At 62.9% G+C, this 57,671-nt stretch carries 34 protein-coding genes and 2 pseudogenes (2 of these 36 running past the window's edge); 11 read left to right on the forward strand and 25 right to left on the reverse strand.

The genetic code is table 11. The annotated features are described in order from the left end of the window. The 3 genes from Q0X28_RS03650 to glpK all read left to right on the forward strand — a co-directional run. Positions 1 to 443, forward strand: the end of a protein-coding gene (locus Q0X28_RS03650; protein WP_298576605.1) for a glycerol-3-phosphate dehydrogenase/oxidase. It extends 1,291 nt beyond the left edge of the window; 443 of the gene's 1,734 nt are visible here — the last part of the coding sequence; the start codon falls outside the window, past its left edge; the stop codon is at positions 441 to 443. 297 nt (positions 444 to 740) lie between these two features. Next, positions 741 to 1,508, forward strand: coding sequence for an MIP/aquaporin family protein (locus tag Q0X28_RS03655; protein ID WP_298576607.1), 768 nt, complete (start codon positions 741 to 743; stop codon positions 1,506 to 1,508). A gap of 57 nt (positions 1,509 to 1,565) precedes the next feature. Next, the gene (gene glpK, locus Q0X28_RS03660; protein ID WP_296239587.1) at positions 1,566 to 3,089 is read left to right on the forward strand and encodes a glycerol kinase GlpK; all 1,524 of its coding nucleotides are present in this window, start codon (positions 1,566 to 1,568) and stop codon (positions 3,087 to 3,089) included. 132 nt (positions 3,090 to 3,221) lie between these two features. On the opposite strand, the gene Q0X28_RS03665 is transcribed toward glpK, so the two are convergent. From Q0X28_RS03665 to serS, 13 genes and pseudogenes are all read right to left on the reverse strand, one after another. Further along, positions 3,222 to 4,670 (reverse strand): phosphatase PAP2 family protein, encoded by a 1,449-nt coding sequence (locus Q0X28_RS03665; RefSeq protein WP_296239588.1) that lies wholly within the window; start codon positions 4,668 to 4,670, stop codon positions 3,222 to 3,224. 116 nt (positions 4,671 to 4,786) lie between these two features. Next, positions 4,787 to 5,653: a hypothetical protein gene (locus Q0X28_RS03670; RefSeq protein WP_298576610.1), complete on the reverse strand. Its 867-nt coding sequence runs from the start codon at positions 5,651 to 5,653 to the stop codon at positions 4,787 to 4,789. Further along, a complete protein-coding gene (locus tag Q0X28_RS03675) occupies positions 5,646 to 6,431 on the reverse strand; it encodes an ABC transporter ATP-binding protein (RefSeq protein ID WP_296239590.1) in 786 nt (261 codons plus the stop codon). The genes Q0X28_RS03670 and Q0X28_RS03675 overlap by 8 nt, the downstream gene beginning before the upstream one ends. Before the next feature lie 37 nt (positions 6,432 to 6,468). Next, positions 6,469 to 6,936 carry a hypothetical protein gene (locus tag Q0X28_RS03680; RefSeq protein WP_296239591.1) on the reverse strand — a complete coding sequence of 156 codons (468 nt, stop codon included), beginning with the start codon at positions 6,934 to 6,936 and terminating at the stop codon, positions 6,469 to 6,471. Between the two features lie 85 nt (positions 6,937 to 7,021). Continuing rightward, positions 7,022 to 8,797 carry an ABC transporter ATP-binding protein gene (locus Q0X28_RS03685; protein ID WP_298576613.1) on the reverse strand — a complete coding sequence of 592 codons (1,776 nt, stop codon included), beginning with the start codon at positions 8,795 to 8,797 and terminating at the stop codon, positions 7,022 to 7,024. Then, positions 8,794 to 10,638: pseudogene (locus tag Q0X28_RS03690) on the reverse strand (ABC transporter ATP-binding protein); the annotation flags it as partial. The pseudogene Q0X28_RS03690 and the gene Q0X28_RS03685, both read right to left, overlap by 4 nt. A gap of 105 nt (positions 10,639 to 10,743) precedes the next feature. Beyond that, complete coding sequence (locus tag Q0X28_RS03695) at positions 10,744 to 11,550, reverse strand: thioesterase II family protein (protein WP_298576615.1); 807 nt, start codon at positions 11,548 to 11,550, stop codon at positions 10,744 to 10,746. Between the two features lie 8 nt (positions 11,551 to 11,558). Then, a complete protein-coding gene (locus Q0X28_RS03700) occupies positions 11,559 to 12,695 on the reverse strand; it encodes a Gfo/Idh/MocA family oxidoreductase (RefSeq protein ID WP_296239600.1) in 1,137 nt (378 codons plus the stop codon). Next, positions 12,695 to 14,182, reverse strand: a complete 1,488-nt coding sequence (locus Q0X28_RS03705) for a hypothetical protein (protein WP_298576618.1) — start codon at positions 14,180 to 14,182, stop codon at positions 12,695 to 12,697. Before Q0X28_RS03705 ends, Q0X28_RS03700 begins: the two co-directional genes overlap by 1 nt. Continuing rightward, complete coding sequence (locus Q0X28_RS03710; protein ID WP_298576620.1) at positions 14,182 to 20,301, reverse strand: non-ribosomal peptide synthetase; 6,120 nt, start codon at positions 20,299 to 20,301, stop codon at positions 14,182 to 14,184. Before Q0X28_RS03710 ends, Q0X28_RS03705 begins: the two co-directional genes overlap by 1 nt. Beyond that, positions 20,298 to 30,560: a non-ribosomal peptide synthetase gene (locus Q0X28_RS03715; RefSeq protein ID WP_298576622.1), complete on the reverse strand. Its 10,263-nt coding sequence runs from the start codon at positions 30,558 to 30,560 to the stop codon at positions 20,298 to 20,300. Before Q0X28_RS03715 ends, Q0X28_RS03710 begins: the two co-directional genes overlap by 4 nt. 435 nt (positions 30,561 to 30,995) lie before the next feature. After that, positions 30,996 to 31,919: a hypothetical protein gene (locus tag Q0X28_RS03720; RefSeq protein ID WP_298576624.1), complete on the reverse strand. Its 924-nt coding sequence runs from the start codon at positions 31,917 to 31,919 to the stop codon at positions 30,996 to 30,998. A 194-nt stretch (positions 31,920 to 32,113) separates the two neighbouring features. Beyond that, positions 32,114 to 33,373, reverse strand: coding sequence for a serine--tRNA ligase (gene serS / locus Q0X28_RS03725; RefSeq protein WP_298576626.1), 1,260 nt, complete (start codon positions 33,371 to 33,373; stop codon positions 32,114 to 32,116). A gap of 126 nt (positions 33,374 to 33,499) precedes the next feature. Between serS and Q0X28_RS03730 the strand changes: the two genes are divergently transcribed. Further along, a complete protein-coding gene (locus Q0X28_RS03730; RefSeq protein ID WP_298576628.1) occupies positions 33,500 to 34,708 on the forward strand; it encodes a septum formation family protein in 1,209 nt (402 codons plus the stop codon). A gap of 50 nt (positions 34,709 to 34,758) precedes the next feature. On the opposite strand, the gene Q0X28_RS03735 is transcribed toward Q0X28_RS03730, so the two are convergent. From Q0X28_RS03735 to Q0X28_RS03745, 3 genes are read right to left on the reverse strand one after another with little or no spacing between them, the layout of a single operon-like run. Further along, positions 34,759 to 35,697, reverse strand: coding sequence for a histidine phosphatase family protein (locus tag Q0X28_RS03735; RefSeq protein WP_298576630.1), 939 nt, complete (start codon positions 35,695 to 35,697; stop codon positions 34,759 to 34,761). Positions 35,698 to 35,755: 58 nt separating this feature from the next. Continuing rightward, complete coding sequence (pheA, locus tag Q0X28_RS03740) at positions 35,756 to 36,679, reverse strand: prephenate dehydratase (RefSeq protein WP_298576632.1); 924 nt, start codon at positions 36,677 to 36,679, stop codon at positions 35,756 to 35,758. Between the two features lie 20 nt (positions 36,680 to 36,699). After that, the gene (locus Q0X28_RS03745; protein WP_296239382.1) at positions 36,700 to 37,611 is read right to left on the reverse strand and encodes a hypothetical protein; all 912 of its coding nucleotides are present in this window, start codon (positions 37,609 to 37,611) and stop codon (positions 36,700 to 36,702) included. A gap of 34 nt (positions 37,612 to 37,645) precedes the next feature. On the opposite strand from Q0X28_RS03745, the gene Q0X28_RS03750 reads away from it, so the two are divergent. Then, entirely contained in the window at positions 37,646 to 39,037 is a 1,392-nt protein-coding gene (locus Q0X28_RS03750) for an LCP family protein (protein ID WP_298576635.1), read from the forward strand. Positions 39,038 to 39,111: 74 nt separating this feature from the next. Here Q0X28_RS03750 and Q0X28_RS03755 read toward each other — a convergent pair whose 3' ends face one another. Next, complete coding sequence (locus tag Q0X28_RS03755; RefSeq protein WP_298576637.1) at positions 39,112 to 40,389, reverse strand: Fic family protein; 1,278 nt, start codon at positions 40,387 to 40,389, stop codon at positions 39,112 to 39,114. A gap of 287 nt (positions 40,390 to 40,676) precedes the next feature. Next, positions 40,677 to 41,582, reverse strand: a complete 906-nt coding sequence (locus Q0X28_RS03760) for a DUF5926 family protein (RefSeq protein WP_298576639.1) — start codon at positions 41,580 to 41,582, stop codon at positions 40,677 to 40,679. A gap of 182 nt (positions 41,583 to 41,764) precedes the next feature. Between Q0X28_RS03760 and Q0X28_RS03765 the strand changes: the two genes are divergently transcribed. Further along, positions 41,765 to 42,868, forward strand: a complete 1,104-nt coding sequence (locus Q0X28_RS03765; protein ID WP_296239379.1) for a S9 family peptidase — start codon at positions 41,765 to 41,767, stop codon at positions 42,866 to 42,868. On the opposite strand, the gene Q0X28_RS03770 is transcribed toward Q0X28_RS03765, so the two are convergent. Further along, positions 42,865 to 44,706, reverse strand: a complete 1,842-nt coding sequence (locus tag Q0X28_RS03770) for a pyruvate kinase (protein WP_298576642.1) — start codon at positions 44,704 to 44,706, stop codon at positions 42,865 to 42,867. The two genes, Q0X28_RS03765 and Q0X28_RS03770, sit on opposite strands and share 4 nt — an antisense overlap. Positions 44,707 to 45,243: 537 nt before the next feature. Between Q0X28_RS03770 and Q0X28_RS03775 the strand changes: the two are divergent. Together Q0X28_RS03775 and Q0X28_RS03780 are read left to right on the forward strand one after the other, a co-directional pair. Further along, positions 45,244 to 45,444, forward strand: a pseudogene (locus tag Q0X28_RS03775) (metal-sensitive transcriptional regulator); the annotation flags it as partial. Positions 45,445 to 45,656: 212 nt separating this feature from the next. Continuing rightward, a complete protein-coding gene (locus tag Q0X28_RS03780) occupies positions 45,657 to 47,159 on the forward strand; it encodes a DUF2252 domain-containing protein (protein ID WP_296239377.1) in 1,503 nt (500 codons plus the stop codon). Between the two features lie 36 nt (positions 47,160 to 47,195). Here Q0X28_RS03780 and Q0X28_RS03785 read toward each other — a convergent pair whose 3' ends face one another. After that, on the reverse strand, positions 47,196 to 47,516 hold the full coding sequence (locus tag Q0X28_RS03785; protein WP_298576644.1) for a hypothetical protein: 321 nt from the start codon (positions 47,514 to 47,516) through the stop codon (positions 47,196 to 47,198). A 233-nt stretch (positions 47,517 to 47,749) separates the two neighbouring features. Here Q0X28_RS03785 and Q0X28_RS03790 point away from each other — a divergent pair, with 233 nt between their 5' ends. Beyond that, positions 47,750 to 48,361, forward strand: coding sequence for a superoxide dismutase (locus Q0X28_RS03790; protein ID WP_296239375.1), 612 nt, complete (start codon positions 47,750 to 47,752; stop codon positions 48,359 to 48,361). A 205-nt stretch (positions 48,362 to 48,566) separates the two neighbouring features. Here the strand turns inward: Q0X28_RS03790 and Q0X28_RS03795 are convergent, their stop codons facing one another. Then, positions 48,567 to 50,378 (reverse strand): TM0106 family RecB-like putative nuclease, encoded by a 1,812-nt coding sequence (locus tag Q0X28_RS03795; RefSeq protein WP_298576646.1) that lies wholly within the window; start codon positions 50,376 to 50,378, stop codon positions 48,567 to 48,569. Positions 50,379 to 50,648: 270 nt separating this feature from the next. Between Q0X28_RS03795 and Q0X28_RS03800 the strand changes: the two genes are divergently transcribed. Next, a complete protein-coding gene (locus Q0X28_RS03800) occupies positions 50,649 to 51,689 on the forward strand; it encodes a hypothetical protein (RefSeq protein ID WP_298576648.1) in 1,041 nt (346 codons plus the stop codon). A 253-nt stretch (positions 51,690 to 51,942) separates the two neighbouring features. Here Q0X28_RS03800 and Q0X28_RS03805 read toward each other — a convergent pair whose 3' ends face one another. After that, the gene (locus Q0X28_RS03805) at positions 51,943 to 53,502 is read right to left on the reverse strand and encodes a succinic semialdehyde dehydrogenase (RefSeq protein WP_298576650.1); all 1,560 of its coding nucleotides are present in this window, start codon (positions 53,500 to 53,502) and stop codon (positions 51,943 to 51,945) included. Between the two features lie 268 nt (positions 53,503 to 53,770). Then, positions 53,771 to 54,004 carry an RNA-binding S4 domain-containing protein gene (locus tag Q0X28_RS03810; protein ID WP_298576652.1) on the reverse strand — a complete coding sequence of 78 codons (234 nt, stop codon included), beginning with the start codon at positions 54,002 to 54,004 and terminating at the stop codon, positions 53,771 to 53,773. A gap of 177 nt (positions 54,005 to 54,181) precedes the next feature. On the opposite strand from Q0X28_RS03810, the gene Q0X28_RS03815 reads away from it, so the two are divergent. Further along, complete coding sequence (locus tag Q0X28_RS03815; protein ID WP_298576654.1) at positions 54,182 to 55,489, forward strand: DUF4921 family protein; 1,308 nt, start codon at positions 54,182 to 54,184, stop codon at positions 55,487 to 55,489. A 118-nt stretch (positions 55,490 to 55,607) separates the two neighbouring features. Here the strand turns inward: Q0X28_RS03815 and Q0X28_RS03820 are convergent, their stop codons facing one another. Further along, on the reverse strand, positions 55,608 to 57,620 hold the full coding sequence (locus tag Q0X28_RS03820) for a CocE/NonD family hydrolase (RefSeq protein WP_298576656.1): 2,013 nt from the start codon (positions 57,618 to 57,620) through the stop codon (positions 55,608 to 55,610). Between the two features lie 40 nt (positions 57,621 to 57,660). Next, on the reverse strand, positions 57,661 to 57,671 hold the final stretch of the coding sequence (locus tag Q0X28_RS03825) for a CocE/NonD family hydrolase (RefSeq protein WP_298576658.1). 1,738 nt of this gene lie beyond the right edge of the window; only the last 11 of its 1,749 coding nucleotides appear in the window; its start codon lies beyond the right edge, outside the window — the gene reads right to left on this strand; the stop codon is at positions 57,661 to 57,663.

Raw genomic sequence — 57,671 nt, forward strand, 5'->3', positions numbered from 1 at the left:
AGTGCGGCATCACCGAGGATCAGGTTGAGCACCTCCTCAACCGCTACGGCTCCCTCATCTTCGACGTGCTCTCCTACGCCAAGAACGATGCGTCCCTCAAGAAGCCCATCACCAACGCCGAAGGCTACCTCCGCGTCGAGGCCGTTTACGCCGCCGCAGTGGAAGGTGCTCTGCACCTCGAGGACGTCATCACCCGCCGTACCCGCATCTCCATCGAATACGATGATCGCGGCATGGATTCCGCCCAGGAGATCGCCGACCTCATCGCCCCCGTCCTCGGCTGGGACGATGCCACCAAGGAGAAGGAAGTTAAGCTCTACCGCGACCGCGTCGTCGCCGAGCTCAACTCCCAGAAGGCCATCACCGACGAAGAAGCCGACGCCCTCCGCAACCAGGCCGAGGAAGCCCGCCCGGCCTACGTTGACGACGTCGACAAGAAGTAACACCATCACCCGGAATCACTTACTTCACACATGTGACCTCCTGATGAAAAAGGCGCCTCCCCGCTCTCCCCGGGGAGGCGCCTTTTGCCCTCATGAGCAGGTGAGACCCCATATGATCAGGACCTGAAATGTAGCCCAGATCACGGTGAAATGCTTGCAACAAACGTAAGGTGTGAGGCAACAAACCTGCCTCACCGGACACAACAAAATACGATTAAGAGAAGATCTGTCGTTTCACTACTTCGAGTACGCAGGTTCTCCCCCCCGCTCTCCTGACAAGGACCAAGCTATATGTACATGATCAACGGAACAGAACTTAGCGGCGCAGCTATCTTCGGCTGGGAATTCCTCGGCACCATGGTGCTGCTGCTGCTCGGTAACGGCGTCTGCGCCGCCAACAGTCTCCGTAGCTCCGCTGCCAAGAACTCCGGCTGGCTCCTCATCGCCTTCGGATGGGGTCTTGCTGTCTTCGCCGGTGCCTCCATCGCCCATCCCACCGGTGGACACATCAACCCCGCCGTCACCTTCGCCCTCTGCATCGCAGGCAAGACCCCATGGGGCGCCTTCATCTTCTACATTCTCGGCCAGTTCCTGGGCGCCATGGTCGGTGCCCTGCTCGCCTGGGCTGCCTTCAAGAAGCAATTCGACGCTAACGCCTACAACGAAGACGGCACCGAATCCGGCGCCAACGCCACCATCGGCAACGTCTTCCACACCCGCCCCGCCGTGCAGAGCATGCTGTGGAACCACGTCACCGAAATCATCGCCACCTTCGTACTGGTGCTCTTCATCCTTGTCGCCCTCTGGAACAACGAAGCCGTCAACCTTGGCAACCTCACCTACGCCGCGGTGGCAGCTATCATTGTCTCTATCGGCATGAGCCTCGGCAGCCCCACCGGTTACTCGCTGAACCCCGCCCGTGACCTCGGCCCCCGCATCATGTACGCTTTCGTCCTTCCCATCAAAGGCAAGGGCAAGGGCGAATGGATTAACGCCATTCACCCCACTGTTGGACCGCTAATCGGCGCCGCCTTGGCCGCCGGCGTGTACCTCGCCATCGCCTAGTCCGGACCCCTCCGACCAGGCACTACAGAACTACCAACTCTCTCTAGGAGAAGTCCCGTGACTGACAAGAAGTACATCGCAGCCATCGACGAAGGTACCACCTCAGCACGCTGCATCATCTTCGACCATGACGGCGAGATAGTGTCCGTGGGCCAGATGGAATTCGAGCAGATCTTCCCCCAAAAAGGCTGGGTCGAACACAACCCCATGGAAATCTGGGACTGCGTCCGCCGCGTCGTCGGTGAAGCCCTCGCCGACGCCGACCTCGCCCCCTCCGACCTCGTCGCCCTCGGCATCACCAACCAGCGTGAAACCACCATCGTATGGGACAAGAACACCGGCGAACCCGTCTACAACGGCATCGTCTGGCAAGACACCCGCACCGCCGGAATCTGCCGCCAACTCGCCGGCGACGACGGCATCTACAAATACCAGAAGAAGACCGGCCTGCCGCTGAGCTCCTACTCCTCCGGCCCCAAGATCAAGTGGATCCTCGACAACGTCGACGGCGCCCGCGAAAAGGCCGAAAACGGCGACCTCCTCTTCGGTACCCCCGACACCTGGCTGCTGTGGAACCTTACCGGTGGCTCCAACCCCCAAGGTGACGACACCACCGTACACGCCACCGACGTCACCAACGCCTCCCGTACCCTCCTCATGGACATCACCACCATGCAGTGGGACGAAGAACTCTGCGAAGCCATGGGCATCCCCATGTCCATGCTCCCCGAAATCCGCCCCTCCTCCGGCGACTTCGGCAAAGTACGCGGACACTCCAACCTGGCAGACGTCCCCATCACCGGCATCCTCGGCGACCAGCAGGCAGCCACCTTCGGCCAGCTCTGCTTCCAGCCCGGCGAAGCCAAGAACACCTACGGCACCGGCCTGTTCCTCCTCATGAACACCGGCACCGAACCCAAGTTCTCCGAACACGGACTCATCACCACCGTCTGCTACCAGATCGGCGACGACAAGCCCGTCTACGCCCTGGAAGGCTCCGTCGCCATGGGCGGCTCCCTGGTCCAGTGGCTGCGCGACAACCTGAAGATGATCCCCAACGCCGCCTCCTGCGACAAGCTCGCCGAAACCGTTGAGGACAACGGCGGTGTCTACTTCGTCCCCGCCTTCTCCGGCCTGCTCGCCCCCCGCTGGCGCGACGACGCCCGCGGCGTCATCGTCGGCCTCACCCGCTACTCCAACCGCGGCCACATCGCCCGCTCCGTCCTGGAAGCCACCGCCTACCAGACCCGCGAACTGGTGGACGCCATGGTCGCCGACTCCGGCGTCGAGCTCTCCGAACTCAAGGTGGACGGCGGCATGGTGAAGTCCAAACCCCTCATGCAGTTCCAGGCAGACCTGCTGGACGTCCCCGTCATCCGCCCGCAGGTGGCCGAAACCACCGCCCTGGGTGCCGCCTACGCCGCCGGCCTACACGTCGGCTACTGGGAAGACGTCGACGAACTGAAGGCCAACTGGAACGAGGACAAGCGCTGGGAGCCCAACATGGACTCCGCCGAGCGCGACCGCCTCTTCGCTGAATGGAACAAGGCCGTCGAACGCACCTACGGCTGGGAAAAGTAACCAGCCACACCCCGGCCCGCACGGGCCACACCACAACAACTTCAGACAAGAGAAGTGGGGCGCCCCAACTAGGGCGCCCCACTTGCAGTTTCTCTGGAGTTAGAACGTGATGCTAGGCGTTGTACCGTGGTACTAGACGGGGAAGCTCACCTTCATCGCGCCACCCTGAGCAACAGAGACGCGTGCGGAGAGAGCCTTAGCCAGGTTAATACGCTGCCAGTATCCATCCTTGCCGGTGATGTCCAGCGGGTAGCCGGCGCTCATCGCCGACAGCAGCAGGATGCGATCACGCTGAGCAGCAGTCAGGTTGGGGTACTTGGCGCGCAGCAGGTAGTTCGCGGTGGCCGGAATGACCATCGGAGCATTCTTATTGGTGCCAATACGGGGAAAACCGAAGTTCATCCGCTCGGTGTAGACGCGGATGGACTCTGCCTCGGAGAGGAACGGGGAACCCTGCGCCCAGCACTTCATGATGGTAGTGCCACAAGCCTTCTCGATGATTGCGCGGGTTTCCTTAGCCGTCTCCGCAATAAGCGGGTAGAACTTGGAGTCAGCGAAATGCCACGCCATGGAGGCGGTACCGGTCATACGGCCGGCGATGGTGTCCAGCGGATAGTGAACACCCATCACCACACGGTTGTAGCCCACCTCGGAAGCACGAGCCATAATCTGCGGAGCGAACTCGGGGAACACCGCAGCCAGGATGATGCCCTTGATGTAAGCCCGGTTGGTGTGGCCGGATGGGTAGGAAAGGGCAAGACCCTTGTAGCCGTCATCCTCGAGGAAGTCGTCCTCATCCTCGTAGTAGTACTTGACGTTCTGGGGGAAGGTGTAGAAGGGGCGCTTCAGGTTATAGGAGACCTTCTCGATGAGAGTGGCGTTGGTGAAGTTGAAGCCGCGGGACATGTTTCCGCCCACCAACTGCTGCAGCTTGACCAGCTTGCCGTCCTTGTAGAGATTGTAGTAGATCTTGCCCAGGTGGGTACCCAGGGCATCCGACATAGTGGAGAGGTTCTCCTCGTTGGAGTCCTCCAACGCACGCTGGATCTGCGCCGGAGTGGCGTTGTTGTTGATGGAGAGAACCAGGGCCGCGTTCTTCTGGGAGACCTCCGGGTGCTTGAGGGCCTCGTTAATACCGGAAATCACGTTGGTGTAGCTGATGTTCTCGGGAATGTCAGACTGGTAGAGGGTGAGCAGCTGGTCGGCCGTGAAGCCCTGCTTAAGGTCAAGATCCTCGCTATCGGGGTCCTCGCCGTGGGGCGCCGGATGCTGGTAGGGGTTGTAGCCCGGTTGTGCCCGGAGAATCTTGTAGTTAGCGGGCTTGGTCTTCTTGCCAGCCGCCACAACGACGCCGTCGGCATCACCAGAGAGAGTGATGGGTGCCACGGTGTCTTTTGCACGGGCGTTAACCTTCACGTCCGCCTTGGCAACAACCTTGCCGTCGGGGCTAATAGTGTAGGTGACCATGCTTTCGTGTGGGAGAGTAGCAGGAACAGCCTGCGCGGTGGTTGCCAGCAGCGTGGTCATGCTGAGTGCAGTAGCTGCGGTGACGGCAACCCGCTTAAAGGGGCGAATAGCCATAGTCGTAAACCTCGGAAACGATCTAGTAGAACATTAGTATCCTAATGCCGAAAAGAGGACCCTAAGCAGTTCAGGGCCCTCTTTTTGGAAGGAATTAACCGGCTATTCGCGCGCCGTTAGACCTCGCGCTGGCGAGCACGCAGCCGCCACACGCCCAACGCCACCAGCACAACCGCCAACACCAGCCAGTAGACGCCAGCCCAACCGGGGCTCCACAGCGCCGGCACCTGCTGCTCCTGGCCCGCAAAGAGGGCGGCGTTATAGAACGGCATAGCTGGGTAGGCCAGCGCACTCTTTGGGGTGGCAGACACTACCATCTCACCCACAAACTCCCACACCAGCAGCAAACTGATGGCAAGAGCAGCGGAACGGAACAGCGCACCTAGGCCTACGGCCACACCTACCGACAGGAATGCCAGCACTGGCTGGGCCCACAGGAAGGTGATGGTGGTGTGGTCGCTCAACGACCAGTTCTGGGTGATGGTGGGGAAGATTACTTTCTGACTCCACAGCAACAGTGGTTGCACCAGGAGAGTACCCCCACCAGCTATCGAACCGACGCTGATCCACTTGGCTAGAAGCACCACCGACCAGCGAGGTACTGCCAGGTAGGTGGTATCGAAAGTGCCGTATTTTATGTCGGCGGTGACGTGGTTGATGCCCCACACCATGAAGACGGTGATACCGAGCACGCGGGTCCAGTAGAGAATGCTTTCCACTGGCTGTTCCATCACACCCAATGCGCTAGCTATATTCTGCAAATAAGAAACAACGCAGGTGATGATGATAGGGAAGATAAGTGCGCAGGCCACCACAATATAGGTGGAGGAAAGGTAGCGCAGCTTAGCGTACTCGGTGGCGATAGCCCGGCCGAGCAGTGTGAAGTATGTGCTGAGGCACGTCCCTACAGCCGGTGTGCTAGAGGCAGTCGGCTGGCTAGCATCCCGGGCCGCATTCTTGTCCATTGCTACTTCCTTACGCATGAACTCCACCTCCCGAGGTGAATTCAACTGCGGCAGAGGTCAATTCGACATACCGGGCTTCTAGACGGCCAGCGTCATCGTGTGCGACTGCCGGGTCAACATCATCGATGAGACCGTGAAGAGTGGTATCCGCAAAGACTTCCCCACGCCCCATCACAATGACGTGGTCGGCGGTACGAGCCACCTCTGGGAGCAGATGGGTGGACACTACGACACAGCGACCTTCGGCGGCGAAACCGCGAAATAGTTTCCGCGCCCAGATGATGCCATCCACATCCAAGCCATTAAGTGGTTCGTCTAGCACGATGTTCTGGGGGTCTCCCAAAAGTGTCGTACCAATCGAAAGACGCTGCCGCATGCCGAGGCTAAAGCTGTTGATGTTGCGATCTGCCACAGAATCGAGACCAACAAGGTCAAGAACCTCCGGTACTCGTTTCTTCGAGATGCCTCCAGCGGATGCCATCCACTGGAGGTGTTGGCGTGCTGTGTGATGCGGATAGAACGCTTGCGCATCCACCATGACGCCCAATGATGTGAGAGGGTTGGCCGTACTCCCTGGAGCACGACCATCAATATAAATTGCCCCTTCAGAAGGCGCAGACAACCCCGAAATGAGCCGGATAAGAGTGGATTTTCCGGCTCCATTGGGCCCCAAGAGGTAGGACACCTCGCCATCGTTAAACTCAGTGCTAATCGACTGCAGGGCAACTCTTGTGGAGCCATCCTTAGGCTTCGATGTGGTGGTGTAGCGCTTACTGAGATGTACAAGCTTAATCATGCCGTGGGGAACCTTGCGGAATAACTATGTCCGGACGTTACTTGCAGAACGTGGTGTCTTTACCAATGTTGTAGGCACCGATGTAGTGGCACAACGTTTCGTTGGAGATACGCCAATTGCCGTTGATCTTCTTCCACTTAGCGGGCTTGGTGACGGTGGGATAACCAGGTGCGCTCTGGTGGAACATGGCAGTGGAGATATTCCCAGTAGTCTTCGTGGGGCCTTGGAACTCCCACTTCCAGTTAGCATTGCGATTGCCCATAGCGCGGAAAAACTTGGCGGCCGGGACGCCATCTTTACCAGACTCGAGGTTGATGGCCAACGCTGAATCCGGAGTCTTCGGGTTCAGCAGGTACTTCATCTGTGCAGTCCAATCCGACAATGAAGGATTATTACCCTTCACCATGAAGGGTGCGGCACTCGCTGCGGGGGCAACAGCGAGGGAGAGCACAGTAGCGGCAGCAACGGCTGCAGCAGCTGCGCGGGAACGGGTGACGAGAGACATAGGGACTCCTTACGTGAAACCCTTTCGGGCATTGTTGGTGGGACAGTTAGGTGGTTAACGACGCGAACCGTTCTGCGGATGCGCCCTAACCGTTTACGGAAGAGGTGGTGAGCACCCAGCCGTGGGCGGCATCGCGACGCCGCCAGAATTCCGAATAGCGGCCACCCAGCGCCATCAACTGGCTGTGGGTGCCTTGTTCGGCCACCACACCGTCATCCAGCACAACAATGTTGTCGGCGTTCTGTACGGTGCTCAGCTGGTGCGCAATGACCAGCACGGTGGACGTTTGCGCCAGTTCGGCGATGGACTCCTGCACGGTTTTTTCCATGCTGGCGTCCAGGGATGCGGTTGCTTCGTCGAACAAGACGATGGGAGCCTGCTTGAGGAGAGCCCGGGCAATACTGACACGCTGGCGTTCGCCACCGGACAGCAGGCGGCCGCCTTCACCCACCCGGGATTCCCAACCGTCGGGGAGACGCTGGGCGATCTCGGTGACCCCGGCACGCTCCGCGGCAGCGCGAATATCGGCGGCACTGGCCTGCGGGTTGCCGTAGGCGATGTTGGCCTCCAGGGTGTCGTCAAAGAGGTAGATGTCCTGGAAGACCAGGGACAGCATGCTCATGAGATCCGCGGTGGTGTAGCTGCGGATGTCCTTCCCAGCGATGGTGATGGAGCCGGAGGTGACGTCCCAGAAGCGGGCGATGAGGCGGGTGATGGTGGTTTTTCCTGAGCCGGAGGCGCCGACCAGGGCGGTCATGGAACCGGCAGGCAGCTGGAAGGAGGCGCCGCGGAGGATCTCGGGGAGGTTCGGGCGGTAGCGGAAATGCACATCCTGGACGGCAATGTCGTAGTCGGCGGGGGCGGCCGGCAGGGCAGTGGCAGCCTCGGGGGCAGGCTCCGGCATGGGATCCAGGTTGAGGATCTCGGTGATGTCCTCGAGCTCATGGTCGGTGGTGCGGAGGGTTGTGCCGACTTCGGCGATAACCTGCAGCGGCTTTACGAACTGGGTGAGGAGGCCAATGAGGGCCAGCATGAGCACCGGGTCCGCTCCCCCCATGGCCAGGTAGACGGCCAGAGAGACGACGGCGGCGAAGAGGAGCTGCACCACAATGTTTTGCAAGATCATGGAGATAACGGAGGCCCACAGGGCGCCACGGCCAGCCTTGCGTTGGCGCTCAATGGCCTCGGCGAGGGGCTGGTAGTCGGAGCCGGTGAGGCCGGCAGCCCGCAGGGACACCTGGGCGCGGCCGAATTCCAGCAGGCGGGTGTCGGTGTTGATCTGGGCGGAGTGCACATGCACGTCCGCTCTGTTGTTGAGCCACATAGCCAGCTTGGCGGACCCGTAGATGAGGGGTGCACCGACCAGCAGACAGAGCCCCAGCCGCCAGTCGAAGATGAGGCTGACGATGATGAGGGTGAGGGGGCTGACGATATTGCCGATGTAGGGGACGAGGACGTCCATGGCGGCGGAGGCCACAAACATGGTTCCCTTGACAGCCAGGTGGGAGGCACGGCCGGTGGCGTCGGCGTTGAACCAGCCGAGGGGGAGGTTGATAAGTTTCTGGCCGAGGCGCCGGTGCATGGACTCGATGATGATCATGCTGCTGTCGAAGGCGCGGCCGTTGGCCACCACACTGACGATAATGGATACCAGGGTGGCGGCGGCAAAAACACACAGCCAGATATGGGTCTGGTGCATATCTCCCTGCAGCACGCTCATGAGGACGGGCACCATGGTGCCAAGGGCGGCGCCTTGGCAGACGCCGTTGAGGATGGCGAGGGCGAGGAAGATATGGAAGGGGCGAGCGAAGTCTTTGTCTGCTGAACTGGTCCCGCCAATATCGATGAGTTCGCGGATCATGCCTGTGCCTCCTGCGTAGTGTGTTGCATGGTGGTGGCAGTGTGCGGGGTGCTGGTGTCCTGTGCGAGCAGGGTGTCGCTTTCGGCACTGTGGAGGGTGTCCCACATATGGGCGTACATGCCGCCCTGGGCGCGGAGCTCGTCATGTGTGCCGCTTTCCACGATGCTGCCGTGGTCGAGCACGATGATGTTGTCGACCTGGGCGATGGTGGAGAGGCGGTGGGCGATGACGAGGACGGTGCGGCCGGCCACCAGGCGGCTGAGCGCTTGCTGGATCTCTGCCTCCGACTCGGGGTCGGTGGCAGAAGTGGCCTCGTCGAGGACCAGGATGGGGGTGTCGGATAGGAGGGTGCGGGCGATGGAGATACGCTGGGCTTCGCCACCAGAGAGGAGGGCGTCAACACCCACAATGGTGTCGTAGCCGTCCTCAAACTCCATGATGCGGCTGTGGATGCGGGCCACCTTGGCGGCGTCGATCACCTGCTCGTCGGTGGCGGCGGGGCAGGCCAGCCGGATGTTGTCGCGGACGCTGATCTTCAGCATCTGCACATCCTGCAAGACGATGCCGACGGTGTGGTAGAGGGTGTCGGTGGTCATGTTACGCAGGTCTACGCCACCGATGCGGATGGCACCGCCGGTGACGTCGCGGAACCGCGGCAGTAGCGTGCCGAGGGTGGACTTTCCGGCCCCCGAGGGGCCCACCAGGGCGGTGATGGAGCCGGCGGGAAGGGTGAAGCTGACGTCGTTAATGACGTCCTTGCCTTCCCGGTAGCTGAAGGTCACATGGTCGAACTCCACATCCTTGCGGGTGGGCACCTGGGCGGTAGCCGGCTCTGGTTCGGGGAGTTCGGGCTCGTCGAGGAGGTCGGTGATACGTCCGGCGGCGGCGACGGCGTCCTTCATAGCGGTGTTGGAGACGGCCACGGTGTAGACGGTGCTGGGGATCGTCATCGCAATGATGGTGACGACGAGGAGGTTAATGGGGGTGGTCCAGCCTTCCTGCACAAACCACACGCCGAAGCCCAGGGTGATGAGGGCGGAGGTGGGCAGCAGCATGAAGCTGACGGCGATGGACTGGGCGCGCATGGCTGGGTCGACGAGTTCCCGGAAGCGCTTGGTGAAGGCTTCGGAGGCCTCCTTGAAGCGGGAGAAGCCGGTGCCGGTTTGGTTGAAGATCTTCAGCACCGACACGCCGTTGACGTAGTCGACAATGGCGGCGGAGATGACGGCGAGGCCGGCGGCGATCTGGTCCATCATGTCCCGCTCGCACTTGATGGTGAGCACGCTGTAGGTGACGAAGTAGGCGAGGATGGGAACGAGGGAGATGAGGCCGAGGCGCCAGTCCAGGTAGAAGCAGTAGATGAGGCCGACCAGCGGGGTGATGACGGCGCTGACAGTTTCGACGACGGAGTGGGCGACCAGCTGGTGGAGGGCGTCAACGTCGTTGGCGATGAGGTGGCGCACGCGGCCGGAGCTATTGTTGTCGAACCAGCCGAGGGGCAGGCGGCCCATCTTGTCGGCGAGGGTGAGGCGGAGGTGTGCCTGTAGGCGAACATCGGCGAAGTGGGTGATGAGGAGGGCGAGGGAGGTGAAGCCCAGTTGGATGGCAATGCCGATGAGGAGGAGGAATACGCCATCCCAGGTGGCGTCGGTGTTGGGGGCGACGCCGTGTTGGTAGGCGTCGACGAGTTCGTGGGCGATCTGAGTGAGGGCGATAAAGGGGAGGACGGACGCGGCGGCGCCGATCACTTCAAAGACAAGTGCTATGGCGGTATGTGCAGACACGGGGCGGAGCAGCCTCGTGAGTGAACTACCGGTGGGAGCCTTGGTTTTTTCGTTCATGTAGTGTGTGAGCCTCTATGCGGGGTGGAGGCGGCTTCTCTGGGAGCCTCACGCCCAACCGAATGTATGCAAGGATAACCATACTTAGGTATACCTAAACTGAGTTCAGTGTACTCCTAGCCCCCGGCCACCCGTCAACCGCGCCAAAAGCCCTGGCACTGACTCCGGATACTCCGCCAAATAGAAATGCCCACCCTGCTGAAGGTGCACACCACCCCACTTCCGGCAGTAAGACTTCCACCCCTCCAACCCCTCCAGGAAGCAATCCGGGTCCTCCTCCCCTGCTATCACCACGATTTCATCCACAAACAAACTCGTCTGCGACGACCGGTACGTCTCCGCCAGCCGGTAATCCTCCCGAATAGCCGGAATGAGCAACGCCGCCAGCTCCGGAATGGCAAAAATCTCCGCATTGCGCGGATCCACCCGCACCATCTCCTCCACCAGCTTTTCCGTCGGCTTGTTATGTACCTGCACATAGTCCGGCGGGTAGGAAATGTGGGGGGCATTATGCCCACTCACCACCAGCTGAATAACGGTCGTGCGGGCCGGATCCCACTGCAGGCGGTGGGCCAGCAACCAGATGGCGGTCTCATAGGCCACCACGGCACCCAACGAATGGCCGAAAAAGCGGACGGTGGGAAGAGGATGACGGCGCAAATGCACAGCCAACTCTTCACCGACCTGCGCGGCGAGGGCCTGCACATGGGCGGGCATCGGCTCGGTGAGCCGCGCATCCCGGCCTGGATAGGTGACGCCCCACACCGGGCCCCACTGCCAGTGGCTGCCCCACATGTGGAAAAAGCGGGGGCTGCCGCCAGCATGCGGAAAAACAAAGGTCGGCACTCCAGCCGCCGAGTCAGCGACCGAGCCAACAGTGGGGGTGAAGAGTTCAGAGAGCGCTCCAGCCATCGGACCCATCACCATACAATCTGCCGAGGCGGTACCGAATCAATCGTCACCGGGCGCGGTATCTCCGCCGCCACCTCCTGCCACAGCTTCGTCAACGCCAGATCCCGCTGTCCAAACGCCTCCTGCTGGCAGGTTGCCGCAGCCACCGCACCCACCCGGTTCATCACACCGCGCGGCCACAACTCCTCCAACAGCTCCCGGCCAGTAAACTCCCGGAACGGACCCGCGCCCGCATCCGTGAACTCGTCATCTCCCACCAACATGCTGGCAGGCACATCGGCCGAATGAGTGAACGTGCCATTGGCATAGTGGCTGCGGGGCATCCACCGCACTGGGCCATGCATATGGTCGAAGATCAGCTCCCCATCCTCGCACTCCACCACACACCCGAAGAGCGGCTGGGAATGGTTATCGGGGTCCAGAGGCGCCACCCGGTTGTAGAGGCGGATGTCCACTGGGGTGCCGTCCCAATCCAGAGTGAGGTTATAGACCTGCTTATTCACACCCTGCTGGGCAATGTTTTCCCGCTGCAGAATGAGCCGTGGCAAGCCCGGCAGCATATCCGCCAGAATCGCCAGGATGGCATAGAAAATGTGCATGGATCCGCGCACTTCTACTGCCATAATGCGGGACTGCTGGCGCAGCGTGGACACACACCGCACCAGGTTCTGCACCGTCGGCAGGGTGGGGTAAAACGGGTTCACCGCATAGACAGGGTGCGCTACACCCGTGGCCGCCACCACCTGGCTAGGGGTGGCAGCACGGGCGGTATGGAGTTGTTGCACAATGGATCTGGGGTGCACAGGGTGCTCCTGCAGCACCGATGTGCCGGACTGCAGGAAGAAGCGGGTGATGTCGTCGCCGGGTCCACCGGATACCGCGGAACGGACCACCACACAGGCCAGCTCCACCTCCGGCAGGCCCGCCGCAGACAAGGAGGTGACGGGCTCCGTGAAATCCGGCAGCGGGTAGAAGGGGACGCCGAACCTGTCCGCCAGAGCACGGGAGCGGTCCGAGCCGCGGGCCACAATGCCGGCCAACTCGACGGGACTGTCGGGGTGAGCAAGACCGCGGGAGTAGTGCAGGCCGAAGGTGCTGCCGACGACCAGTGCGCGGGGGCGGTGGGGGCGGTGGGAGGTGGTCATTAAAGCTCTCCTTCTTCGTCGTCGAGGGCGGTGTCACCCTGTCGGAGGGAGGTGGTGACGGTAGCGGGGTCCTTCATGATGTCCTCCCACCAGTAGTCGGTATCGGGAAGGTTCACCGGTAGACACACGCCGGCGGGAACGACGGGAGTGGTGGGGGTGACGGAAGTGGTGGGAGTGCCGGCGCCGTGAGGGGAAACGGGGTCGGGGGCGCCTGCCGTATTGCGATCCGTGGCAGGGCAACCCCCGACACCCGAGTTCAAAGATGGCTGCGCGGCACCCACACTGGGGCATGCCCGACGCAGCGCATACAGGGCGGCAATGGCCGTCACCGAGGCCGTCACCAAGAACGAATCCACGCATTCTAAGGTGGCATGCCACATCTCCGCCGGGTCTGCCCTGTTCACTGGGTCCGAGCTGTTCATTGTGTCCACCATGGACTCTCCCAGCGGGGTGTGGAACTCCCTCAAAGGGGCATCAGACAGCCCTGCAGAAACGGCGGTCCCTTCCATTCGGAAGTAGTGGCGGCGGCCGAAGTCGTCCATGCGGGCGGCCTCCATCACCTGCTCCACCGTGGCGTCGCCGGCGATCATCTTCTGGATTTCCAGCGTGGTCTTAGGGGCATCGCTGACGTTATGCCAGCGCACACTATGGGCCTGCGCGGCAGCCGCAGCAGCCGCCACCTCCCGGTCGCAGTGGGCGTGAGCCACCGCGGTGGGAGAGAACGTGGCAGCCACCTGCGCCAGGTAACTTTCGGGGAGGCGGGAGGAACGGAGCTGTCCATCTATCCACTCTTTGCCCGCCCACAACATGCCGGAATTTACCGAGTCCACAAACTCGTGGACGGCCGCTTCGGTGGTGGGTTGGGCACCACCCGAGTAGAGCTCCACCGTGGCGCCGGGGCCGGCAGCGCGCGCCAGCAGGCGCACCAGAATACCGGACAGGCCAGGTTGGATGCCGGCACCAAGGATGACGGGGACAGTGACGGCGGGGACGTCGGCGGGCTGGCCGGCGGGCACAGTTGGGGTCTCCCCCACGGGTACTGACGCCTGCCCGGCGTGTGGATAGGTTGCAGGAAGGTCAGAGGTGGCCACAATCTCGTCGACCATGCTGTGGTCACCTGAGGGGTCCGCGTAGGCCATATTGTGGGTGAGGCAGTAGCGGGCCAAACGGGGCGTCACCACATAGCCTGGCCCAGCCGTGTTCACCAGCAGGTCCACCCCTGTCAACGGCGCGCCTGGCCAGTCGGCAGGGTCCTGTTCGGCATCACAGCCGGCACACACCCGCACTCTGTGCTGTGGGTAGGCGGCACTGACTTCGGCGGCCACGGCCTCCAGGCGCTCTGTAGAGCGGCCGGTGAGACGCAGTTCCAGCGACACTGCCTGCGCAGTACCTACCGGGGACTCGTCATCCCACCGACGGAGAAAATAGCGGAGGGCGGTGCGACCCACAGTGCCGGTGGAGCCGTTCCAGGCAATAACGGGAGACATTACTGGGCGTCTCCTTCCGCGGTGGCGCGAGCGGTGCGGGCGGCGGTGGGAGCAGCCTCGTCGGCCGCGGCGGCGCGTTCAGTGGCCAGGCGGGCCGCCACCTGCGGGTCATACATTTCGGCGAGCAGGTCGGCGACGCCGGGGGCATTTTCGCCTTCCATGCAGGTGAAGTGGGTTCCCGGAATGGAGGTCACGCGCAGGTTGCCCAGGCAGTACTCCTCCCAGAAACTCTCCATGTCGTCGCCCAGCGTGGGGAGGAAATCAATATCGCCGGTGTTTCGCAGGAAGTGTACATCCCCTAGGTAAGGCAAGCCCTCCCAGGCGCCCACCGCCTGCAAACTGTGGTGGAACACCTCCGACACCTGCTCGATAAGCTCCACACCGCCCCGCTCCGGGTGTTTATCGGAGAGCATCTGGATGCGCTCGGCGTGGGTAGCCGGGGCGTTATCCCAGGCTTGCTTCACGGACGTGTCGCCGGCCTCATAGATGCAGCCCTCGGGAAGGGTGCGGCCATAGGTGGTGCGGACGGTGCGCAGTGCCTCCCCCAAGGAGGCCTCATCGAAGCAGAGGCCCATATCCCGCGGGTCGATACCTAGAATGCGGGCCAGGGAGAAGTCCAACAGAATTGGGTCTGTCACCATGAATGGTATCCGGTAGGCGGAGATGGCCGCATAGTGGGCAATCTCCACGCCCGCCATCGCCAACTCCGGCACCATGGTGGCGCAGATCAGCCCACCCATGCAGTAGCCCACCACATGCAGCTTGGTGGGGCGCAGAGTGTCCAGCAGGTTGCGAGTGTAGCGGTGGGCGAGCAGCGCAAAGAGCTGCTGCGGGGCCACCTGTAGGTAGGAGTCGTTGGGCTGCCGCTGGATACCGATAACCGGGGGGCGGTTCGGCTGCTTGGCTAGCTGGGTGAAGAGCGTCTCGTAAGGGGTCAGGTTGCCGGTGCCGTCGTGAACGAAGAGGATGGCCTCCTCGGAGGGGTCGGTGCCAGCGTAGTTGCCGGTGCCCTCCATGACCACGCTCCAGCAGTTGCCCTTGGGTTCGGGGAGGTCCCGTACGGAGAGGAAACCGTGCTCATCGGGGGTGACGGCTGGCGGGATACCGGCAGGGGTGCCAGTACGGGCACGGGAGTCAACCGCAGCGCCGCCACCGCCACCAGCAGAGCCGCCACTAGCGCGAGTGCCAGCAGCGCTCCGCGAACCGGCCACAGCTGGGTCGGTAGCAGCGCTATGCGAGCCCACAGTAGCCGCCTCTGCCGCAGCGGACTCATCACCCGCGTTGGCGGTGGTGATGACGGTGGCTACTGCACCAATGGTGGGGTCGGCCACTACTTCACGGAGCAGGTCATCCCAGCTGATCGCATCACCGCCGGGAACCTCACTGCGCATGCGGCCCACGCAGCGGGCCAACAGTAGTGAGTCGCCGCCCAAGGAGAAGAAGTCATTGGCGGGGCTGAGGTGCATGTCCGGGTCGAGGGACAGTACGTCGTGCCAGACGGCGGCGATGGCTTCCTCCGTGGGGTTGAGCTCAGCGGCCGCCCCGACGTCACCACGATGCTGCTGGTGTACATAGCTGGTGCAGAGTGCGGCCAGTGCCTTGCGGTCGACTTTGCCGTTATCGGTGAGGGGAATGCTGTCGGTGATGACGATGGTGGCGGGCACCATGTAGCTGGGGAGGAGTTCCCGGCAGGCGTCGATGAGCGGCTCGGCGGTGAGGTGACGGGTGTCGAGGGTGTCGGTGCGGCGCATCCACAGAACGTGGTTGTTGCCGAGTTCCATGATGTCACCCCGCGCCGGCCAATGTTTCACGGTGTGGAACGGTGAGTTGGCGATGGCCTCCTGCCACTGCACCAACGTCATAAACGCCGTCTTCGTCTCCCCACGCACATCCGTAAAAGCACTGGAAGACAGGCCTTCCTGGAACTCCACCGTGGACATCAACACCGGGCTAGGCACCGTGGACTCCGTCGCCGCCAACTGCCCGCCCGGCGCCAACATGCCGTGCAGGTTCGTCAACAACTGCACCATATTCGGGCAGTTGTGGAACACGTTGACCCCAATAAGCAGGTCGATGGACGCATCCGCAATGCCCTGCTCCGTGTGCGGGCGGTTGATGTCAAAGATCTGATACTGCAACTCCGGCCACAGCTCACGAGCCGTATCGAGGAAGAACGTGGTGAGATCCGAGAAAATGTACTCCACCGCGGGAACACCATTCTCGTCCGGGGTAAACGCGTCCACGGACCGTAGCCACTCCACAATGGAGGCAGTGGACGCACCCACGCCGGCACCCGCTTCCATAATGCGCAGCGGGCGCAGCTCCGGGTTCTCCACAACCTGCCGGACGCGGGCCTTCACCCCCGCCACCAGCACCGTATTAAGGTAGCGGCTGGAAAGATTCTCGGCGTACACCGCGCGGGCCACATCCATATTGCCCTCCGGGAACAGAACAGCCTTGGCGTCCAGCTCCCCGGTGCACAGTCGGTGAATGTTGTCGGTGCAGGTGCGAACAAACTGCAGCATATCGGCACCATAGTGGATGTGCTCCTCCAGCTCATCCACGTGCCGCCAGAGTTCCTCGGTGGTGACGGCAGGGGCCCCCAGCGGGGAGGCGTCGTCCAGGGTAACGGCCGGTGCGGGGGTGGTGACGGCTACCGATACGCTGGCGGCCGGAGCCGGTGTGGTGGCGGCACCGGTGGGCTGCCAGCCACGCTCCACCAACGTCCGATACCAGCGATCCAGCCGGTCATCCTGCTGGAGCTCCGCCACAGACTGAGTCTGCAACGCCAACTCCACCTCGCCGGCCATCGCCCGCAACGCAATCATGTCCAGGGTAGCGGAGAGGCTGCGCAGTGCCCTCTCCTCCACCGTCGCCCGGAACTCATCAGCTGTCGCCGTCATCTCCGCGCACTGCTGCGCGAACACCGCCTCCCGCTGAGCAGCCAGTTCCGGGTCGTGGGCGGGGGTGACGACTGCCGCCACCTGGTGGGCACCCGAGTGTACATCCTGGTGCACCAGCGAGAACGCCTGATCCACCTGCTCCTGGCCGCGCAACGCAGCGTCAATCTCCCCTAACTCGATGCGGTGGCCACGAATCTTCACCTGGCCATCCACCCGCCCCAGGAACTCAATCTCCCCATTGGGGAGGTAACGACCGTGGTCGCCAGTACGGTAAGCACGCTCGCCATGGTCCGGCTCGGTAAAGAAAGCGGCGGCGGTACGGTCCGAGTCGCCGAAGTAGCCGACGGCCACCCCGTCACCACCAATGGTGATCTCCCCAATCTGACCGGGGACACAGTCCTCCTGGTCGGCGTTGAGAATCCACATGCCCTGGTTGCGCAGACCGCGACCGTAGGGCACGGAGGCCTCAATCTCGTCGCCCACCATCACCTCGTGGAGGTTAGACCAGATGGAGCCTTCGGTGGCGCCACCCATGGCCAAGAAGCGCAGGCCGGGGGCATCAGTCTGGATGTCCAACGGCTGGGTGACAGGGATCCAGTCGCCGGAGAGCAGCGCTGCACGCAAGGGCAGCGCATTAGGGTTCCGCTTCGCAGACAACCCCAGCGGCTCCCGGGTTTCCGCCAGCAGATCCGTCACCAGCTGTAACTGGGCTGGAACCGAGTTCCAGATAGTGATGCCGTGCAGACGAATGTCCCGCACCCAGGCCAGCGGATCCGCCAACGTACCACAGGAGGGGAACACCACGCGCCCACCCCGACCCAGCAGGCCGAAGACGTTGTAGACCGCGAGGTCGAAGGAGTAGCGAGACACAGCCAGCACAGCGTCCTGGACGTTAACGCCCAGATTGTCGTTAATGGCATCGATGGTGGTGCGGGCCTGCTCGTGGGCGATCACCACACCCTTCGGGGTGCCGGTAGAGCCGGAGGTGAAGATGATGTACGCCACCTCGCTGGGGTCCCCGGCGGTTGCGGCCACCTGGGCGAGGAGGTCGGCGGGAAGGTCCCGGGCGGTAACGGCGGCCAGACCAGAGAATGCAACCGCACCAGCAGGCACATCTGCACTGTCAGCTGCGGGCAACGACGCCACAGCCTGCTGGTAGGCCGCAGCCACAGCCGCCTCATCCAGTACCAGTGGGGTGTCTCGCCCGGCAGCGGCAGCCTGAGTGGCCAGCTGCTCCACAATGCCCGCCCGGCGCGCCTCCGGCCAGGCAGTATCCAACGGCACATAGGCACCACCGGCCATGAGAACCGCCAACTGGGCGGCCACCTGGTCGCGACCTGCCGGCAACGCCAGCGCCACCGGCTCCCCCGACTGCAAGGGGCGCAACGTAACACCAATGGCCAGGGCGAGGTTAAGGAGCTGGCGGTAGGTTACCTCTCCCCGCGCGCTGGCCCCAGCCAGCCGGGACTCGTCACCCTCCTGCGCCATGGACCCGACCAGCACCGAATCCGCCAACCCCGAATTGACCAGCGCGGGATCGACCACAGCCACCGCATCCGGGTGCGCCAACGCCTGCTCCACAATGGGCCCATGCAACGTCCCCAACACGCCTGTCGTAGGCTGGCTCGAAGCCACCCGCGCAATAGCGGGGATCATGCGCCGAGCTAACCCGTCACCCTCCCACGCGGCCTCTGCCACCGCAGCATCGTCGCTCAACAGCGCCCGCACCAGGGCAATGTAGTCGGAGTAGGCGGCATCCAGCACACTGGCAGAGAACGCACCATCGCGGGTATCCCAGTCGATACTGATGCCCGCCCCCTGCGGGGAAAGCTGCACATCCATCAACACCTGCGGGGTCTGCGAAATACCGGACCCCACACGCGGAATGAGCACCTCCGACTCCGTATCCGCGGCAGCCCCCACCGTGGAGGTAATAACAATGGGCGTAAAGAAATTGTCCTGGCCAGTATGGCGGCCAATCATGCGGGCCACCTCAGTACCCGGAACCGCTGTGTGGTCCAGCGACTCGAAGAGATCCACCTGCACCTGCTGCGCATTCGCGGCGAAACTCTGGTGACGGTCATTACCCAGCGGCAACAGGGCGGTGGAGGTGAAGTCGCCCACAATGCGGTTCACATCCGGGGCGAACGGCTGGCGGGCCAACACCGTCAAGGTGACAAGCCCCGCATCCAAGCCCGTGTAGCGGCGCAGTACCCGGCCCAGCGCCGCCATCAGCACCGCCGACGGGGTAAGGCCACGCTGCTGGGCGCGCGCAGTGAAGGCCGCCCACTCCGCCGAGCTGAGCGAGGTGGAGTGGCGCGAGTAGTGCGGAATCTCCTGCCCATCCAGCGTGATGGTGGAGCTGCGCAGCACCTCCGGGCGGGCTTCCGCCGACAGTGCAAAGGCCGGGGGCAGACTATCCAGGCGGTCCGTCCACCACTGCCGATCCCGCTCGCGGCGACGCTGCCCAGCCGGGGACTCCACCGCCAACTTCTCCGACTGGAGGTAGTCGCGGAACGTCAGGCTGGGTGCTGACGGCGGGGTATCCGGGTGGCGGAGCGCCTGCTCCATGTCCGCGAAGATGACGGACAGGCCGAGGAAATCGGTGAGTAGAAGGTCCACAGACACATGCAGTACCGTGTCGGCGGGGCCGACAGTAACCACGGCATCGATAAGAGGCTGTCCGGCGGTAATGTCGTACACCTTATTACGGTAGGTGGCGGCAATGCTGGCGCGCTGGGCGGCGACGGCGGACCCGTCACCCTCCTCGCGTAGGTCAAACACCTGCAGCGGCACCTGTAGCGCCGGGTTGGAGCGCTGCCACCCGTCCGGATGCACTTCGCACTTCATCATCGGGTGGGCGGCCACTACCGCATCCCAAGCGGCAGTGAGCTGCGCGGGCGTGTAGCCACCCTCCACTGTAAATTCGGTGTAGCCGTGGCAGCCCACCCCACCGTGCTCGAAGGCGTTGGTACGGCCCACCAGGTAGCTGGCTTGGACGTCTGTCAGCGGGAAGGGTGCGGTGGCGTTGGCGTCATCGCGGATGATGGTGCCACGCTGCAACGCCTCGATGATGGCCGGTTTATTGGCGCTGACGGCCTGCTTCAGTGCGGCGGTGAAGGCACCAGCGGGGGCACGGAATTTGAGGGCTCCGTTGTCTGTCCAGAGTTCAATGCGGCGAGCGGCGAGCTCGTCGAGGAGTTCGGGAATGTTCACAGAGTTCCTTCTTCAAGGTCGGCATCAGCAAGGGAAGAGTCGGCCTGGTCGCCGCCATGGGGCAGGGTGCCCACAACAACGCCGGCACCGGCCCGCTCTGAGGAGCCGGGTGAGTTGGGGTAGTCGTCCAGTTCGCCCACCTCCGTAGCGGTTGCGGCCGGCACGGCGGACACGGCCTGCAGGTAGTCACGCAACGTTGGGTTGGTGAGGAGGATACGAAGGTCCACTTCGCGCCCGGTGGTGTCCTGCACTTGGCGAGTCACCATGGTGGCGCGCAGGGAGTCCCCACCCTCTTTAAAGAAGTTGCTGTCGAGGGTGACAGCGACACCCTCCAGGGCGGCCTCCCAGAGGGGGGCGATCTGCGCGTAGAGGTCTGCGGCCGGGCCGGTGAGGTCGGCGGCGGAGGCAGCTGTGACAGGGACGGTGTCCGCGGTGGGCTGGTCGGCTAGGACTGTCGCCGGGTTGTCGGCGGGGGACGTCGCTAGCTGGTCGGCGGGGGTGGTTATCGAGGCGGCAGCACCAGCAACACCACCTGCGGCAGCAGCTCCGTCACCAGCAGCATCAGCAGCACCAGCAGCGACAGCCTGTGCACCATGCACACGTTCCGTACAGTCACAGATACGCTGTGCCACTGCACTAATAGCATCCTGCACCCGCTGCGCGTCCAGTGCTTGAGTAACGTAATCGGCCGTCAAGTGGAGGCCCTTCACATCCTCATGCACTTGCAAGTCCAACAAGGTCTGTGGAGTCTGGGAACGGACGCGGCCCAGCGTGCCAAAACTGAAGTCGGTGGTGGACACTCCGTCCGCCACCAAACCCAGGCCGCAGGTGAACACCACCGGCAGCATGGAGGCATACGGGTCGCCTGTCAGCTGCAAGAGTTCACGCTGCACCCACAGGGCGCCGGCGGCATCATTGTCCCGCACACTCGCCAGTGTCTGCTGGACGGCACGCGCCACCTCTTCGAGACTGTCGCCCGGCAGCACCCGGCAGGCAACCGGGGTCAGCGAGGTGAAGTCCCCCACCACCCGGTTCACACCCGGCACCGACATATCGCGGTCGAAGAGAGTGACGTTGACGGTGAAGTCGCTACTTCCCGACCACTGCCCCAACTCCACTGCGTAGGCGGCCAACACCAGGCTGGCGGCGGTAACCCGGGACTGCTTCGCGGACTGCTGGACGGCGGCCCACAGTTCGGCCGGCACATCGGCGGACACACGATCGATCTTCGGCTCCCGGATGGCCACCACCTGGGCGCGCTCGGCGATCTGTGGGGCGGCCGGCAGGGTTGCTACTTCGCTACTCCAATAGGCGCGTGCCTCGGCTACCCGGTGAGCGGCAGCCGGGTCGGTGATGTCGGCGGGATCCAGGGCCTCCTGGTGGGTAGCCAAATAGGCGCCAAAGGAGAGGCTTTCCTGCGGGAGGCTGGCCGGCTGGCCGGCAGCCAGTTCCCGGTAGGTGGCGTCGATTTCCTGCAGCACCAGCATCATGCTGGCGCCGTCCAGGATGAGGTTATCCATGCCGATGGAAATGGTGACGGGTCCCGGCACGTCGGCGGGGCTCAGGCGCACCACCATGCCCACCTGCTGGGTGGGGTCGGGGGTTTCTGCCTCGGTGGCGGCCCGCGGGTCCTCCACGGTGGTGAGGATGTGGGCGGGAGTGGCCGGTTGGATGGTAGCCTGGCCGTCCACAATGAGGGCGCGGAGCTCGTCATGCGCATCCACCACGGTGGTGATGGCCTGGGCGAACGCGGTGCGGTCGAGGCTGGTGGTGGTGAACTCGTAGTAGCAGTGGGAGGCCACGCCGCCCAGAATGTGGGCATCGGAGCGGCCGGCTAGGTAGGCCTGCTGCACACCGGTTAGGGGGTGCGTGGCCGGGTGAGAGTCGTCGGCGGCACCGTCACCATCCGTATCCACCGTCACCCTCTCCATCTTGGACAGAAGCACTGCCAGCTCACTAAGTTCCGGCGTATTGAAGAGATCCACCAGACGCAGCGTCTGGTAGCCGGCCTGCTTCAACTGCTGTAGCACTCGGGTGGCCGCTAAGGAATCCCCACCTAGGGCGAAGAAGTCCGCGGAAAGGTTTGCCGGGTTTTCCACCTGCAGGCTGGCGGCATCGGGTAGCACACTGTGCCACGCCTCCAGCACCGTGCGGGCGGCTGCCAGTTCCTCCGGCGACAGCTCCGGTTCCGGCAGGCCACTGCCTGCCGGAGTATCCGCGGGGAGCGGGCACAGCTCCGCGGCGGTCGCCTCCTCTCGCTTCCCCTGCAGCACACAAATGTAGCTGGCGGGGGTAGACATGGCGTAGGGCTGCCAGCCGGCGGTGGTCAGGTTCATCCACCACTGGCCCGCATTCTGCAGCACCGTGGCAGCAGATTCCAGCAGCGTCGGGTCGATGACGGCGGCACTCACCAGGGCAGCATCGGACAGCTCGGTGGTCTCCACCACCACAACTTCTGCCTCCCGCAGGGTGGGCACCTGCGCCACATCCCGCACCAGGCGCGGGTCGCGGTGGAGGGACCCCACCGCCAGCACCACGTCTGCGGGAATATCGGAGAGGGCCTCCAGGGGCATTTCATTGTGGGTGGTGGCGGATTTCCGCCAGCGCGCATCCCGCTCCACGGACTGCCAGGACACGTCAACACTCGCTCCGGCGGCACCCGTGGGGGTCAACTCCCGCTCGATAAGTGTGCGGACCAGCCCCGTACCGGACCCCAACTCGACAACGGACACGGGCCTCCCCAGCTGCTCGGCTTTCTGGGCCAGCAGGCGGGCAATATCGGTGACGATGCTGGCGGCCGCCGGGTCGTGCACCAGCAGCGCCTGCGGGCTCAGTACCGGGTGGCCAATGATGTCCGTGGCGTCGAAACCACCACAGAGCGCGTCGGCTAGCCATGTGCCGGTGCGGCGGGCATCGGCGGTGAGGGGCGCCTGTGCTACGTCCACATCCTGCACCCGGTTGCGCCACAGTTCCACTAACGGCACATACTGCGGCAGCGGGGTGCGGGACGGCGTGTGCTGGATGCCCTCCGTATGTGTATCCAGGTGTTCTAGGGCCGCAGCCATAATCTGCTGCGGGCTGGGGGGCTGGCTGGTGGCAAGCTGCTGGGCGAGGTCGGCCAGCTCGGTGTCGAGCTCGTTGGGGGCAGGGTCGGCGCTGAACGCCGTTACCTGGTCCACAAAGCGGGTGAAGAGGTGGTGGAGGCGCTGCGCGTGCATATACTCCACCGGGTAGTCCCAGCGCAGTTCCAGCTGGTCGCCCACCATGCTAACCTGGCAGTCCAGTTGCACACCGGGGGTGCGGGTGAGGACCCAACTGGGGGTGAGGGTACCACTGCGGTGGAGGGCGGCCACACCGGTAGTGGAGGTAAAGACCACCGGGTAGGCGGCGCGCCCGGCGCGGGCAATGTCCCTGCTGTTGGGGAGGGTGCCGTCGCCGATATGCCCCAAGGTACGGTGGACGTCGGTGACGGAGCTTTCCGTACCCAAGGTACAGAGGGCAAGTTCGGTGAAGTTGCCGAGGACCTCCCGGCTGCCTTGCTGGGCGGTGTTGGTGCTGGGCCGCTGCGAGATCGGCACGCTGATACCGCACACGTCGAGGCCACTGGAGGCGGCGATGACGGCACCGTAGGCCTGGAGGACCACGGCGGAGACGGTGACGCCGGCGTGGGCGGCGGCGGTCTGCAGGGCGCGGGTGTCTGCCACGGACAGCTGGGTGTGCAGGGAGGAGAAGCGGGCGTCGCTGGTGGCGGTCCACTTTTTGGTGGTGACGGGGAGGCTGGGGGCGGGCGGCAGCTGCTGGGGGCGGGCGTCTGCAGAGTAGCCGGTGGCGTGATCGGCAGAGTAGCCGGCTGTCCCGGCGGCTAGCTCCCGCTGCACATACTCATAGAAGGGTTGAGCTGACGGGTCCACCGGGAATGTGTCGGCAGCTCCCTCGTAGCGATCCAGGATGGTGTTGAAGAGAACGCCAATCGAACGGGCATCCAGCCCCAGGTAGTTCATGGAGAGGCCCACGTGGGTGGTGAGGCCCTCTACCGCAACCACCTGCACCATCGGCACCGCATCGAGGGGGATGCGCTGGCCAGAAAGTTCCGCACGGAGGGCGGCCAGGGCGGCCTCCACCCCACTGTCGGTGGTGAGGTCCGCGCCGGTGGGGGCGCGGAGGGTGAGCACCGGCGCGGCGGTCGGGACGGTGGCGGCATCCACAACAGCTTGTTCGTTATCGCCGGAGCGGACGCAGCGCAGCGGTTCCCAGGCGGCGGTGAGCTCGGCGATGAGAGTGGCGAAGCGCTGCGGGTCCAGGGCGGAGCCGTCACCACTGGAGATGATGACGCCCACTGCGGGGGTGGTGCAGGTGATGCCGCGGACCCCATCGGCACCGAGGGCGTAGGCCTGTTGGAGACTGGTGAGGGGGAAACTAGTGCCGCTCAGCGGGGTGGCTGTGGGGGCCGCCGGTTCCGAGACGGCGGTAGGTGCCGCGGTAGTCGCGGCAGCTGGGACGACGGCCGAGGCGGCTGCCGGGGCTGCATCCTGGGAGGCCACTGGGGTGGCGGTGAGCTTACCGCGCGCCCGCACAATGAAGGCGTCCAGCGTGGGTGCGGCAAACAGGTCCGCCACTGTCACCTGGCAGCCTGCCTGCACAAGCGAAGTGGCAACAGTGGTGGCGGCCAACGAATCTCCGCCCAAGGCGAAGAAGTTCACCGGCTTGGTACCGGCCCGTTCGGCTGCCAACTGGGTGGCGAGCACTTCCGGTTCCTCTCCCAAGACAGCCGCCCACGCATTGACAACCTGCTGCTCGAAACTGTCCAGCTGCGGGACGCCCACTACACCGGGCGTGTTTTCCGCGGTGATGGTACTACCGTCCGCGCGGGCAGCGGTAGCGCTAACAGTGGCGCCAGCAGTGCCAACGGTCGGGGCAATTGTGGCGCCGGCGATCGGGGTCTCCGTCGCTGCCGCGGCACCCCTATAGCCGGTAGCCTGCTCATGCTGGTAGCTTTCCAACTCGGTCGCCAACAGGCGCCGGTCAATCTTCCCATTCGTGGTATGCGGCAGGCTCTCCCGCGGCATCACCACCGCCGGCACCATATAGTCCGGCAGTTTGGTTGCCAGCTGTGCTCGTAAATGGGCTGGGTCCGCCAGTTGCACCTCTGCAGCCACCGCAGCAGCCCCATCCGTAGAGTCATCCACAGAGCCAGGCTCGGAGCCAGGCTTAGCGCCAGTCGCACCCGTCACCAGAACCGCACCCAAGGCGGAATTCTTCCGGATTGGCACCACAATAGCGGTTTCCACCCCGGTCAGGGCGCGGCAGGCGTGCTCCACCTCGCCGCACTCCACCCGGTGGCCACGAATCTTCACCTGGGTATCCATGCGGCCCACAAAGAAGATCAACCCATCCGTGTGGTACTCGCCCAGATCCCCGGTACGGTACCAGCGATCGCCCTGCTCATCCACCGGGTAGCGTTCCGCGGTCAACTCCGGCTGGCCAAAGTAGCCCGCGGCTACCCCGGCGCCACCAATCCACAGCTCACCCGGCACATAGTCCGGCTGGTCGGGAAAACCGGGCACATTCGGGTTCACCACCCGATACTTTTGGCCGGTCAGCGGGCCACCGTAGGGAATGGACGTCCAGTCTGCGGGGAAGTCCACATCCGTCACCACATACTCGTTGGACCAGATGGACCCCTCCGTCGCCCCACCCATCGAAATGCAGGTGGCGTCCGGGCTGATGGTGGCCAGGCGTTTCGGTAGATCCATGGCGATCCAATCGCCGGAGAAGTAGAAGCGGCGCAGGCTCGGCAACTGGCTGCCCAGGGCGGCTGCATAGAGCATTTCGCCCAGCCCCGGCACGGTATTCCAGATGGTGACGCGGAAACGCTTCACCAGGTCGGCCCAGCGGAAGGCATCACGGCGGGACTCGTCACCAATGCACACAATGGTGCCGCCGGCGGCGAGCATACCGAAAATGTCGTAGACGGACAGGTCAAATTCCAGAGCGGAGATGGCCAAGCAGTTGTCCTTGGCGGTCACCTGGTTGCGGGCATTGACGTCCAGGCAAGTATTGAGAGCACTGTAGTGGCGAATCGCCACCCCTTTCGGGGTGCCGGTAGAGCCCGACGTGTAGATGATGTAGGCCAGCTCGTTCGCCTCCACCACCCGCGGAATAGCCTGGTGGCAGGCGGGGCGGGGACGTCCACCCAGCTCGTCAGAGATCAACTCCGCCATATCCTCCCGGCGCAGCACAATCTCCATCCCCGCGGAGTTCGCGATAGCGCGCAAGCGTTCCTCCGGCTGGTGCAGGCCAATGGGTAGGTAGGCGCAGCCGGCATACAGCACACCTAGGGTAGCGATCACCTGGCAGGGGCCCTTCGGCAGCTGGATGCCGATAACCTGGTTGGGGTGGGTGAGCGGGATCAGCTTGGCGGCCAGGCGGCGGGCCATACAGTCCAGCTCCTGGTAGGTGAGGTAGCCGCGGCGGTTATAGCCCAGGGGGTCGCCGACGGTTTTGTCGGTGGGCTGGTCCTCTGGCGCCCACACTACGGCCACCGCCTTGGGCTGCTTCTGCACGTTCTCCCGGAAGGGGGTGTAGAGGAGGCTGCTGGTGGTGACGGGGGCACTGCTGTTGGCTGCCTCCCGCTGGGTGCGGGTGGCGGCGGGGAGCGGTACCAGGTCGATGAGGGGGCGTTGGGCTAGCTGCTGGGGGTGGCCGGCGCACTGGAGGGTGATGAGGTCCACCAGCGCCTGGAACATTTGGGCGGCGACGTCGGCGCGGATACCGTCGGTGCGGATGTCGCAGGAGAGCGTTACGTGCCCAGACACATTCACCACCTGGCAGTCGATGAGCACCTGGGGGGTGGTGGAGCGCAGTTCAGTGGGGGCGCCCAGCACGCTGAGGGGTTCAGCCAGGAGCGGGCGGTCCGCCGAGTAGGTGAAGATGAAGGGCGACAGGCCGGTATGTCCGGCGGGGGAGGCGAGGGCGTGGCGCAGTTCGACCCCCAGTGGGGTGGGGTTAGCGATGCCGGCGCGGAGGTCTGTGCGGACGGCGACGAGAGTGTCTGCCCAAGGGCTGCCAAGGGGGCAGTGGGCGCGGTGGGCGACGGCGATGGTGCGTTCGGCCACATGCCCGGGCTGCGGAGCATTAATGGTGGTGAGGGTGACGAGGAAGTCGTCCCGGCTGGACCAGCGGCGCAGGATGGCGTCATAGCAGGCGAGGGTGATGCTGGCGGGGGTGGTGCCGAGGGTACGGGCGGTGGCGCTGAGGGCCTGCCACTGAGGGGTGGTGAACGCGTGGGTAAAGCGGGTGACCTGCGGGTTGGGGTGGGTGCTGCCGGTGTCGAGGGTGGGGACGTCGGGGGGCAACGGGAGGCCGCGGGCTGGGATGGGGGCGGCGGCGGGGTTGGGGGCGGTGCCAGCGGCGTCTGAAGTGATGCTGCGGGCAGGGTGATGGGTTCCGGCGCGTTCGGCGGCTGCCCGGCCGGTAGCGGTGTGGTGGGCGTGCGACGGGAAGGCGCGCTCGGTGTCCCCCTGGAGGGCGGCATCGAGGCGCGCGAGAATCTCGCCTACGCCCACAATGTCGGCCGCGATAAGCGAGAGGGCGACGTGCACGGTGGTGGTGCCATCGGGGAGGGTGCTGACGGCCAGCGCCCAGTTTTCCCCCTGCGGGGTTTCGAAGTGGCGGTGCAGGTAGACGTGGCGAAGTTCTTCCCGGGCGGCGGCTAGCTGGTCGGCGGCCACACCGGTGAGGTCAATGACGGCGACGTCGGGAGCTGGGTGGTCAGCGTAGCAGGTGGTCTCAGTGGTGGGGAGGGCGGTGTGAAGGGCCGGTTCTTGGTCGACAAGGGCGACGGCCTCACGGAGGGCGGCGCAGAAGTCTGCGGGGGTGAGAGTTCCCAGGTTGGGCTCGAATTCGGCGTAGGCCAGGCAGTCGATGCCACCCCAGGGCTGGCTGGGGTCTGCCCCTACCAGATAGGACTTTTGCAGGTCTGTGGGAGTGCTGGTGGCTGCGTCAGGGGCTGCGTTGGTGGCACCATCGGGACGGGTGATGCTGGTGGTAGCGGTGTCCGCACTAGTGCTCGCAGCGTCACCACACTGGGTGCCGTCCGCGGCATCACCTTGCTGTGCGGTGGCTGCGGCGGCCAGGTCGTAGAGGCCCATCCAGGCGCCGACAGTAGGGTTCTCCCACACTTCTACCGGATCTAGGGTGTGCCCAGTATGGCCAGCCCAGCTGAGAAATTCGTTGACGGCCAGCGAAGTAAGGCCCAACTCGGAGACATCAGCGCGCAGGTCGACGGCATCCGGCGGGCAGCTCAGCTGGTCGGCCAGTTGCACCACTACCGGATGCTGGGTGGGGTCGGTTGATGCTGCGGCAGCGCTGTTCCTACTGCCGGCTTCCCCGTCAGGGTCCTCACTGTCGGCACCCTCGGTACCGTCATCGCTGCCTTTGCTCGCGCCGCTAGTGCCGCGCCCGCCCGCATTGGCGTAGTGCGCGGTGGAGCCGTCTCTCTGCTGCTCAGCCAGAATCTGCAATGCCAACTGTGCCACCTCGCCGCGGGCGATCTTGCCGGAGCTCGTACGCGGAAGGGCATTGTCGGTCCACAGCACTCTGGCGGGTTGTTTGCCGGTGGAGCGGGCGATGGCGCGGGACAGGAGGCCCGAGTAGGCGGTGCGGTCGAGGATGTCGATGTTGGCAGCCTCCCCCATCACCAGGTACCAGGGACCGTCGATGTCGGGCTGGGTGGCGCAGCATTGTGCGGTGGTGAAGCCCAGGTTGGCGGTGGCTACCAGCTCTTCGATGTCGCTGGGGAAGTAGTTTTCGCCGCCCACAATAATGGTGTTGGAGAGGCGCCCGGAGATGTAGAGGTTGCCGTCGCAGAGGAAGCCGTAGTCGCCGGTGCGCAGGTAGGGACCGTCACCGTCGGCGGTGCGAGCGTGGAAGGTGGCGTCGGTGAGGGCATCGTTACCCAAGTAGCCGGCAGCCACATCGCCTCGGAACCAGACTTCCCCCACCTGACAGTCGTCCAACACCTGGCAGGTGTCGGGGTCGACGATGCGCATGTCGCCGCCGAAGAAATTGTCTCCCACCGAGTAAAGGGTGCGTTGAGCGGGGTCGGCAGGGTTTAGGTCGGCGGGGACGATCTGGCCACGGGCGGCAGTGGGGGCATCGAAGTGGATGCAGACGGCTTCCCGCGGGCCCAAGTGGCCGGACATGGCGAGGCCACCTTCGGCCAGGCCGTACATGGGGGTGAGGGTGGTGGAGGTCCATCCGCATTCCCCGAAGGTGGCGGCGAGGAGGGGTTGGGTGGTGGTGTTGACGGGTTCCGAGCCGTCGACGGCGACGCGGAGGCTGGAAAAGTCCAGGCCGGCACGGCGGGCGGGGTCCTGGTAGAGGCCGCAGATGGTGCGCCACATGGTGTCGGGGGCGGCCGTCATCCCGCACTTGTAGGTGCTCATGGCGTTGACCCAGATGGTGGGGTTTTTGGCGAAGAGGGCGGTGGGGATGTAGCCGGCGCAGCCGCCGAGGCAGAGAATGTCGAAGATGCCCCAGACGATGCCCATGTCGTGGTGGAGGGGGAGCCAGGATATGGAGACGGGCGGGGTGTCGCTATTCCAGGTGATGCGCATGACGTCGAGCTGCCAGAGGATGCAGCGGTAGGTGTCGAGGACGCCCTTGGGTTTGCCTGTGGAGCCGGAGGAGTACTGCACGTAGACGACGGTGTCGGGGCCAACGGGGTGGGGGGCGAGCTCGTCGAGGCTGGCGGGCAAGTAGGGGTGGGTGGGCCGCTGGTAGTGGGGGGTGAGGACGGTGAGGCCGGGGAGCAGGGTGGTGTCGCTCTGTTGGTGGGTGACGAGTTCCTGCTGTTTGGCGGGGGTGGTGAGGAGTGCAGCCGGGCCGCAGTTGGCGGCGATGTGCCGGAGAGTGGGGATGCCGGCGGCGAGCGGGGCTTCGGGGGTGACGGGGACGGAGACGGGTTGGGCGCCGATGGTGATGAGGGCCCAGAAGGTGAGGAGGTAGTCTGCGCTGGAGGGAAGGATCATCATGACGCGGTCGCCGGCGGTGATGCCGGCAGCGCGGAGGTCTGCTTGCGCGGTGGAGATTCCATGGAGGAATTCTGCCCAGGTCCACTCATCAACGTCGTCCGGAGTGGTGCCGGTGATGAAGCGGAGTGCTATGTCGTTGGGGGTCTGTTGGGTTTTCTCCCAGAGGGGGGAGACCAGGGGGTTGGACGCGTATAGCTGGGCAGAGTTGTCACCGAGGTTAGACACGATTAATGAAGACTCTCTATAGAGCTTGTAGGTTAGCCTTACCTAATATAGACCGGTAACCATAGTGAGACAACACCTATTTTGTGTATCTGAAAATGTCCCTATAGAGCCACCATGGAAACCCTTAAAAACCTTATGTGAAAAGGCTTTTATCAACTATTTCACACATGCGAGTGCGTCTGTGAAAAGTGTCTACTGTGCTCCACTTTTTTAGCGTTGACATGGAGTTATAGGTCAAACATCCAAATTCCCTCCAGCCTTCATATATGAACATTTCTGCATGCCAATACTTCAGAAATTGGCAGACAACAGGAATGTCTTCCGAAGGACAAATACACCGAGTGGGTGGCAGTAGCCGCAACCACCGTCACCCACTCGGAGCACGATCACTATGGAATTACCGGATGGACTAACCGGGAGTACCCCCCCCCACTACTACTCCGGCTTAGCCTCGTGAGATTCATCACCCTCACGCTTCTCGGCCGTACCCGGCTGCGCAAACGGGGCAGTCTCATGCGGAGTCGGAGCCGGACGGCCCTGTCCATACTGCGACTGAGGACCCTGCAGACCCGCTGCCTCCGCACCACTCGGACGGCCATAGGGGGCACCCATAGGGCCACCCGCCACCGGCGGCATCGGCTGACTATACGGGGCGCCGAACGGAGCACCTCCAGGCTGGCCAGGTTGACCAGGCTGACCGAACGGGGCACCCGGGCCAGGCTGACCATAAGGAGCGCCATAGGGAGCAGCAGAACCAGGCTGGCCATAGGGGGCACCATAAGGAGCACCGGATCCGGGCTGGCCATAGGGAGCACCGTACGGAGACTGCCGCTGCCGACGGGCAGCCCGCTTCGCCTTCATAGCACCCATAGCGGACTTCATCTCGGAGAAATCAACAGACTCGCCACGCCAGTACACAGCCAGCGGACCCACCCACTCCAAGGCAAGCACCACAAACATAAAGACCGCGGTAACGGAGTAGAAGGCCGGCACCACATACACTGCCGCCACAATGGAGATGACGGCCATCATGAGCAGCAGAAGAGAGCTGAGGACGCGGTCCACCGGCGTACCGCGGCGCAGATAAGCGGTAGAGTAGATAGCGAACGGGAGGAGCAGCGCCAGCAGCACCACGAAGGTAATGAACTTGCCGTTAACGTCCATGCCCTGCTGGAGAGCATCAGACTCCTGGGCCGCTAGCGGACCCAACTGGGCAAGCAGCACCCCGAAGACAAAGAGGGCGACAATATGCCCGAAGCGGAAGGTCTCCAGCGCGATGTTCAGCTGGTGACGGAGTGCTGGACGCTTAGGTGCGTCCAGCGGTGCGCCCGGGAAGAAAGAATCCTGCGGGGGGGTCATGTAGTCAACTCCTTCGATAGGCCGCCAACGAACTGACGGCACTCTACCCCTCTATCATTCCAAGAAAGCCAGCGATGAGCACCCCATAACTCACAATAATCTCAAAACGCCCTCACCCACGTGGTCGGCCACACCAGGCCACCCACGTGGGTGAGGAACACTATCAAGAAAAGCAGGTTAACGCGGGCAGCGGGTTACCGTGGCTCGATAACCTCAAGGCCCACGTAAGGACGCAGCGCCTCCGGCACCACAATGGACCCATCCTCCTGCTGATGATTCTCCATAATGGCCACCAGCCAGCGCGTCGTTGCCAAGGTGCCATTGAGGGTAGCGGCAATCTGCGGCTTACCGTTCTCGTCGCGGTAGCGCACATTCAGGCGGCGCGCCTGGAACGTCGTGCAGTTGGAGGTGGACGTCAACTCGCGGTAGCAGTTCTGGCTCGGCACCCAGCCTTCGCAGTCGAACTTGCGGGCCGCAGACATACCCAGGTCGCCACCGGCAATATCAATAACCCGGTAGGGAACCTCCACCAAGCCCAGCATCTCCCGCTCCCAGCCCAGCAGCCGCTGGTGTTCTTCGCGGGCGTCTTCCGGCCTGCAGTAGATGAACATCTCCACCTTATTGAACTGGTGGACGCGGATAATACCGCGGGTGTCCTTACCGTAGGAGCCTGCCTCGCGGCGGAAGCAGCTGGAGTAGCCGGAATAGCGGATAGGGCCGTTAGACAGGTCGATAATCTCATCCTTGTGGTAGCCGGCCAGCGCCACCTCACTGGTGCCCACCAGGTACAGGTCATCCGTCCCCAGGTGGTAGATCTCGTCATCGTGCTGCACGTTAAAGCCCGTGCCCTGCATGATCTCCGGAAGCACCAGCACAGGCGGAATCATCATGGTGAAGCCATGCTCCACCGCCTTCTTCACCGCCAACTGTGTGAGCGCCATCTCCAGCAGCGCACCCGCACCCTTCAAAAAGTAGAAGCGAGAACCGGACACCTTCACGCCACGCTGCATGTCCAGGATGTCGCACATCTCGGCCAGCTCCAGGTGGTCGCGGACCGGGAAGGAAAACTCGGGCACCGTGCCCACTTCCTCCAGCACCACAAAGTCATCCTCGCCACCAGCCGGGGCGCCATCCTCCACCATATTGGGGAGCAGACGCTGCAACTCCTCCACCTTGGCTTCGGCGTCGCGCTGTGCCGCCTCCGCTTCTTTCACCTTGGCGGCCAGCTCCTTTGCCTCCGCCAGCAGGGCGGGACGGTCCTCCTTGGACGCGGCACCGATCTTCTTGCCGAAGGTCTTTTGCTCGTTGCGGAGGGCGTCCGCGGACTGGATAGCGGCACGCCGGGACTCGTCAGCGACCAACAGATCATCCACCAGCGCAGGGTTCTCCCCACGGGTGCGCTGCGAGGTGCGGACGGCATCAGGGTTTTCACGCAAGAATTTAAGATCGATCACGCTCCTCATACTAGTACGTTTCCGCGCTTATCCCAGCTTGCTGGCGTGGACCCGTCACCCCACCCACCTGGTAGAAAAGCACCCAACAACTACCCCCAGGCGCGAAAAGCGTGCACAATGGGGGTAATGGCACGCTCACAGAAGAACGGCCCCCGCGCCGACAAGCACAAGAACCGGCAGCACGCCCGCAGCCCCAAGAAGCTGCAGTCCGACGCCGGAGCTACCGGCACGTCCACCCCCCAGCAAGGTGACGATACCGCCCCGCAGGGTGACGGCACCGCCCGGCAGGGTGACAGCACCGCCGCCCCCGCCCGCTGGAGCCGCCGCCGCTGGCTCATCACCGTCGCCGCCGTGGTAGTAGGGGCCATCCTCGTCGCCCTCCTCATCAACCTCACTGTGGACAAAACCACCAGCCACCCCAACGAACTATCCGTGGCGGGAGCTATCCAAGCGGGTCCAGAATTCGCGCATGCCAGCATGGGCTCCTGCCTCAACTGGAACGACAAAAACCCCGGCGACCAGATCAGCTCCCTAGAAGAAGTCCCCTGCGAGGACAACCACCGCTTTGAGGTGGCCGGCATCATCGACCTCACCATGTACCCCTCCCAACGGTTCGGAGAAAACGCCGATCCGCTCAGCGCCGAACAGGTCGAAAGCCTGCGCCTCGGCGTGTGCCGACCCCTCGTCGACTCCTACCTGCCGCAAGGCCTCGACCCCGCCGGCCGGTTCCGCGTCGGCCTGCTCCACCCCGACGTAGGTGCCTGGAAACGCGGCGACCGCACCCTGGTCTGCGGCATTGAAGCCACCAACACGGCCAGCCCCGAATTCTCCGGCAAGGTGGGTAAACAGGACCAGTCCGTCAGCTGGGCGAACGGCACCTGCGTCTATGTGAACCCAGAACACCGCCACGACGTCCAGGACGTGGACTGCCGCAACCCGCACATGATGGAAGTTGTGGGCACCGTGGACCTTTCCGCCAAGTTCGGCGACCGCATGCCCAGCAAGAAGGCGCAGAACGCCTACGCGGAGCGGCAGTGCGTGGCGATGGCCACCAGCTACATGGGTGGCCCCGAACAACTGCGCGCTACGACACTGACGGTGTTGTGGTCTCGCGTGTCCTTGGCCGGCTGGAATGCTGGGTCCCGCAAGGTGACGTGTTCCTTGGCAAAAGCGGGAAAGAACGGGTTTGCCTCCCTGGAAGGCTCCGCGAAAGGCCCCTTCACTATTGACGGGAAGAAGCCGCGGAAGCCTCGTAAGCTGCCGCCGCGCGGTAACCAGCAGCTTCCCGACATGCACAATGATCCGCTGCTGAAGGATTCCGTCCCCGGCCTGTAATCCGCCTGTTCCAGCGGGCAATATCGGCCACTAGCGGGAGGTTCCAACCCCTAGCGGGCGTTATCGAAGGTGGGGTTGACGCCTGGCGTATTGTTCGCCTTCCCCAAGGCCGCGGACTGGAGTGGATCGTGATAGTCCGGGTCGTCGTACTCCTCCGGCACGGTGCACACGAAGGGCGGTTCATCGTCACCCCAGCGCAGCACCTGCCACCCCCACTGCAGCATCTCGTCCCAGGATGGGGCGGCACCGTCACCGCCCCCACTGGTGGACGTAGTCGCAGTGCGGCATTCCGGCACCAGCTCAACCGTCTGAGTGTTGGTGAGGAAGTTCCAGTAGGCGTAACGCTTATCCACCTCCGGTGCCAGCATGGTAGTGAAGATGCGGATGACGGCTCCGTGGCTCACCAGCAGCACGTGCTTCGGGCTCGCGCCGGGCACCGCCATGTCTGCCGCGGCGGTAGGAGCCTCGGCCACAGCGGTGGTGTCTGCCTGGGTGGCGCGGATCTGCGGGAGCGCAAACTCACAGTAAAGACCCAACGCCGTCGGAGCATAGCGGGCCACAATCTGGCGGGTAGACTCCCCCAACGGGCCCGGCGTAGCAGTGTCCACCTCCCCCTGTAGCCAGCTGTAGTAGGTGCGCAGCCACTGCTTCATAATGTCCGGGTTGTCCTTGATGGTGGCGTTCTCCCAGTCCCCCACCTGCGTCTCAACAATGCCCGGTACAATCCGCAGCTCCGGAAACTCCTCATCCGCTAGGTCCGGGTTGGCCTCACGCATACCCTGGAGAATCAGCCGCCCTGTTTGGCGGGCCCGCAGCGCCTCCGAGGTGGCCACCACGGCCAGGCTGCGGGGGTCGGTAGCACGCCCCCACTCCACTGCCTGCTGCATACCCGCTGGGGTGAGGGAGGTGCCGGGGAGGTCCGTATCGAGAACGCCCTGGACATTAGCTTCGGTTTGACCGTGGCGGAGCAACACTAGATGCGGGATCATGAACTCTCCTTGCTTCGGGACGATTGTGGGGGCGATACGTGGGGCAGGCGCGCGACCGCTAGACGCTGTCGCCGCGGCGTAGCTGCTCCACCCACTCCAGGGAAGGCTGAAAATCGGGGGGTACCGAGCCGCTATCCCGGTAGGCGGGCCACGAGCCCAGGTAGCGCACCCATTCGGCACGCCGGTAGAGGCCCTGTAAGGTTTCCGCCACGGCAGCATCGTCGATGTGGCCGACGCAATCGATATAGAAGTTGTAGGTGCCGAACTTTTCGCGGGTGGGGCGGGACTCAATGCGGGACAAGTCCACGCCGCGCAGCCCAAACTCGTTCATGGCATTGACCAGTGTGCCTGGCTCGTTGGGGAGGCGGAACACCACAGAGGTGCGGTCGGCGCCGGTGCGCGGGGTAGGGGCGGCGGGCTTCCCCACCAGGATGAACCGGGTGTAGGCGCCCTGCACGTCGGCGACGCCTGCGGCCAGGCTAGCGAGGCCCAGGATTTCCCCAGCGCGGGCGGGGGCGAATGCGGCGTCAAGGCGGCCCAGGGCGACATCTTCGGCAGCGGCGGCGGTGGAGTTGGTGATGACTATGTCCACGCCGGGGAGGTGCTGTTCGACCCACTGGCGTACCTGGGCGAGGGCCACTGGGTGGGACCCAATGGTGTGGATGTCGCCGAGCTCCATCCCCTCTCTTACCAGTAGGGAAAACACCACGGGTACTTCTGTTTCCGCGAAGATCTGGAGTCGGTCTCCGCGGGCTAGGCTATCCAGGGTGGTGGTGACGGGTCCGTCAACAAAGTTTTCGGTGGGCACCAGGGCAAAGTCGACGCTGCCGTCCTGCACCATCTGCAGTGCTTCCTGCGGGGTAGCTGCCGGGATTGTCTGCTCCACCTGCTGCAGGGCGCGTATTGGCTTATCGTCAATAATTTGCCGGAGGGCTGCCTCGCTGAATGTACCGACAGGGCCGAGGAATGAAATGCTGGTCACGTTCCCAGCTTACCTACTCTTCAGATGGAGCTTCCGCAGTTCTCCCCACAGACCAGGATGAACTCGCCGCGCTCTGCATGCCAGCACACTAAGCCGATGACGGACTCGCGGATGGTCTGCATCTGTTTCGCCTCACTCGCTCGGGAGTCCAGGTTCATAGCACCCGACACCAGTGCGCACGCCAGCGGATACTTCGGGTTGTAGGTGGAGATCATGCGGCTCATGTCCTTGGGGTTCTTCACCATCGCACAGTGCAGATGCACGCCCCCGTTAACGAAGTAGGGCAGGCCTGAGCCCTTCGCCAGATGGTCGCTCATCATCACGGTTTGGGCGGGGAAGTGGTTGGCCAGGTAGTCGAAGAGTTCCCCGCGGGTGGGAATGAGGAGAGCGATGGGGAGGGCAGATTCCGCCATCTCGTCGACGTCGAGCCAGGTGCATCCTTCTCCGAAGGAGGTGCGGAGGTTCTTGTCGAGGGTGGCACGGGCAACCTGGATGATGCGTGTGTCGCCCACCACGACACCGCCCATTTCGGCGGCCTCGGCCACTGCTTGCGTCACCGTACGCTCCGCCAGATTTGTGACGGTGGTCACATCTTTGGTGCCATCTGCTGTCAACTCCGACCCTGCCGCCCCCGGCGACGCCGCACCACCGTCACCCCCCACACCAGCAGTCTGCCGTGCCGCCTGCACCTTCCGACGATGCGACAACACCCCATACACAAACAGCAAAAGCCCTGCAACAACAAGGAAAATGCCATACAACACGTTACGAATCGTGGTGCCATCCACCGAATGACCCCCAAACGGCAACAACCCCGGAACGGCGAGCATCGCCACACCGGCACCGAAAAGCACCACTCCCACAATGGACAAGAGAACGGTACGAACACTCACTTTGGCAGCATTAGCTGGATGATCGTTATGTGTGGGCACGTGAAAAACTCTACCGTTCGCTAATCTATAAGGCATGGATGCCACTCCCAAGGGTCGGTCTTCCCGCCGATCTCGCCGGGGTAAGAAAAAAGCCTCGGAGAACACGTACGCCGCACCGCAGCAACCCGAATATTGGGACGCCGCTGCCGGGCAGTGGGTGAACCATGCCCCGAAGCCCCAAAAAACCCACCCCAGCGGCCCTGCCCAACGCCACGCCCGGCGCATTAACCCCACCAAAGCTGCCGACGCCCAGCCCTACCAAGGCCCACGCCCCGACGCCGACTGGCGGCCCTCCACCGTGGACGACTCCATCGGCGCCGCCTACCGCAGCAACTTCCACGTCACCCCCAGCACCCCCGCCGGCGGCCCCTACCCGCCCGGCAGCCCCTACGTCGCTGGCGGCTACCCAGCCTACGGACCCGTTCCCCCCTACGACCCCGACGACACTGCCGAAACGGAGAAAACCGGCATCCGCACCACTCTCCGGAAAATCGGGAAAACCCTCAAGTGGATCCTCATCGTCACGGTAATCCTCGCCCTCATCAGTGCAATCGCCGGAGCCATCACCTTCAGCACGAACGTCACCCGCATCGACGCACTAAGCGAACACATGATCGGCCGCACCAGTGGAACCAACTGGCTGCTGGTCGGCTCCGACTCCCGCGCCGGCATGTCTGCCAGCAAGCAGAAGAAGCTCGAAACCGGAGGCGACCTGGGCTCGCAGCGCACCGACACCATCATGCTGATGCACATCCCTTACGGTGGTGGGCAGCGCGTCCTGGTGTCCATCCCGCGCGACTCCTACGTCAACATCCCCGGCTACGGCATGGGCAAGATCAACTCCTCCTTCGCCCTCGGCGGTCCGCAGCTGCTGGTGAAAACCATTGAGCAGGCCGCAGGCGTGCACATCAACCACTACATGGAGATCGGCTTGGGTGGCTTCGCCGACATGACCGACGCCATTGACGGTGTGAAGATCTGCCCCAAGTACCCCATCAATGACCCGTTCGCCGGCCTCTACATTAAGACCGGCTGCCAGATTGCTGACGGCAAGGTGGCGCTGGGTTACGTTCGGAGCCGCCAAACCCCGCGCGGCGACCTGGACCGTGTTGCCCACCAGCGGGAGTTCCTGGAGAGCTTCGTGAAGAAGGCCACCAGCCCGGCCACGATGCTCAACCCCTTCGACTTCTACCCGCTGATGAAGGCGGCCGGCGGTTCCCTCACCATCGACAAGAAGACCTACGTCATCAACCTGGCGTGGCTGCTGTTCAACCTGTCCCGCAGCCACATCATGACCACCATCCCCATTGGTGACATGGTGACGAACGAGGCCGGCGCCGTGGTGCTGTGGAACGACGAAACCACCCAATTCTGGGGCCACATCGCCCAAGGCACCGACATTCCCGACTATCTGCTGAGCAACTAGCGAAGCAGATAAATCCAACACAGCTTGTTGAGCAACTAGCGAAGCAGATAGATCTCGCACGGCCTGTTGAGCGACTAGTTGGGCTTCTCTTGTGAGTCGAGTGTTTTAAGGTCGAGCAGCGTGTAGGCGGTTGGTGTTAGCCGGAATCGGAGTGGCCTTTTTGAGGTTTCTTGGATGAGTTCGCGATCAACTAGTTGGCGTGTCACTTTCCGCACGTATTGTTTCGATTTCTCCAAGGTTTGAGCGATTGAGTCGAGGGTGACCTCGCCGCCTACGGCAAAAATGGCGGCTTGGGCGATGACAAACAGGATGGCATAGTCTTTCTGGCTCAGTGATGAGAGGGGGGAGTGGGGGTCGTCCATCACTTTTTGGATGCGGGTGTTGAGCTGTTTTGCGCGTTTGTGGCACGCATAAAGGTCCTCGCAGAGTCGCCCTTCTGCTTCGAGAATGATGCCAAGCATTTCGGTGACGAACGTTGTGATGTCGGCTTTGTTGTGCGGGTTCTCCGCGTTGTGGAAGGCCCGGTAGTAGCGGGTTTTGTTGTCGGCGATTGTTGCACAGAGGGATAACCAGGCGACGGGGGATAGGCATTGTGCTAGGTCCAGTTCCAGGAGGTAGCGACCCGTTCGGCCATTGCCGTCGTAGAAGGGGTGGACGTACTCGAAGATGAAATGGGCAGCTACTGCGCGGATGAGTGAGGGTATGTCGTCATCCTTGGATTGGCGCAACACTTCAGTCAGTCCATCATTGATCCTGGGCTCTGAGTCCACCCCCTGGTGGATCGTTTTGATACCGTCCGTGATAACAACGGTTCCGGCACGGAAAAGTCGTCCATCTGGCACATTCTCGTTTCGTATTTCACCGTTGGTGACTTCGTCATAGATGGTGCGAATATCCTCTAGTGAATCGGGGATATCTACTGATCCCCTTCCTAGTGCGATGTAGAGCCGTGCCATCTCCCGGAATCGTTGGTGAGATGCCGTTTTATCGCCTGCTACTGCATCAAGGACGTCAGCAATTTCTTGGCGTGTTGAATACACAGCTTCGATCTCATTGGTGGCGTGTATTTCTTCGATGATCATTGAGCGCAGATAGTGCTCGCGCAGGCCTTGGGGAAGGTCGTCCCATAGCCTCCGGGCACGACTATCGCGCCTCATGATGCGCTCAATAAGTACTGTTACTTCGGGCGTGACCAGGCAAAACATTGGTGACTCGCCGATGGTGAAATCCCAGTGGATGGCCGAGGGGGAGGTGCGCCGCGCATCCTCCTCCTGGTCGGCTTTGGTGCGATCGTACTGGTGAAAAATAGCTTTAAGTTCTTTATAGGCCATGACAGATAATTTGAGGCTCATAGTGCTGCGCTGTTACTTATATTTTTACAATATAGAGCATTTTGGCGAGCAGAGAATGATGCCTTAATTATACAAACACCGGTCTATATCATTAAGAGATTCGCACAGCACTGTTCTCCTGATCTGCAGAAGCCAGAGAAAAGATAGACAGGAGACAGAGAGAATACAGACAAAAGACAAACAAAAGACGCAGAAAGCCAGCAGAGTGTGAGAGTGAAACTCTTCACCACTCATGCTGGCTTTCTCACAGATGGGCCCTAGCAGATGCTACCGAGCAGATGGTGCGCCTAGCGGATGGTGACCTGGCGGGAGTTAAGAAGGTTGCGGGAGTTGCGTTCTGCAGCTGTGAGGGGGCTGGTGGCTGCGAGGGCCTTCTCCATGTTCTCGCCGAGGGTGTCGAGGGCGGCTTGCCAGTGGTCGGCGGGCTGGGTGCGGTCGACGTCGAAGACGGGGACGAGCAGCCCGTAGGCGCGGAACATGCCGGCGTAGCGGGACCCTTCACCCAGAGTCAGCTGGTGGGCGGCATGCAGGCGGGCGAGGGCGGTGAACATGTCGTCTTCGCTTTCGGGGCGAACCCAGCGCACGTGGCCCTTTTCGCGAGTGTCAACCCACCAGGCGGCGCCGGTGGTGGTGTCGAGGCGGCGGGAGATCATCATGGCGTCGTTGGCGGCGCGGATGCTCTGGGCGGTTTGCGGGTCGAGGGTGCTGGTGTCGGGGACCCACCAGTTGAAGTCGTCGTAGACCTCGATCTGCGGGTGGAGGTCGGCGGGCAGGTAGGTGTCGAGGCTCGGGGTGGAGTCGGTGCCGTTGGCGGTGCGGAGGACGTCGCCGGGTTTGGCCTGGAGAACCCACTGGATGGCGGCGGCGATGTCGCTGGCCGGGTGGTTGGAGGGTTGGGCGGATTGGACGCCTACCATGCGGAGGCCGCCGAATTGTTCTTCGAGGCGGTGGGCGGCGACGGCGCCGGGGAGGATGGTGCAGATGCGGACGGTTTCTCCGTCGATGGTGATGTCGAAGGCGGCTGAAGCGACGAACTCCCGCATGGCGATGAGGTCGCACTCTATTCCGGTGGTGTGGAAGGGGCACGGATCGACGGTGAGGGCTGCGCGTTCGGCGGCGCGGGCGGCGAGTTTGGCCTGGCGGCGGCTCATTCCGGCGGGCAGGTCGGCGGTGTTCTTGTTCTTCTTAGCCATGTTCCTTAACTTACTGGGTGGTGGCGGGGGTTGTCATGGTGTGGGGTGGCATTTGGGCGGTGGTTGATGGTGGGAAAGTGTGCGGGAAAGTGTAACGATTCGTTTCTTCCTCCCCATGAGAAGAATGGGTAGGATTCGTGTAGTAGTTTTTGCCTGCCCGTGTGAGAAAGGGAGCACTATCTGTGAGTGAGCAGCCTCAGGTTACTCGACGGCATATTCTTTTGGGTGGCGTTGCAGTAGCAGCAATGGCGTTGGCCCCCAGTGTGTTTGACGATGCTCCCACCGCTTACGCCATGTCGTCACATCGCCGTAAGTACCACTACTCTATTAATCCTGCCTCGAATGCCCACCGCTATGGTTGGTTGGAGACTCCCCTCTTCACCAGCTCTTCGCTGCCGGTGGCTATTCTCATTCATGGTGGCGCTTGGGAGTCGGAGGGTGGACCCGCTTCGATGCGGTTCCTCTCTGAGTTCCTCTGCCAGCATGGTGTGGCCTGTTGGAATATTGAGTATCGGGCGTTGGGGACGGGCGGCGGCTGGCCGACCACGTATGCGGATGTGTGCGATGCCATCGACCATCTGATTGCGTTGAAGCTTTCTGTTGCCCCCAAGCTGGACCTCGACCGGGTGTATCTTGTAGGCCATTCGGCTGGTGCTCAATTGGCTGCGTTGGCGATGGGCCAGGCTTCCCGCCAAATTGATGTGATGGGTCTCCTTATGAATACGCCGCTGATGCGTCTGACGAAGGAGTCGATGCAGTTGGCGGATTTACGCGGCGACGTGTCCCTGAAGGGCGGGGAAACGGAAGCTGTGCAGCATGAGCTGGTGGGGACCGGTAATTCTGCCGGCCGAGCCACTGTTGCCCCGAAGGGTCCGCGAATTCCGATCCGCGGTTTCGTGTCCCTGAATGGGGTGCTGGATGTGGTGGATTCGGCGAACCGTTCCAAGTTCTCCAACATTCGGGTGTTCCTGGGGGGCACGCCGGCGGAGGTGCCTGGTAACTATGCGGCCGCGAACCCGATCCGGCATATGCCTGCCGAAAAGAAGATGCTGCTGGTGCAAGGGACGCGCGACTATGTGATTCCGCACGGCCAGGTGAAGCGCTATGGGTTGGCTGCTAGCCGCCGCGGCAATACCGTCACCTATCTGACGTTGCAGGGGGCGAAGCACAATGATGTGCTGTTGCCGTCGCGTAACCCGGCGGCATACCAGGCGGTGACGAAGGCGCTCGCCCAGTTCATAGGTGCGACGAGTTCCTCGACAACGTCGCGGAGTCTGTTCGACTAGCTCTTCCAGTCGTGGAGTGGGGGAAGTAGGGACTGGTTCTTCCGCTGCACTTCATCCATGGTGGAAAGTAGGCTGCTGAGGGCCTGCACCGTCTCCACCATATGCTTTCCTTGGTCCAGCATGACGCACTCTGCTCGCTGCGCCCATGCGGCATCTGTCACTTCGGCGCGGGTCGGCTGGCCCCAGTTGGTGAGTGTGTCCAGAATGTCGGAACCGATGATGACGGGGATTTGTGCCGCCTCGCACAGGTTCACCACATAGCTGGGCGCCTCCACCATCTGCATGATGCCGAGCTCTGCGGCCATATCGCCGCGGGCGACCATCACGCCTACCTGCTCATGCTTCATGAGTTCCAGCAGAATCTCGGGCAGATTCTGCATGGCTTCGAGGGTTTCCAGCTTCAGCACAATGCCCAGCGGGCGGCCGGAGTGCTCCTCCACCCGCCGCACCATCGCCAGCGCATCCTGCACATCTTGTACGGTGCGCACGAAGCTCACTTCCACGATGCTGGCGAAGTCGGCGGTGGCCAGCAGCACCTGCTCGTCTTCTTCTGTCACGGCGGGCAGATTCAGTTGCGTGCCGGGGAGGTTGATGCCGCAGTTCTCATAGATGGTTTGGCCGCCATCCTTCGCCTGGGTGATGCGCAGCAGCGCCTCCCCTGGCCCCAGCTTCTCGACTGTCGAGTAGAGTGCACCGTCGTTGAACAGTACCGGGTCCCCCACTTTGAGGGCCTCAAAGATGCTGGGTTCGGTGCACCCAATTTGGGCTACTTCCCCATCCCGCGGCGGGTCCACCGGGGTGAGGTCGGCGGTGAGCAGCAGCTCGTCGCCCCGCTCCAGGTGCACGCCGCGGCGCAGCGGGGGGATGCCCCGCACGCGCGTGCGTTCGAAGTTGGCTTCCAGCATGGCGTGGTTACGGATCCAGGTGGAGCGGTCGCCCTGCAGGAGGGCACCGTCGTCGTGTTTCTCCATCACCAGGAAGCTGCGTTGCACGCCACGGTTATCGGCGGTGCGCACTTTTATCCCCAGCTCAAGGTTCTCGAACCACTCGTTTTCCACCATCATGCGCAGCGGGCGGGTACCCTCCATCTCCGGTGGCTCCGGCAGGTTCCCCTCCAGAGATTCGGGGACTAGCCAGAGGCGGGACGGGTAGCGCATTTCGCCGTCGTCGTAGCGCACCACTGTAGAGGAACCCACGCGGGGGCCATCCGCCACCGGGCCGGTGAGGATCTTGGGGCCCGGCAGGTCTACCGCAATGGGGATGGTGCGGTGGAGGTGCAAGGCGGTTTCGCGGATGTGGCCGGCCATCTTCTTCCACACCGTGGCGTTGTCGTACACCAGGTTAATGCGGGCAATTTCGGCGCCGGCGCCCAGCAGGTTGTCCATCACTGTGGGATCGTCGGCGGCCTTGCGGGGGACGGATACCATGATGCGGGTGGAGCGGGGTTCGCAGGGCACTCCCATCATCTCGTCGGAGTTGACGGAGAGGCGCTTTTCGGCTGCTTTGAGGGCCTCTTTTACTGAGGCCATCTGCTCCAGTGTGGCATCTTGGGACTCGTCACCAATGAGAGCGGAGACCAGGGTGCGGGCGGCGGTAATTTTGGCGCGCACATCGAGTTCGGGGAATTGGAGGGAGGGAGCGCCGAGGGCGGTGAGCTCATGTTGGAGGTCGCGCCGGTCGGCGGAGCGGAGTGCCAGATAGGCCACCAGGTTTTCGGCCCCACTGCGGTAGCTGCTGTGGACGGCGGTGATGGCGTCCTGGCGTTGCGCAACAGCCTCATCAATGTCGGCGGTGAGGGCGTCGAGGGCGGAGCGAATATCGTTCAAACGAGCTGACATGGGCCGGATCTTCCTGATGACGAGTGTCCCTAAACTTCGAGGTGCACACTGCCACCCCTCGCATACGCCAGCGCGTGAACAGTGCACGAGCCTCACGCCCTAATGTAGTTGGGGCAGTGCGGCCGTGTTGCCAAAAGTGGCGCCGTTCTCTAAAAGTTCAACCGGCGGAAAAGTTCAGGACCGTCTGAATAAGCCGTTCTGAACATTTATCTCATAGAATTAGTGCAGCAGAAAACCCGAAAAAGCCCCACCAAAGGAATACCACGCGGCATTTCACAACTTCTCTGGTTGCCATCGTTGCGGCTGCCACTTGAGGTCTCTGCGGCACCAGCGCAGCACCCACGCAGCACCAATGAGAACGCCTAGAAGGTGTGGGGCGAGTGGGCCCCACGTCCAAGGCTGATGTCCAAGGCCCACGTCCCGTCTGCCGGAATCTTCCGAATCCCCTGCTGGGCATCCACACCCGGCGGGGTATTCTTAATGCTGAAAATGCCGCTAGCTCGCGCCCCCGGCTGGTTTCCCACCCCAAGGAGCAGGATGGCCTCCCTCGACCCCGCCGACAAAGCCCTCATCATCAAGCGTTTGAAACGCGCCCAAGGACAGATGGGCGGCATCATCCGCATGCTGGAAGATGAACGAGCCTGCCGGGATGTCGTCACCCAGCTGGCCGCAGTCTCGAAAGCCATCGACCGGGCCGGCTTCGCCCTCATCGCCAGCGGCCTGAAAGCCTGCGCCAGTGCAGAGTCCGCCGCCGCAGCCACCAGTTCAGACGGTGGAGGATCTAGTGCTAACTCCGATACTCACTCCAGTGCCGGCTCCGGTGCCGGCTCCGGTACTGGCGGCACCCCCACCCAACAGCCCTGCCTTACCGTCGCCGAGCTCGAAAAACTGTTCCTCTCCCTCGCCTAATTCCTTCCGCACCCACCCCATTACCCCGCAGGACCCCAACCATGAGCGACTCCAGCATCAACCGCCTCAGCATGGCCAAATCCGAAGGCAAACGACTCCGCAAAACCGTCGACCGCTCAGACCACGCCAAACTGGAACTCCCCAAAGACCGCGACGTCCTCGGACTCATCCACCAACGCAACGAAGGACGCATCCCCGAACTCATTCCCGTTCGCATGCAACGCATGAGCGCCAGCCCCTTCGCCTTCTTCCGCGGCAGCGCCGACCTCATGGCCTACGACCTCACCGCCAGCCCCAACATCGGCCTCAACATGGTCATCTGTGGCGACGCCCACCTAGCCAACTTCGGTCTCTTCGCCAGCCCCGAACGCCGCGTCCTCTTCGACCTCAACGACTTTGACGAATCCAGCATCGGCCCCTGGGAGTGGGACATCAAACGCCTTGCCGCCTCCGCCGTCCTCGCCGCCCGGGAAGGCGACGTCCATGCCGACGACGACGAAGCCCGCGACATCGTCATCAACCTCGTCAACAACTACCAGGATGCCATCGCCGAACTCGCCGAAAAGACCATCCTCGACCGCTTCTACTCCGACATCGACGCCCAATGGGTCTCCGAACACGCCGGCAACCGCGACTCCGACTTCATCGGCAAATCCATCGACAAAGCCCGCAGCCGCACCAGCCTGCAAGCCGTCCGCAAAATCGCCACCTTCACCGATAAACGCGGCCTCCACTTCCAAAGCGACCCACCCATCCTGGTGCCCGTTACTGACGAAGAAGAAGTCGACAACATGATCGCCTCCTTCGACACCTACGTCCGCAACCTCCCACCCGCCACCAACCTGCTCCTCAAACAATTCCGACTGGTGGACGTAGCACGCCGTGTTGTAGGCGTCGGCTCAGTAGGCACCCACTCTCTTGTGCTGCTCCTCTCCGGCCCCGCCAACGAGCCGCTCGTCTTGCAGGTCAAAGAAGCCCTCCCCAGTGTGCTCACCACCCATGGCGGACTACCGGATGCATTCGCGGAACTAGCCGTCGGCAACTCCTCCGGAGTGCTCCCCGAAGGCGCCATCAAAAACGTCCGCGCAGGCAACGGCTACCGCGTGGTCGCCTGCCAACAAATTCTGCAAGCCCACTCCGACCCACTACTCGGCTGGACCCGCGGCAAAGACGGACGCGGCTACTACTGGCGCCAATTCCGCGACATGAAAGGGTCCATCGAAATCGACCGGCTGGACGTCAAAGGCCTCAAAAACTATTGCGCCCTCTGCGCCCGGCTGCTAGCCCGTGCCCACTCCCAGTCCCCCAACAACGCACTAGTAGACGGCTACATCGGCAGCAATAGCGACTTTGCGGAAGCAATCGCCGACTGGGCCATCGCCTACGCCAACCAAACGAACGAAGACTTTCAGCTTTTCCTCAGTGCCATCGACAACGGCGAGTTCGAAGTAGCCGACGAAGACCTCGACAGCCCCGACAGTGACGCCGCCGGCCCCGAACCGGACGTCACCAAATCCGCCTTCGACCGCGCGCTAGGGCTTTAGTACTTGGTTCTCCAAGCGGGCAACTTGGGTGTGGTCTCACGACAGATCGAGTTTGCCACCATACCGATCCTCGCTAGGCAGCTGTGCCATAACTTTCTTCACCACTGGGTGGTTGTTGTTAATACCGCAGTCCTCACCCGTGCTGTCATCATTCTTGTGGGGGACGGCACTGGAGGAAGCAGAGACAGTGGAGGAGGTACTGTCATCCCCTGCAACTAGGTAGTTGAGCGGCGCATGTGGCACAAAAATGAGCGCTAGAACAACGACAACTACCCCCGCTGATACAGCAATAGCGATTTTTGACGTGCGGGAGAGATGCGCGGTGGTGGGTTCCACCATGTCATGGGCATCAGTCATGGTGCCAATCCTAGTAGTAGAAACCACATTGTCGATGAGGTGTATGTGTCTAATGCATGGAGTGACAGTGATTTTAAGGTGACGGATCCTACCCTCCCCACAAAAAGCTCCCATCACGCTAGCGCCAAACTGCTGCTATTTTTCGCAAAAGCTGTTGGAATAGAAGTGCCAGCACTTGTGTTGAATCTCATAGATGCACAAACGAACACGTCAATAACACGAGAGGTTATCCCATGGCACAGAAGTACGTTCTGCCCGAACTTGACTACGACTACAGCGCCCTGGAGCCGTTCATCGCCGGCGAAATCATGGAGCTCCACCACGATAAGCACCACGCTGGATACGTTTCCGGCGCCAACGCCGCCCTCGAGGCTCTTGAGGAAGCCCGCAAGGCCGGCAACGCGGAGGACAAGATCGCCACGATCTCCAAGAACCTCGCCTTCAACCTCGGTGGACACATCAACCACTCCCTCTTCTGGAAGAACCTGGCCCCCAAGCAGGACGGCCGCCCCGAAGGCGAGCTGGCCGCCGCTATCGATGAGGGCTTCGGCTCCTTCGAGCAGTTCCAGAAGGAATTCAACGCAGCCGCCACCAGCATCCAGGGCTCCGGCTGGGCCGTCCTCGCCTGGGATATGCTCTCCCAGCGCCTGGTGATCCAGCAGGTCACCAACGGCCACCAGGACAACCACGCCCTCACCCTCATCCCGCTGCTCCTCCTCGACATGTGGGAGCACGCCTTCTACCTCCAGTACAAGAACGTCAAGGGCGACTACGTCAAGGCCTTCTGGAACGTTGTGAACTGGGAAGAAGTGCAGAAGCGTTTCGCTGACGCCAGCAAGCACTAGGCCGGCCGACTAGCACAAGAGACACTGCCGCGGCTTGCCCCGCAATCCCGGCTAACGCTCTCCCCCCCCCTAACGGTTTTCGCGTCACCCCATCTGGGCGAACCCATTCCGGGCCCCTAGATGGGGTGACGTGTCTCTACAGGCGACGTGTCCTTACAACTGACGCGTCTTTAGAAGTGTGACCTGTCTCAGAAATAACCAGTCACTAAGAGGGGTGACGTGTCTCCGGCGGGTCCGCCAACAAATCCTCCACCGACGGCAAAACTTCCCGCCACTCGCCCGCACTCAGCCACTCCCGCACCGCCAACGTCGCCCGCACATCATCCTCGTTATAGGCCAGAATGCGAGCCCGCGCCTGCTGCGCCATCGCCTTCGCCTCCGCACTCCCATACCGGGCACCCGGCCGCACCGCCTGCGCATGCCAGGCAATAGACGCCTCCCCACTCGGCTCCTCATCCCGCCACTGGAACCCCGCCACCGGCGCCACCTTCTTCAACCCCAGCCCGTACACCCCCACAAACTGGCGCTCCACCAGGCGGAACACATCCACCCAGTGAGGTCCATCCACTAGCTCCCGCACCTCCGCCTCCGACGGCATCGCCGTATAGTCGGCAAACGTCCGCACATTCGACAGCATCCACTGCCGCTCCCCCGCCTGCGCATAGCAGTACACCAGACAGGACAGCCCCTCCTCCGCAGCCCGCCGACGCAGCCGCGACACCCACTGCCACAGCCGCACAAAACACTCTGCGGTGCTTCGATTCGGCAGCTTTCGCCACGTCACATACGGCCGGTAGCCCGGCACGGCGGCATCCCCCTCCACCGCCATCGCCTGCACCGCCTCCTCACTGGTGTACGTCAGCAGCGCCCCCCACAGGTAGGCGCCGTCATCCAGCACACTCTCCATATCAATGTCGATCTCCACATCGGCGCGTGGCACCTCCACCACACCCTCCTGCCGGATCACCGCGAAACCCGCCAAGCTGGCGCGGGCCAACGCCACCGCCGTCTCGAAGGAACCCCCCGGCCAATGCTCCGGCTGCACCACATCCAGGGCGGCCAACTGGGCAACAGTGTGGATATTCTCCTCCGCCAACGCCTCCGCCTGTGCCGCCGACACCACCAGGCTCACGTCGTCACGGATCGTGAGGTCCCGCCGGCACAGGGTGTCCCACCAGCCACAATTGTGGCATTCAGAGCGGCGGCGAGAACGTGTGGGCAACTGGCGAAGCGTCTCCCGCGGGGTCAGCGACTCCACATCTTCGTCCGCCAGCTCGTCATCCAACTCCTCCACCAGCTCTTCTCGCAGCTCAAACTGGGCGAGGTAGTTCGGGAGGGACTCCTCCAGCCAGTGCACAATGGCACACTGGCCGCGCATGTCAATAACGCCACCCTGCCCCGTCGCGGGAATCCCATGCGCCTGCATCAGTAGCCACAGGTGGGTGAGCCGCAGCTGATCGCGCGTATGGTGACGGAGCCGCAACTCCGGCCTCGGCTGCGGGTCCCACCCGTCCAACCCGGAGGTATGCGGGACAAGCGAAGGGCGGGAAAGCTTCTCCACCGGAATGTGGGGTGGACGTGGCGCGGTCGATGCGCGCACATCATAGGTTTTGTGGTTGACGGTGATGACGGGGGCGTAGTGTTCCCCGTCCGCCGCGAGCATAAGGATGCAGCTAGCACCCGCCCGGCCGGTCTCCGGATCATCGGGCAGATAGGCGCCGCAGATGACGGGGGTGTGTTGGGTGATAGCCTGCTGGGTGGCTTCCCATGCGGCGGACTCGTCGGTAGGCAGGAGGGCGGCGCCGTAGTCCTCCGCGAGGCGCAGGTAGATGTGCTCCATGCGGTTTCGGCTGGCCTGCGCGCGGTGCTCTACCCCAATGGGTTTTGTGGGCTCCGGAAGGATGGGGGTGGTGGAGCCGATGCGATCGAGAAGGAAGCGGTGGTCGCAGCCGAAGAGATCCTCGGCAGCAATGGGGTCTCCTTTAATGGGATCTGCTGCAATGGGGTTGCTGTCCATGCCACGTCCTTTCCTCTCCGGCCTTTGTGACAAGGGCGCTCCCCAGAGAACACACGATGCTGCTTTTTAGTCTAAACAATGAGCCCGCACTGGTGGATAGTGCATGGGAGAGTTTTTGCTGTGAGAGAGAATTCGCGTATCCGGCGTTGATAACGTCCCGATTAACTGCAGGTTTTCCGCACTGAAAGTAGACTGCAAAGTAACTGCATCTCATCTCTAACACGCAGGTGGCCCCATCCTAGGTGTAGAGAAAGAGGAAGGTAAAACTCTATGTTCAGTAAGAATTCGTCCGAAGATAAGGCCGCTAAGCAGGCCGACAAGGCCGCCGAGAAGGCCCAGAAGAAGGCCGAAAAGCTACAGGCTAAGCTCCAGAAGAAAGCCGACAAGAAGCTCGCCCAGGCGCAGAAGAAGGCTGATAAGCTGAGCGCCAAGCTGCAGGAAAAGTTGGAAAAGAAGGCTGCCAAGAAGGAAAAGAAAGTCCGCGAGGCTGCCGAGAAGATGACCGCCAAGGCCGAAAAGCAGGCTTCCGAGGTTGACTCCAAGGTGAAGGCCGCCAACGACAAGGCTGCCAAGAAGGCTCAGAAGAAGGCCGACAAGGTCCAGTCCAAGCTGGAGAAGGTCACCGAGAAGCTCGCCAAGGAAGCCGAAAAGCAGGCCGACAAGGCTTCCACCAAGGTGACCGCCGCCACCGGCCTGGTTGCCACGGTGGTCGACAATGCCGCTGACGCCGCCAAGAAGGCAGCCGCCAACCTGCAGGACAACGCTGGCGATGCCGGCGAGGCCGTGAAGAAGGGCACCGAAAAGGCCGCGAAGGCTGCCGCCCGCGCCCAAAAGAAGGCCGAGAAGAAACTGGCTGCCGCCCAAAAAAAAGCGCGTAAGGGGCTAGCGAAAGCAGATAAGGCGGGAGAAAAGAAAGCCGCCAAGGCTGCCAAGGTAGCTTCTTCCAAGCAGGCTGAGGTGGAAAAGGACGGCAAGAAGGCGCTGGAGGGCACCAAGAAGGATACCCAGAAGGCAGCCAAGGCGGTCTCCGCCAAAGCTGACGATGCCCACACCAGCCTGAAAGAACTGGCCAACAGCACCGCCGACACCCTGGCCAAGTCCAACCCCAAGACGGACAAGCAGGCCAAGCGCGCCATCAAGGCCGCCAAGAAGATGGAGAGCAGCAAAGCAACCAAGCCGCTGCTGAAGCGGCTGAAGGGGCGCACCAACAAGGCTGCCAAGGTGGGCACCACCCTGGCACCGAGCCTTCTCCCCATCATCTACACCGCTGCCGGTGTGCTCGCGACCTACCTTAAGGGACGCGACGACTAACACCCGATAGCACCAATGGAAGAGCCGCCCGGGAACAGGTCAACCGGGCGGCTCTTCACTTGTATTTGATAGTTCATCCCGGACTATCAAAACCCATGGCAGCCAACAACTGGCACTCCCTTACCAGCTGTCGCTGATAACCCATGGGCGCCTACGAGGCGACGCGTCCACTCCAGCGCGGAGTGGACGCGTCAACCAACCAGCCTTCCCGGAGGGGCACCACACCAGTCTCCGGGGAAGGGGATGGGGAGACTTAGGTGTTGATGATGTGGGCGATGATCGGGAGGATCTTGCCGTTCCAGATCTTGAGCGGGATAAAGGAAGGTCCGCCCATGGAGACCAGGCGCTGCGTGGCAACCGTGGTGCTCTCCGTGTACTTGAGGATGCCGTCCTTGCCGTGGCGGCGGCCCACACCGGACTCTTTGTAGCCACCCATCGGGGCGTGTACGGAAGCCCAGCCGGGGCCGTAGCCCTCGTTCACCGACACGGTGCCGGTATTGAGCTGGCGGGCGATCTCCTCACCGTCGTGGTAGGTCTTGCCCCAGACGGAGGAGTTCAGGCCATAGTTAGTGTCGTTGGCGCGCTCGATGGCTTCCTCAATGGAGTCCACCGGGTACACAGAGACCAGCGGGCCGAAGGTTTCCTTGGTGCGGCAGAGGGCATCCTCCGGTACATCAATGAGGATGGTGGGCTGGATGTAGAGCGGGCCCACCTCGGGCAGGCGCTTGCCGCCCCAGAAGATCGTGGCGCCCTTCTCCACCGCATCCTTGATGTGGCTTTCGATGGTGTCCATCTGCTGCTGGGAGATGATGGAGCCGTATTCGGTGGCGTAGTCGTAGTTCGCGGCGATGACCAGCTTGTCCAGACGCTCCTTGAGGGCTTTGAGGAAGTCCTGGTAGATGTCGCGCTCCACGTAGACGCGCTCAATGGAGATGCAGAGCTGGCCGGAGTTGGAGAACATGCCGCGCATGGAGACCTCGGCGCAGTTCTTCAGGTCGGCACCCTTCTGGACGATCATGGCGTTCTTGCCGCCGAGCTCGGCGGAGTAGTTCACCAGGCGACGGCCGGTCTGCTCGCCCAGCAGCTTGCCGGTCTTGGTGGAACCGGTAAACATGAGGTAGTCGCAATTATTGGCCAGAACGTTACCAACGACGGAGCCGCGACCAGTGACAACCTGGAAAACATCGCGAGGAACACCAGCCTGGTAAAGGAGCTTAGCGCAGCGAAGCGCTGAATAGGGAGTTTGTGAATCTGGTTTCAAAACGATGGTGTTACCAGCAATCATGGCGGGTATAGCATCGGAAATAGCGAGGTTGAAGGGGTAGTTCCAGGGGGCAACAACGCCTACCACGCCTTTTGGCTTGCGGTAGACAACAGTCTTGGTGACGACAGGGAGCATCCCAGGTACTCGCTTCGGCTTTAACATGGCAGGGCCATGGTTGCTGTAGTAGCGAGCATTGATGGAGACGTCCATGATCTCTTCTAATGCAGCGGCACGAGCTTTGCCGGTTTCACACTGGATAATGTCAGCGGACTCTTCACGTTTCCCCAAAATGAGCTGGTGGTAGCGGCGGAAGATCTTGGCGCGTTCCTTCACGGGAACCTGCGCCCACGCCTTTTGAGCTTTGCGGGCACGTTCGACGGCAGCCAGTGCGTCTTCTTCGGTGGCACGCGGCATGTGGCCAATAATGTCACCAGTAAAGTTCTCGGTGATGTCTTCGGTCTCGCGGCAACTGTGGTCCTTCTGATAGTCGGGGATGGCGACGAGGGTTTCCAGTTCGCGGAAGACGGAGGGAAGCGGGCGTCCGGGCATGAGTAGCAGTCCTTTACGAGTAGTGGACGGTTTTCTCGGAACGGAACCAGCCAAAGAACTAGAGCTGCTGGGAAGCTACCGCGGGCGGGAGGTGTTTCCCCTATCCGCAATAGTTCCGTTGTGCTAATCAGGGAGTCGTCTGGTTCGTTCCTGTACCCTATATTGTGTAACGAGCATCACACAGATGTGGGTCATTGCTAGGATAATCACACTCAGCTAATTTTGGACTAGCTTACCTGGGAAAACACTAGAAACTAATTGCCATACATTAGTGGGAAACTCGGAATATTTCCTTCTTTCCCGATACAGAAAACTGTCCGTCAACAGCCACAACATCCCCCACATGCAACTGACGACCCCGTTGGCAACAGACCTCCCCATTCACCTCAACCAAACCCTCCGCAATAGCCTCCTTCGCCATCGCACCAGACTCCACCGCCCCCGCCAACTTCAGAAACTGGCCCAGACGAATCATCTCATCCCGAATCACCACGTCAACCACAACAACACCTCAACTCCCCGCCAGCACCACACGCCAGCACACAAACACCACCACCAGCAACGGTGACGGCCCCACCCAACACAGACAGCACCATCACCACACCAGTACCTTTCACCGCCCAGCCTACCCCGCGGCAACCACCCCCCACACCACCAGCCCGGGCGATACATTAACAAGGTGACTACCACCGCAGAACACACCAGCCCGGCCGACCCCACCAACCCCGAACCGCTCCAACGGCTCACAGACGGCACCGTCAAACAGGTCAACCCCTTCACCGGCACAGAAGTGTGGACTGTCCCCGGCCGCTCCAACCGACCCCTCCCCCACGCCCTCCCCGCACCCCAACACCTCAGCTCCGACGCCCACACCAACACCTGCGACTTCTGCAGCGACAACTACATCCGCACCACCCCCGAAAAAATGCGGCTCGTCGACGGACAACTCCACAAAGAACTCCTTCCCCACGACGCCACGCAACGCCCCGCCGACTTCCGCCTCATCGGCAACCTCTTCGAAATCGTCTCCCTCGACTACTGGAAAACCAACTACGGCTACCAGATCTCCGACCGCGCCCGCGCCCACCAAGAGCGCTACCTCGCCGACCCCGAAGGCCGCCACCACATCCGCCAACTCATCAACACCGTCTGGCAAGCCCACCACCGATGCGCCCCCAGCGACGTCCCCGACTTCACCGACGCCCAACTCCGCGAAGCCTCCGAACCCTTCTTCGGCGGCTGCCACGACGTCGTCATCGCCCGCCGCCACTACATCGACGGCGCCACTAGCAGCGACCAACTCTGCGCCTCCGGCAACCTCACCCCCGCCGAACACGCCGACTTCCTCACCCTCAGCATCCTTGCCCAAGAACAGCTCTACGCCGAAAACAACCGCGCCAAATACGTCTCCGTCTTCCAAAACTGGCTCCGACCCGCCGGCGCCAGCTTCGACCACCTCCACAAGCAACTCGTCGCCATCGACGAACTCCCCGCCAAAACCCAGCGAGAACTCCTCCGCCTGGCCAACAACTCTGAACTCTACCTCCACTACGGCCCCCGCTACGCCCACAACCAACACCTCGTGCTCATGGAAAACGAGCACGCCATCGCCTACGCCAGCTACGGCCACCGCTACCCCAGCCTGGAAATCTACAGCAAACACCCCGACCTCCAACCCTGGGACATGGACGCCGACCAACTCCGCGGCGTCAGCGACGTCCTCCACGCCTGCCACGCCGCCACCGGCTCCGCCGTCCCCATCAACGAAGAGTGGTACACCCGCCCCCGTGACGTCAGCCCCGCCGACGCCACCATCCCCTGGCACATCGTCCTCAAGTGGCGCGTCAACACCCTCGCCGGCTTCGAAGGCGCCACCGGCATCTACCTCAACACCATCGACCCCTGGTCCCTCCGCGACAAAGTAGGCCCCCGCCTGCATGAACTCGCAAGCGAGGGCCTCATCGCCGACGGGCTAGAACTCAACTAGCCAGCCGGTTGGGGATGCCTGCCGGTTGGGAGTGCCTGTCGATTGGGGATGCCGGCCACTCCCAAGCAGCCACTAGCATCCCCGAGCACTCTCAAGCACCTCAAGCATCTTCCAGCGTCTAGTAAGGTGTAGGGGCATCCGACGCCTTCGGGCTATGCCACTTGCACACATACTGGGCGCCTGGGTAGCAGCCGGCTTCATTCATGTAGACCTGCCAGTACAAGGGCTTACCACCATAAGTGTCCTGGTGGCGGGCATCATCAATGTCCATGGTGACAGAGCTCGACAGCACCTCAATGGGCTTATTCGGCCGCATCGTAAAGAAGTGCTCCGTGTTGGTGGAGACCAGGCGGATCGCCAACCGGTGGCCCTTGCGGAGGACCCAATCATTCGGCAGCGCCTGGAACGTGAGGTCGCTCGTACCCTTCCGCACCAGCGCCGCACCCCGCGTCATGAGCAGGGTTTTGCCGTTGGGGGCAATGTCGTAAATGTTGGCGTTAATGCTGGCGCCCTCCCACAGCAGTGCCTGCATGCGCTGCATTACCGTAGCCTTCCCGGCCACCTGGCCGTACTTGCCGGTCTCGCCGTCATAGCGCACCTTCGCCCGCACCTTCACGTTGCCGGAAAGATGCAGGTCCCGGACCTGGCGTGGGAGATACGCCCAAATGCCTTTCTCCACGTTACGGGCTTCCGCATCCCCCTGTGTGCTGGCCATGCCACCACCAACGGTACGGGCGGCTACCGCAGAGCCAAACTTCACCGTGCCACGCGGGCCTTCGAAGGTAACGGTGCGGTTGGGCAGCGGCCAGGAGGCCTGGCTACGCCACCGGCCGATATTGTCCTGCACAATGAAGTTCGGGTAGTTGCGGGTGGTGGCACCCTTCAGGTACTTGGCGTAGAAGTCCATGACCTCCGTGAAGAAGCCCGGGCGGCCCACCTTCAAGTTGCCCTTCTCGTCCTTTTCGTTGCCGCGCACATGGTCCCACATGCCCAGCCAGCCACGGGTAGGGGCCTTGCGGTTCTTCAGCAGCTCCACCAGACCATCCGGCTGGGTGTTGTCCTCGATGAGGCCCGCGGAGATGAAGATCGGCACTGGGGACTTGTTGGCCTTCGCGGTGAACTCGCGGTCCCGCCAGTACTTGTGGCTGCGGATCGGGTCGATGCTGTTGCGGAGATTGTCGGAGAGGCAGTGCGGGTTGGCCAGCTCGTACACGCTGTTTTTGAGGTAGCGCTCGGTGTCGTGGAACACGCGGCCAGGGCTCACGGCGATTTCGTCGTAGGCGATGCTGGTGCCCACCGCGTTGTAGTAGGGCACCTCGTTGTTGTACATGTACGTGTAGCCCTCCATGGCGGGCTCCTGTGACACTACCGCCGCGAGGCCGCGGGGCTGGTTGGCGGCGGCGATGAGGCCGGTGGACCCGTCATAGGACTTGCCGAAGAGGCCGACGCGCCCATTGGTCCAGGGCTGGGAGGCGGCCCACTCGACTGCCGTCATCACATCCTGCTGCTCGCCGGGGCCATTCCAGTCCAGGCAGCCGGTGGAGGCGCCGGTGCCACGCAGGTCCACTTGAATCCACGTGTAGCCGGCTTCCATGACGTGGGCTTCGTTGATGAAGTCCTTGAAGCGCGGGTTGGGGTGGTTGGGGATGGTGGGGTTGAGGAGGGTGAGGCCGCGTTCGGGCGGGAAGACGATACCGGTGAGGCCGAGGTCTGCCAGATGGTTGAAGTAGGGGCCTACCGACATAATGACCGGGGTCCGCACGTTGTCCGGAATACCTTTGGGGCGCAACACATCCGCGTGGATGGTGGTGCCGTCTGGGGTGGTGAAGTAGTGCTCTGTCCAGTTGGCGTGCTTATTCCAGTAAACGGTGCGCGGGTTCTGCAGGCTGGCTGGGGCGAAGGTGAGGCCGGTTCTGCTGGAGGTGTCGGCGCTGCTGGTTGCCGGGGCGGGGCTCAGGCCGGGGGCGGCTTGGGCAGGTGCAGCGGCGGGAAGCGTGCCGGCTAGCAGCGCCACGGTGGCGGCACTGGCCAGACCAGCGCTCAGGCGGGAAGGCAGGCTGGTAACCAGGCTGCTGGAGAATGCGCTGGCCCAGGGGGTGGCCGGGCGGGTGGAGTTCAGTAGTGTACGCATGGCTTCAGTGTAGGTGACAAGGGGAGGGGGCGGGAGGGGATTACAGGGTAG

Source organism: uncultured Lawsonella sp., assembly GCF_947252745.1.
Classification (GTDB): Bacteria; Actinomycetota; Actinomycetes; order Mycobacteriales; family Mycobacteriaceae; genus Lawsonella.

Bases quoted from the DNA above. Each gene is read 5' to 3' on its own strand.
- Q0X28_RS03700 (WP_296239600.1), bottom strand. From the start codon at position 12,695: ATGACCACCTCCCACCGCCCCCACCGCCCCCGCGCACTGGTCGTCGGC.
- Q0X28_RS03805 (WP_298576650.1), bottom strand. From the start codon at position 53,502: ATGCCCGGACGCCCGCTTCCCTCCGTCTTCCGCGAACTGGAAACCCTC.
- Q0X28_RS03755 (WP_298576637.1), bottom strand. From the start codon at position 40,389: ATGAGCCTCAAATTATCTGTCATGGCCTATAAAGAACTTAAAGCTATT.
- Q0X28_RS03800 (WP_298576648.1), top strand. From the start codon at position 50,649: ATGTTCAGTAAGAATTCGTCCGAAGATAAGGCCGCTAAGCAGGCCGAC.
- Q0X28_RS03680 (WP_296239591.1), bottom strand. From the start codon at position 6,936: ATGTCTCTCGTCACCCGTTCCCGCGCAGCTGCTGCAGCCGTTGCTGCC.
- Q0X28_RS03770 (WP_298576642.1), bottom strand. From the start codon at position 44,706: ATGTCAGCTCGTTTGAACGATATTCGCTCCGCCCTCGACGCCCTCACC.
- Q0X28_RS03760 (WP_298576639.1), bottom strand. From the start codon at position 41,582: ATGGCTAAGAAGAACAAGAACACCGCCGACCTGCCCGCCGGAATGAGC.
- Q0X28_RS03750 (WP_298576635.1), top strand. From the start codon at position 37,646: ATGGATGCCACTCCCAAGGGTCGGTCTTCCCGCCGATCTCGCCGGGGT.
- Q0X28_RS03720 (WP_298576624.1), bottom strand. From the start codon at position 31,919: ATGACCCCCCCGCAGGATTCTTTCTTCCCGGGCGCACCGCTGGACGCA.
- Q0X28_RS03695 (WP_298576615.1), bottom strand. From the start codon at position 11,550: ATGGCTGGAGCGCTCTCTGAACTCTTCACCCCCACTGTTGGCTCGGTC.
- Q0X28_RS03780 (WP_296239377.1), top strand. From the start codon at position 45,657: ATGAGCGACTCCAGCATCAACCGCCTCAGCATGGCCAAATCCGAAGGC.
- Q0X28_RS03730 (WP_298576628.1), top strand. From the start codon at position 33,500: ATGGCACGCTCACAGAAGAACGGCCCCCGCGCCGACAAGCACAAGAAC.
- Q0X28_RS03705 (WP_298576618.1), bottom strand. From the start codon at position 14,182: ATGTCTCCCGTTATTGCCTGGAACGGCTCCACCGGCACTGTGGGTCGC.
- Q0X28_RS03820 (WP_298576656.1), bottom strand. From the start codon at position 57,620: ATGCGTACACTACTGAACTCCACCCGCCCGGCCACCCCCTGGGCCAGC.
- Q0X28_RS03665 (WP_296239588.1), bottom strand. From the start codon at position 4,670: ATGGCTATTCGCCCCTTTAAGCGGGTTGCCGTCACCGCAGCTACTGCA.
- Q0X28_RS03655 (WP_298576607.1), top strand. From the start codon at position 741: ATGATCAACGGAACAGAACTTAGCGGCGCAGCTATCTTCGGCTGGGAA.
- Q0X28_RS03785 (WP_298576644.1), bottom strand. From the start codon at position 47,516: ATGACTGATGCCCATGACATGGTGGAACCCACCACCGCGCATCTCTCC.
- Q0X28_RS03670 (WP_298576610.1), bottom strand. From the start codon at position 5,653: ATGCGTAAGGAAGTAGCAATGGACAAGAATGCGGCCCGGGATGCTAGC.
- Q0X28_RS03795 (WP_298576646.1), bottom strand. From the start codon at position 50,378: ATGGACAGCAACCCCATTGCAGCAGATCCCATTAAAGGAGACCCCATT.
- Q0X28_RS03735 (WP_298576630.1), bottom strand. From the start codon at position 35,697: ATGATCCCGCATCTAGTGTTGCTCCGCCACGGTCAAACCGAAGCTAAT.
- Q0X28_RS03790 (WP_296239375.1), top strand. From the start codon at position 47,750: ATGGCACAGAAGTACGTTCTGCCCGAACTTGACTACGACTACAGCGCC.
- Q0X28_RS03675 (WP_296239590.1), bottom strand. From the start codon at position 6,431: ATGATTAAGCTTGTACATCTCAGTAAGCGCTACACCACCACATCGAAG.
- Q0X28_RS03685 (WP_298576613.1), bottom strand. From the start codon at position 8,797: ATGATCCGCGAACTCATCGATATTGGCGGGACCAGTTCAGCAGACAAA.